The following is a 49,655-nucleotide window of genomic DNA, read 5'->3' as shown; positions in this document are numbered from 1 at the left end:
ATAGCGTCAGTCGATCCGCCCGATCTTGCGCACCACGGCCTCGAGCCGCCTGGCGTCGGCTTCGAAGAATCTGGTGAACTCCGGCGTGTCCATGTAGGCGATCGGCGAGCCGGCGGTCTGCAGCGCGTTCTTCACCCGATCGTCGTTGATCGCGCGCTTCAAGCCGTCGCGCAGCTGCGTCAGCAGCGGCTCGGGCACGCCGGCCGGCGCGAACACGCCCGACCAGATATAGTACTCGATGTCGTAGCCCAGCTCCTTGAGCGACGGCACGTCAGGGAACAGCGGCAGCCGTTTGGCACCCCAGCCTGCCAGCGGCCTGAGCTTGCCGGCGCTGATCTGGCCCGCGGCGATCGAAGGCCCGAGCAGGCCGATCTCGACCTCCTTGCCGAGGATGGCGCGCAGCGCCGGGCCGCCGCCGTTGTAGGGGATGTGGTGCAGCTTGATGCCGGCCTCGTAGGCGAACATCTCGGTGGCCACGTGATAGGTGCCGTAGGTGCCCGACGAAGCATAGGGGATCGAGCCCGGCTTGGCCTTGGAGGCGGCGATGATGTCTGCCAGCGATTGGTACGGGCTGTCGGCGGGCACCACGAGGATCGGCGGATCGGCGGTGACCAGCGCGATCGGCTGCAGCTGCGAAAGCTTGAAGGCCGGCGGCCGATTGAACAGCTCGTCGGCCACCGGCAGGGTCGAGACGCTGGCCAGGGCCATCAGAAGCGTGTAGCCATCGGGCTTGGCCTGGGCGACCGACGCGGTACCGATCGCGCCGCCGGCACCGCCCTTGTTCTGCACCACGACGGGCTGGCCCCAGATCTTCTCCAGCGCCGCCGCCACCGGCCGCGCCGAGACATCGGCCACGCCGCCGGGCGGGAAGCCCACGACCATCGTCACGGCGCGATCGGGAAAGCGCTCTTGCGCCGAGGTGGTCCAAGGCGCTAGCAGCGCCAGCACGAGTGCCAGTCCGGCCGTGCGACCCATGTGGCAACCCTCCGGTTGTCGTTGGCCGGATCATGTCGCCGTCGTCTTGCCACGCCAAGCCGCTTGTTGGCTGGTCGAACTGAGCAGGGAGTGGGAATGGCACGCCGCAAGCGCCGGCACCATCATCGCGAATCATCGGGGGGCGGCCGCGTGCTGATCACTGCCCTGGTTTCACTCGTCGTGCTGGTTGTCGGCGCTATGGTCGCGGCGTGGTGGTGGCTCGACAGCGAGGCCGAGCCCTTCGCCGCCGACCGCGCCGAAACCGCACAGACCGCCGACGTCGCGCTGGTGCTGGGCGCGGCGCCCTTTCTCGCTGACGGCAAGCCCAACCGCTTCTTCGAGTACCGCCTTGATGCCGCCGCCGATCTCTTCCGCGCCGGCAAGGTAAAGTACCTGCTGGCCAGCGGCGACAGCGTTTCCGACCCTCACTACGACGAGACCACGGCGATGAAGCGCGGCCTGGTCAAGCGCGGCGTGCCGGCCGAAGCGATCTATCGCGACACCGCCGGCGTGCGCACGCTGGACTCGGTGCTGCGCGCCCGTGACCTCTACGGCCAGCGGCGCATGGTGATCGTCTCGCAGGACTTCCACGTGCGCCGTGCCGTGTGGCTGGCGCGCGAGCACGGCATCGAGGCGTTTGGCCTCGATGCCCAGGGTGTCTCGCCCTTCGATGCGCTCGACAGCTGGGCGCGCCAGTTCCCATCGGCGCTCAAGGCGGTGCTCGACATCTGGACCGGCTCGGTCGCGCGCTATCGCGGCAAGCCCGTACGCATCGGCGTCGATCCGGCGGATTGAGCGCGTTTACCGCGGGTTGCGCGCTCAGCGGCGCACTTGCCGGGGGCACCGGACGGTGCATTCGAGGAATTGGCCGCGACATGATGTCCACCGGGCCGGGGTGGCGAACGGCGGGCGAGGTGGAGCCGGCCTTGCAGGATCGTGCCGGCGCAGCCAAACCAAGCGCCTGACAGCGGTTTCATGATGCGGTACGCCCTACGACCAAAGTCGAGCTTGCCGGTCGGCACAATGTCGATATGCCATTGATGGGGCGTCGGAAATCGCACGCACCCGCTTGGCAAATGCCTGCCGCGACGGCATGTTGCGGCGCCAAAAGAACTTGCCGACCCAGTACCTGCCGACGACGGAACCAGCCTCATGAAAATCGCTGTGCCGAAGGAGCGCAGGCCGCACGAGACCCGTGTTGCCGCGACCCCCGAAAGCGTCAAGAAACTCAAGGGGCTGGGGTTCGAGGTCGTGATCGAGAGCGGGGCCGGCGTGCAGGCCGCCTATCTCGACCAGGCCTACGCCGATGCCGGCGCCGAGATCGCGCCCGACGTGGCCAGCGCGCTCGGCGACGCCGACGTGATCTTCAAGGTGCAGCGGCCGATGATGGCGGACGAGGGCGTCGACGAGGTCGCGCTCATGAAGCCCGGCGCCGTGCTGCTGGCGCCGCTGGGCGCCATGGTCAACAAGCCGCTGGTCGACGCGCTGATGACGGCGAAGATCTCGGCATTCGCGCTCGAGCTGACGCCGCGCATCACCCGCGCGCAGTCCATGGACATCCTGAGCTCGCAGGCCAACCTCGCGGGCTACAAGGCGGTGATCGACTGCGCCGCCGCTTTCACTCGCGCCTTCCCGCAGATGATGACTCCGGCCGGCACGGTGGTGCCGGCGCGCGTGTTCATCATGGGCGTCGGCGTCGCGGGCCTGCAGGCCATCGCCACCGCGCGCCGCCTGGGCGCGATCGTCACCGCCACCGACGTGCGGCCCGCGACCAAGGAGCAGGTGCAGTCGCTGGGCGCGAAATTCGTCGCCGTCGAGGACGAGGAGTTCAAGGCGGCCGAGACCGCCGGCGGCTACGCCAAGGAGATGTCGGCGGAGTACCGCGCCAAGCAGGCGGCGCTGGTCGCCGAGCACATCAGGACGCAGGACATCGTCATCACCACGGCGCTGATCCCCGGCCGCAAGGCGCCGGTGCTGGTCAGCGAGGACATGGTGAAGTCGATGAAGCCGGGCTCGGTGATCCTCGACATGGCGGTCGAGCAGGGCGGCAACTGCCCGCTGTCGCGCCAGGGCGAGACGGTGCTGCACAACGGCGTCAAGATCATCGGCCCGTGGAACCTGCCGGCCAGCCTCGCCACGGACGCCAGCAACCTGTTCGCCCGCAACCTGCTGGCCTTCGTCACGCCGCTGGTCGACAAGGAGACCAAGGCGATCGCGCTCAACATGGACGACGAGGTCGTCAAGGGTGCGCTGATCACCCATGACGGCGCCATCGTCCATCCCCAGCTCCAGCCGGCCGAGTGAGCCCATCATGAACGACGAACTCGCCGCCAAGGCGGCCGACCTCGCCAAGCAGGCCGCGGAACTCGCCAGGGCCGTCGCCGGCTTTGCCGACGAGGCGGCGGCGGCCGCCGCCACCCTGCCAGGCGCGGTCGCCGGCGGGGCTCAAACGCCCTTCATCACCCTGCTGACGATCTTCGCCTTGGCCTGCTTCGTCGGCTACTACGTGGTCTGGCGGGTGACGCCGGCGTTGCACTCGCCGCTGATGGCCGTCACCAACGCGGTCTCCTCGGTGATCATCGTCGGCGCGCTGCTGGCCGCGGGCCTGAAGGGCTTCGGCTGGCCGCAGCTCTTCGGCTTCATCGCCGTGACGCTCGCCGCCGTGAACATCTTCGGCGGCTTCATCGTCACGCATCGCATGCTGGCGATGTTCAAGAAGAAGCCGGCGGCGGCGAAGAAGTAGGGGCGGACAAGGACCATGACCCAGGACCTCGCCTCCTATGGCTACCTGATCGCGGCTATCTGCTTCATCATGTCGCTGCGCGGGCTGTCCTCGCCCGAATCGTCGCGTGGCGGCAACCGCTGGGGCATCGTCGGAATGGCCATCGCCATCGGTGTCACCATCGCCACCCCCGGCGTCGTCAGCTACACGCTGATCGCCGTCGGCCTGCTGGTTGGCGGCGCGATCGGCACGTTCATCGCCATGCGCATCGAGATGAAGGCGCTGCCGCAGCTGGTGGCCGCGTTCCATTCCCTCGTGGGCCTGGCGGCGGTTTTCGTGGCCGCCGCCGCCTTCATCTCGCCCGAGGCATTCGGCCTGGGCGCGCGGGGCAAGATTCATGTCGGCAGCCTGGTCGAGATGGGCCTGGGCACGGCGATCGGCGCCATCACCTTCACCGGCTCGGTCGTCGCCTTTACCAAGTTGCAGGGCCTGGTGTCGGGCGCGCCGCTGGTCTTCCGCGGCCAGCATTTCCTCAATGCGCTGCTCGGCCTGGGCATGGTGGCGCTGCTGGTTTGGTTCGCCGCCAAGAGCTCGCCGTCGGCCTTCGTGCTGCTGATCGCGATCTCGCTGCTGCTCGGCTTCCTGCTGATCCTGCCGATCGGCGGCGCCGACATGCCGGTCGTCGTGTCGATGCTGAACTCCTACTCGGGCTGGGCGGCCGCCGGCATCGGCTTCACGCTGGCGAATACCGCGCTGATCGTCACCGGTGCGCTGGTCGGCAGCTCGGGCGCGATCCTGAGCTACATCATGTGCAAGGGCATGAACCGCTCGATCTTCAACGTGATCCTGGGCGGCTTCGGCACCGATTCGGGCACGGTGGTCGGTGGTACCAAGAACGAGAAGCCGGTCAAGCCGGGGTCGGCCGACGACGCGGCCTTCCTGATGTCCAATGCCGGCTCGGTGATCATCGTGCCGGGGTACGGCATGGCGGTGGCCCAGGCCCAGCACGCGCTGCGCGAGATGGCCGACATCCTGAAGAAGAAGGGCGTCGACGTCCGCTACGCCGTCCATCCGGTCGCGGGGCGCATGCCCGGCCACATGAACGTGCTGCTGGCCGAAGCCAACGTGCCCTACGACGAGGTCTTCGAGCTCGAGGACATCAACCGCGACTTTCCGAGCACTGACGTGGCCTTCGTCATTGGTGCCAACGACGTGACGAACCCGGCGGCAAAGACCGACCCGAAGAGCGCGATCTACGGCATGCCGATCCTCGATGTCGAGCGGGCGCAGACCGTGCTGTTCGTCAAGCGCGGCATGGCGGCGGGCTATGCCGGCGTCGAGAACGAGCTGTTCTTCCGCGACAACACCATGATGCTGTTCGCCGACGCCAAGGTGATGTGCGAGAACATCGTCAAGGCGCTGGAGAGAATGCACTGATTTGCCTTCTCCCCGCGCAGGCGGGGAGAAGGATTGTGGTCATGACCCGCGCCTATGAGGCGATCCTCTTCGATGTCGGCGGCCCGCTCGACATGGAGTTCGCGTGGGAGATCGCGGTCGATTCGGCGATCGCCGCGGCTTGCGCGCTCGAGGGCATCCGTGTCGACGAGGAGATGCTGGCCGCCGCCAGCCGTCGCGCCGTCGAGGTCTTCGCGTCGGACGCCTATACCCACATGGTCGAATCGCTGTGCGGCGGCGATCCCCGGGCCAGCGCGCGCGTTCGCCGGCGCGTGCGTGAGACCCTGTCCGGCCTTGACACTTTCCAGCTGCGCCCGGGCATCGACGCGCTGCTGCAACGACTCGTGGTGCGGGGCCTGAAGCTGGCGATCGTCGCCAATCAGTCCGCCAGCGCCGTTGATCGGCTTCAGCGGGCCGGCATCGGGCGGCACTTCACGCATCTCGCGCTGAGCGAAGTGGTCGGCGTGCGCAAGCCGGATGCGGCGATCTTCCTTGGCGCCGCCCAGGCACTTGGCGTCCCGCCGCAGCGCTGCATCATGGTCGGCGACCGCATCGACAACGACATTGCGCCGGCCAAGGCGCTGGGCATGGCGGCTATCCGCTTCCGCTCCGGCCGCCACGCGCGCCAGCAGCCGCGCAGCCCGAGCGAGGCGCCCGACGCCGATGTCGTCGACGTGCTCGAGCTGGAGCGGGCGATCGAGGCGTTGTTGAGCGGCTAGCCAAAGCTGTCGTCCCGAGCGCAGCGAGGGACCCAGGGTCGGCCTGAATCCCTCGATGCGCTCGGGATGACAGAATACGTCAATGCCAGTGCGCGTGGTGGTGCTGGCCGCCGCCGAAGCGGTCGATGTGCAGCGGCGTCTTGGCCAGGCCGGGGCAGAACGTGCCGACGATCTTCTCGAGCCGCTCGTAGAGCAGCTTCGACGGCTTGTTCGCCGCCGACAGGCGCGCCCGCGCCGCCTCGGCCTTGCGTGCGAGGTCGGCCATGTCGAGAGAAAGCAGCCGGCGGTTCTCGACCACCATGCGACCGCCGATCATCACCGAGTGCACGGCCGAGCCGTCCTCGGTGTGCACGATCTGGTTGGTCGGATCGTTGAACGGGATCCAGTTCACATGGTGCAGGTCGAGGAACACGATGTCGGCCTTGTAGCCCTCGGCGACGCGCCCGATCCTGTCGCCGAAGCCCAGCGCGCGGGCGCTGCCGACGGTGGCGGCTTCCAGCACCTCCTCGGTTGTGACCCAGCGCTGCCACTCCGGCCCGCGCGATTTCGAGACCATCGAGGCCAGCCGCATGTTCTCGTACATGTTCTGGTTGTCGGAGCAGCTGGCGCCATCGGTGCCGATGCCGACGTTCACCTTCCTGTCGAGCATGCCGCGCATGTCGGCGAGCCCGTTGCCCAGCCGCATGTTGCTGCCGGGGTTGTGCGAGACCGAGCCGCCCTTGTCGCCCAGAAGCCTGTTGTCGTCGTCGTCGAGCCAGACGCCATGCGCCACGGTGAAACCCGGGCCGACGAGGCCCAGGGAATCCATATGTGCCAGCAATGTTCTGCCATAGCGCTGGTAGCCGACCACCGCCTGCACCTTGGACTCCGCGACATGGCTGTGCAGGCCGACGCCGAAATCGTGCGCCAGCCTCAGGCAGGCGCGCAGGAAGTCATCGGAGCAGTGATGCGGGATGGTCGGCGCGACGGCCATGCCGATGTCGTGGCGATCGAGCTTCCAGCCGTTCAGTGTCCTGCGCATCGCCGCGACGCTCGACTTGTAGGGCGCGAGCCGGAAGCGCTCGACGTCCTTTTGCAGACCGGGTGAGAGGCGGTCGATCAGGCCGGGGATCGCCTCGAAGAAGCTGAGATCGGCGACCATCGGCGCCACGACGGCGCGCATGCCGACATCGCGATAGGCCTGGCCGACGGCTGCGAGGCCCTCGGGCGAGGGCATCGGGAACTCGCCGATCAGGTCGTAGGCGGCGGTGCAGCCCTTGAGCACCATCTCGGCCGCGCCGATCGTGGCGGAGAGGTACTTGTCCTCCAGCGTGCGGTTGCCATTGGTCCATGGCCCGGCGGTCAGCAGCAGTTCCAAGGTGATGCGATCGAGCATGCCCTTGGCGAGGTTGCCGTGGCTGTGCGTATGGCCGTTGATCAGGCCGGGGTGCATCAGCCGGTCGCGCGCGTCGATCTGCACGGCCTCGGCCGGCGCCGGCATGCCCGGTTTGCCGATGGCGGCGATGCTGTCGCCCTTGACCAGGATATCGGCCCTGGGCGCGGCGTGGCCGCGGATGTCGAGCAGCCTGCCGCCGCGGATGATCGTGTGTGTCGCCCTGGCCATCGCGCTCTCCCCTGCCTTCCCCAGGAGGGGGAAGGTGCCCGAAGGGCGGAAGGGGGATGTCTCAACGACATCGGTGTTCGTCTTCGACATCCCCCTTCCGTCGCTGCGCGCCACCTTCCCCCTCCGGGGGAAGGGAAGACAACAAAAAAGCCGCCGGGAACCGGCGGCTCGTCTGTCGTCGCGCGGACGCCGGCGGGGCTAGTAGCCCTCGCGCTCCATGCGCTTGCGCATCAGCTTGCGCACCCGGCGGATCGCCTCGGCCCGCTCGCGGGCGCGCTTCTCGGACGGCTTCTCGTAGTTGCGCCGCAGCTTCATCTCGCGGAACACACCTTCGCGCTGCATCTTCTTCTTCAGGACGCGCAGCGCCTGATCGACGTTGTTTTCGCGGACGAGAACCTGCACTTTGATCGAGCTCCAATCGCCGAAGGGGCCCCACGGGGCCCGGAATTTCGAAGGCCGGGCTTCTAACACAGGTCCTGGGGGTTGGGAAGCCTGCCCGGCCCGCCATATACAACGCTGACCACCGCCCGAGGGATGCGCCATGAGCACCGACGAGCCGACCGCTAACCCCTTGAAAGACAAGGTTCTTGACGCCGTGCTCGCGCACGTGCCGTTCGACGGCTGGACGCGCGCGGCGATCGACAGCGCCGTGCGGGCGGGCGCGATCACCCGCGACGAGGCCACTTTGGCCTTTCCCGGGGGGATGATCGACATGATCGCCTGGCACAGCCTCAGGGCCGACCGGCTGCTGGTCGAGGAGATGGAGCGGCGCGACGTCGCCAGCCTGAAGGTGCGCGAGCGGGTGACCCTGGGCGTGCGTATGCGGCTTGAGCAGAACGTCGTGCATCGCGAGGCGATCCGGCGCGCGCTGGCGATGCTGGCCCTGCCGTTCAACGGCCTGCTGGCGAGCAGGCTGCTGTATCGCACGGTCGACGCCATCTGGTACGCCGCCGGCGACACCGCGACGGACTTCAACTTCTACACCAAGCGCGCGCTGCTGGCGGGCGTCTACTCCTCGACCCTGCTGTTCTGGCTCAACGATCGCAGCGAGGGCTTCTCCGCCACCTGGGCGTTCCTCGACCGGCGCGTCGAGGACGTGATGCGCATCGAGAAGCTGAAGAGCCGCATGCGCGAGTTCGGCACGCGGGCTACGTCGTCGGCGCGCCCAGCCGGTTGACGTGGCCCATCTTGCGGCCGGCGCGCGCCTCGCGCTTGCCGTAGAGATGCAGCTTGGCGTTCGGCTCGGCGAGGATCGCCGGCCAGTCGTTTGCCTCCTCGCCGATCAGGTTGGTCATCACCACGGGTGATCGCACGTTGACCGGGCCGAGCGGCAGGCCGCAGATCGTGCGCACGAATTGCTCGAACTGGCTGGTGGCGCAGGCATCCTGCGTCCAGTGGCCCGAATTGTGCGGCCGTGGCGCCATCTCGTTGGCCAGCACGCGGCCGTCATGCGTCACGAAGAGCTCGACGCAGAGCAGACCGACGCCAGCCAGCGCCTCGATCGCACGACAGCCGATTTCCCTGGCCTGGCGAACCACGTCGGACGAGAAGCCGCCGGGAATGGTCGAGGTGTGCAGGATGCCCTGGCGATGCACGTTGCGCGGCGGCGGGAAGCTGAGCGTCGTGCCATCGAGCGCGCGCGCGACGATCACCGAGGCTTCCGCCGCGAAGTCGACGAATCCTTCTACGATGACTTCGCGTCCGCCGAGACTGGCCCAGATCGCCCGCAGGTCGCTCGACGCATCGAGCCGCGCCTGGCCCTTGCCGTCGTAGCCTTCGGTGGTGGTTTTGGCGATCGATGGTGCGCCCACCTCGCGTACCGCCGCGACGAATCCCGCCTCGTCCCGCGCCACGGCGAAAGGCGCAGTCGGCACGCCAATGCGCTCGAAGAAGCGCTTCTCGCGCTCGCGATGCTGCGCCACGCGCAGCGCCTCGACGCCGGGCCTGAGCGGTTTCAGCGGAGCGAGGAACTCGGCGCAGGCCACCGGCACGTTCTCGAACTCGTAGGTGATGACGTCGACCTTCGACGCGAAGTCGCCGAGCGCGGCGTGGTCGTCCCACGCGGCACGCGTCCAGGCGGCCGAGACGAGGGCGGCCGGTGATTCCGCCTCGGGCGCGTAGATGTGGCAGCGATAGCCGAGATTGCCGGCGGCGAGCGCCGTCATGCGGCCAAGCTGTCCGCCGCCCAGGATGCCGATGGTCGAGCCGGGCGGCAGTGCCGTCACTTGCTCTGCTCGTCAACCGGGACCTTGGCGACGGCCGCGGTCTGGCGCGCGCGCCACGCTTCGACCGCGGCCTGCACCCGGGGATCGGACAATCCGACAATGCTGGCGGCCAGCAGGCCGGCGTTGATCGCGCCGGGCTTGCCGATGGCCAGCGTGCCGACCGGGATGCCGCCGGGCATCTGGACGATCGACATCAGGCTGTCCATGCCCTTCAGCGCCTGGCTCTCGACCGGCACGCCCAGCACCGGCAGCGGCGTCATCGAGGCGGTCATGCCTGGCAGGTGCGCGGCCCCGCCCGCGCCGGCGATGATCACCTTGATGCCGCGCATCTTGGCCGACGCGGCGTAGTCCATCATCCGCCTGGGCGTGCGATGCGCCGAGACGATGCGCGTCTCGTGCGCGACGCCCAGCGCCTGAAGCGTCTCGGCGGCGTGGCGCATGGTGGCCCAGTCGGACTGGCTGCCCATGATGATGCCGACAACGGGCTTGGCCGCCGTCGAGGTCTTGCGTCTGGCCATGTCAGGAGATCACGTCAGAGGGTCACGCGATGATGTCGGGGATGAGACGGCTCTCAAGTTGCAGCATCAGGTCCTTGAGCACCAGCTTGCGTTTCTTGAGCCGCTGCAGCTGCAGCTGGTCGAAGGGCGGCTGTTCCGTCAGGCGGGCGATGACATCGTCGAGGTCGCGGTGTTCCTGACGCAGCGTCTCGAGCTTCGCCCGAATGGTGGCCAGGCCGTCGATGTCGTCGTTGTCCTGCATGTCCGGCGGACACTAGCAAAACCCGGCCCGCGCGTGTACGGCTTCCGGCGCGATGAGCGATTTCCTTCCCCATCCGTTCTGGAATTTTTCCCTCGAGGTCTATGGCGGCGACGGCGCGGCGCGCGCCTGTCTCGACCTGCAGGAGCGGCGCGGCGCCGACGTCAACCTGCTGCTGTACTGCGCCTGGCTGGGTGCCTCCGGCCGCGGCACGGTGACGGTGGAAAAGCTGCGCGCGGTGATCGCCGAGATCGCGCAGTGGCAATCGGAAGTGGTGCGGCCCGCCCGCGCGCTGCGCCAGAAGATCAAGGCGCTGGGCGGCGCCACCACGGGCTCGGGCGCCGATTTTCCGGCCCAGGTCGATGCGACGCGGCGCAAGGCCGCCGAGGCCGAGCTGGCGGCCGAGCATGTCGAGCAGCTGGTGCTGGCCGCGCACGCGCCGTTCTCAGGCGATCGCGACAGGCCGGTGCGCGAGCGGCTGCGCGCCGCCGTCGGCAATCTCGGCGTCTACGCCGTCTGCCTGGGCGTGACGCCCGACGATCGTGATCGCGAGGCCGTCGCGTCGATCCTCGCGGCGGCTTTTCCCGTCATGCCGCGCTTTGAGGTCGAGCGCTCGGTCGGGTTGCGTGCAAGCTCTACGGCATAGGCGCGCGTGTTCACATTTTGTGACTCGCGCATGTGCACGGTTGACCGTGCGCGGTGCGCGTACCATGTTCGAGATGTCCCGGACGGGATTGCGCCGTGGGCGTTGGAGAGCGCCCTGAGGTGTGAGCGCACCGCCTGCACGCGCGGCACCCGTCGGACGTTGGTTGAAACCACGGAAGGAGGATGCGCATGATCGCAGAGACTCCACCGGGCTACCGGTTCTGGTACCGCTGAGAAGCGGGACCACGACGCGACCGACGGACACCCTGACAAGGTCCACCCGCCGTCGCGTTGCTCACCCACAATCGAATAGTCTCTTTGCCGGGCAACCGGCCAGCGGCGCCGCTGGTGTCGAGGTGCGCGGAATTTGGATCCTTGAAGGATCATCGCGGGCGGAAGCCCCGGAGCCCCGATCTCACCGAGTGAGACGGGGCTCTTGCATTGGGGGGCCTTTGCGTTGTCAGCCGCCCCAGCGCTTCACGATCCCCGCGTCGAGATCGAACAGGTCGAGTATGCGGCCCACCGAGTGGTTGACGATGTCGTCGACCGTCGCCGGCCGGCTGTAGAAAGCCGGCATCGCCGGCGCGACGATCGCGCCCAGCTCGGACACCGTCACCATGTTGCGCAGGTGCACCGCGTGCAGCGGCGTCTCGCGCACCATCAGCACCAGCTTGCGGCGCTCCTTCAGCACCACGTCGGCGGCGCGCGTCAGCAGCGAACTCGAGATGCCCGCGGCGATCTCGCCCAGCGAACGCATCGAGCAGGGTGCGATCACCATGCCAAGGGTGCGGAACGAGCCCGAGGAGATCGCCGCGGCGAGGTCGGTGGGGTTGTGCGTCACGTCTGCCAGCGCCTTGACGTCCTTGACCTTGAGTTCGGTCTCGTAGGCCAGCGTGACCTCGGCGGTCCTGGTCATCACCAGATGGGTCTCGACCGGCAGCGCGCGCAGCGCCTGCAGCAGGCGCACGCCGTAGATCACGCCCGAGGCGCCGGAAATGCCGACGATCAGCCGGGGTTGTGGATGGTCGGGGCTTGACATGCGGGCCGGACCTTACCCCGACGCTGTGACAAAGTCGCCCCTCGGGCTGGCGCCGGTCCGCGAATCGGCGTTACACTTCGCCGTCTGCTACAGCTCGGAGGTTACCGATGAGCACGCCGGATCGTATCGAAGCCCTGAAGCAGCGGCACCAGGTGCTGGAACAGGCCATCGACGACGAGAACGCCAGACCCTATCCGAACGAGGAAGTGCTCCACGAACTGAAGAAGAAAAAGCTCAGGCTGAAGGACGAGATCCTCTCGCTGTCCACACGCCACTGACCGCCGCGCCGCGCTGAGCGGCGCTGCCCAGGGGTAGTGGTTCACCGGCCGGGCGCGATCCCGCGGGGCGCGCCAGCGGTTGATGGGGTCGGTTTTGCCGGCCCTTTTGCTGACCGCCTTTGGTGCGCTCAGCGCACCCGATGCAGGTTGACGGTCCAGCGGCTCAGGCCGCCGAAGAGCCCCGAGCTCGCCTCGCCGCGGCACACCGCGACATTGTCGGCGCCGACCGTGCAATCGAGCCGGTCCTGGTACCAGGTGGTGCCGTCGGAGCAGGTCGTGTCGGCATCGCGCAGGCGCAGGACCGTGCCCTCGTAGCGGCCTTGCGCCGCCGTGCGGCAGGTCATGCCGGCGCGCCGGAAGACGAAGCTGCCGCGGCCATTGGCGTCGAAGCAGTATTCCGACACGCCCGGCCCAGGCTGCTGCGGATGATGGCGGAACGGATCGGTGCGCCAGCAGCCCTGCAGGAACGATAGATCCGTGGTTGGCGCCTTGGGCAGGCGCAGGCGGCCGTCATCTGGCGGCCTGGGCGGATCCGGCTTCTTCTCGACCACCTGTGGCGGCTTGGGCGGCGGCTTGGGCGGATCGGGCTTCTTCTCGACGACCGGCGGCGGCGGTGCGGGCGGTGGTTTGGGCGGTTCCGGCGGCCTGCACGCCGCGTGCCGGGTGGCGAAGGTCTCGCGCAGCGAGGCCAGCGTGGCCTTCAGCCGCTCGGCGGCCTGCTGCGCCTCGCCGAGATCGCGGCTGAGCCCGATCGCCGGATCGGGTGGCGCCGGCGGGGCGGGCGGCGGCGGCACCGGCGGCAATTGCCTCACCGCGACGTCGGGCTCGACCGGGACGACCTGGCGCAGCCAGTAGGCCGCACCCAGCACCAGCAGGATACCCAGCAACCCGACCAGCAGCGCCGGCCAGATCGCACCGCGCCGGACGATGGCAGGTGCGACGACGGCCGCCGCGACGGGGGCCGCCGCGGGCGCGGCGGTGCTCGACACTGCGGCCGGCACCGTCGGGGCCGACACGATCGCCCCGGCGCCTTCGGCCTCGTAGCCCCAGCACACCACCACCGGCTGGTCGCCGACGAGGAACACGTAGTCGTCGGACGGCCGGCGCACGGCCAGCGCCAGCGCGCGCGCCAGCAGGCGGGCATCCTCGGAAGACGTCTCGGCGAGCCGCGCGCCAAGCCCCTCGATGTCCCTGGCGAGCGCCTCGACCTCGCTGAGCGCGGCGGCGCGCTCCCCGGGCGGCAGCGCCGAGAGCGGTGTCACCAAGCCCTCGGACTCGCTGTACCAGTCGATGCGGCGGCCGGCTCCCTCGGGTTGCGGCTCGGCGAGCAGGCGGGCATGGCGCTCGCTCAGCCGCCGACGCAGCACGCCGCGGATCTGCTCGTGCGCGGCGTGCAGCGGCTCGCCGCGTACGCCCAGCGGACGCACACCGGTCAGTGTCGATCTAACGAGCGTGGCGCCAGGCAAGTCGGGCGGGTCCCCGGGTGAGGGCGGCTACCGTACGCGATGCAGGTTGACCGTCCAGCGTTCGGTGCGGTTGCTGCCACTGCAGAAGGCGACGCCGTTGGCACCGGGCTGGCAATAGAGATGATCCTGCGCCCAGCGGCCGCGTGGCGAGCAGGTGGTGTCGGCATCGACCACGGCGAGCTGGCCGCCGTTGAAGCGCGCGGTGGCCGGCGCGCGGCAGGTCACGCCATTGTCGAAGCGGAATTCCATCGAGCCGTTGCCGCGCGAGTCGAAGCAGTAGGTGGCGAAGCCCGGCCGGATCGCCGGACCATGCTTGAAGGTGTCGGTGCGCCAGCAGCCCTGCAGGAACGAGTAGTCGTTGGTCGGCGCCTTGGGCATGCGCAGGCGATCGTCGCCCGGCGGCGCCGGCGGCACGGCGGGTGGCTTGGGTGGATCGGGTTTCTTCTCGACGACCTGCGGCGGCTTGGGCGGCGGCTTGGGTGGGTCGGGCTTCTTCTCGACGGCCTGCGGCGGTTTCGGCGGCGGCTTGGGTGGCTCCGGCGGCTTGCAGTCGGCGCGCTTGGCCTTGAGCTCGTCGCGCAACGAGGCAAGCGTGGCACGCAGCTTGGCCTCGTCGTCCTGCGCCGCGCCGAGATCCTTGTTGAGGCCGACGGCCGGGTCGGGCGGCGGCGGTGGCGCGGGCGGCGCCGGCGGCGGCGGCAATTGCGTCACCGCGACGTCGGGGCCAACCGGCGAGCATTGGCGCAGGAAGTACGAAGCGATCAGCGCCAGCAGAATGGCGAACAGGCCGATCAGCAGCCAGCGCAGCCACGGGAAGGGCGCGGCGGCCGCCAGGGTCGCCGGCCCGCTGGCCAGCACGGCGGCCGGCGCCGCCGTCGTTGCGGCAGGCGCGACGGCGGCGGGTGCGGCCGCCGGCACCATCGGCGGCGGCAGCAGCGTGCCGGCGGCGTCGGGCTCGTAGCCCCAGGCGACGATCACCGGCTGGTCGTCGATCAGGAAGATGTAGTCGTCCGACGGCCGGCGCGCCGTGAGCTCGAGCGCGCGGCCGGTGAGCTGCGCATCGTCGGATGGCGCGGCCTTGAGCGAGGCGGCGAGATGGGCGATGTCGTCGGAGAGTTTAGCGACCTCGGCGAGCAGCGACGCCTTGCGCTCGGGCGCCAGCTCGGCGAACGGCACGACCGCGCCCGGCAGGTCGCTATACCAGTCGATGCGCCGGCCACTCTCGTCGGGCTGCGGCTCGGCCAGCAGCCGCGCATGGCGCTCGCCCAGACGCCGGCGTACGACGCCGCGGATCTGCTCGTGCGCCTGGTGCAGCGGCTCGCCGCGCACGCCAAGCGGGCGGACACCGGTCAGGGTCGTGCGGACGAGATTGGTGCCGGCCACGGCAAAGACTCTGCGACTCGCGTTCGTTCGGGGCGCCGATTATGCGGGGCCAATTATGGCGCGCCTCGGGCGCAACGGTTTCGCCTTCCTACCGGCGGTGCAGGCGCACGGTGAAGGATGTGGCGGGATTGCGGCGACCGCCCGGTCCCGGCAGGTTGGTTTCGCCGCTGCACTGCGCGACGCCGCTTGCGTCCGGGCGGCACAGCAGGCGGTCCTGCGACCAGAAGCTGCCGTCGCTGCAGTTGGTGTCGGCGTCGGCGATCTGCAGCGTGTCGCCCTGGAAGCGGGCCCGTGCCGGCGCGCGGCAGGTGGTGCCGTTCTGCCAGACGAAGACCAGCTGGCCATTGCCGTGCTCGTCGAAGCAATAGGTGTGATGGCCCGGCGCATGGCGCGGCGTGTAGCGGAACGAATCGCCGCGCCAGCAGCCTTTGAGGAAGCTGTAGTCGTTGGTCGCCTTGGGCGGCAGCTTGAGGATCGGATCCTGCGGCGGCTTGGGCGGCGGTTTGGGTGGATCAGGCTTCTTCTCCACGACCTGCGGCGGCTTGGGCGGTGGCGGCGGGGGTTCCGGCGGCTTGGGGGGCGGGCAGGCCGCGCGCTTGGCGGCGAACTCGTCGCGCAACGATGCCAGCATGGCACGCAGCCTGTCGGCCTCGGCCTGCGCCTCGCCCAATGCCGCATGCAGGCCGATGCGCGGATCGGGCGGCGCCGGCGGGACGGCCGGCGCGGGCGGCGGCGGCAGGTGCGTCACGGCGATGATCGGTGATTCCGGCAGAAACTGACGCAGCACGTAGGCCGCGGTCAGCGCCAGCACGATGGCCAGCGCGCTCGCCAGCAGCCAGCCGAGCCACGGAAAAGGCGCGGCAGCGACGGCCACCGGCGCTGACGCAGGCGGCGGTGGCGCCGCCGCGATCGCCGGCACCGGCTCTGCGACGGCGGCGGGCGCCGCCGCCGGAAACGCCGGCGGCAGCAACGTGCTGGCGGAATCGGGCTCGTAGCCCCAGCACACGATCACAGGCTGATCGCCGACCAGGAACACGTATTCGTCGGACGGGCGGCGACAGGCGAGCTCGATCGCCTGGCCGGTGATGCGCGCGTCGGCCGATGGTGCCTGCTGCAACTGCGCGCCAAGGCCGGCGATGTCGGCGACCAGCGTGTCGACATCGGCCAGCGCAGTAACGCGCTCGGTCTCCGGCAACGACGCCATCGGGCGAACAGTGCCCGCCATGTCGCTGTACCAGTCGATGCGGCGGCCGGCGTCGTCGGGCTGCGGCTCGGCCAGCAGGCGCGCGTGCCGTTCGCCCAGCCGACGGCGGACCACGCCGCGGATCTGCTCGTGCGTGGCGTGCAGCGGCTCGCCGCGCACGCCCAGGGGGCGGACGCCGCTCAGCGTGGTGCGGACGAGAGTCGTGCCGGCCACGGCACCCCTGTCTGGTTAGAGCGCCTTCGCCCAGTCGCGCAGCACGAATTTCTGCACCTTGCCCGTCGAGGTCTTGGGCAGGTCGCGGAAGACGATGGTGCGCGGAATCTTGTAGCCGGCCATGTTGGCGCGGCAGAAGGCGGTGATCTCCTCGGCCGTGGCGCTCATGCCGGGCTTGAGCACGACGAAGGCGCAGGGCGTCTCGCCCCATTTCTCGTCCGGCCGCGCCACGACGGCGGCTTCCAGCACGGCGGGATGCTGGTACAGGACGCCTTCGACCTCGATGGTCGAGATGTTCTCGCCGCCGGAGATGATGATGTCCTTCGAGCGGTCGCGCAGCTCGATGTAGCCGTCGGCATGCGCCACGCCGAGATCGCCGGAATGGAACCAGCCGCCGGCGAAGGCCTCCTGCGTCGCCTTGGGATTCTTCAGGTAGCCCTTCATCACCAGATTGCCGCGGAAGAACACCTCGCCCATGGTCGCGCCATCGTTGGCCACCGGCATCATCGTCAAGGGATCGAGCACCGCCACGCCGTCCTCGGCGGCGTAGCGCACGCCCTGGCGCGCCTTCAGCCTGGCCCGCTCGGCGCTCGAGAGCTGGTCCCATTCGTCGTGCCAGGCGCAGACCGTGGCCGGGCCATAGACCTCGGTCAGGCCGTAGACATGGGTGATGTGGAAGCCCTGCTTCTCCACCGCCTCGAGCACGGCAGCCGGCGGCGGCGCCGCCGCGGTCATGAACTCGACGGTGTAGGGCAATTCGCGGCGTTCCTCCGGCGCGGCGTTGATGATGAAGTTCAGGATCACCGGCGCGCCGCACATGTGCGAGACGTCCTCGTCGGCCAGCGCGTCGAAGATGGTCTTGGCGCTGATGCGCCGCAGGCAGACGCTGGTGCCGGCGACCAGCGCGAGAGTCCAGGGAAAGCACCAGCCGTTGCAATGGAACATCGGCAGCGTCCACAGGTACGTGGGATGCATGCCCATCGCCCACTGCGTGGCGTTGCCATAGGCCGACAGCGTGGCGCCGCGGTGATGGAAGACCACGCCCTTGGGGTTGCCGGTGGTGCCCGAAGTGTAGTTCAGCGAGATCGCATTCCACTCGTCAGCGGGGTATTCCCAGGCATGGTCGGGGTCGCCGCCGGCGATGAAGTCCTCGTAGGTGAGATCGCCGACCGGCTCGCCGCCGGCATACTCCGAATCGGCAATGTCGATCACCAGCGGCTTCACGGTGGCTTTGGCCAGGGCATCCCTGATCACGCCGTGAAACTCGCGGTCGGCCATCAGCACCTTGGTCTCGCTGTGGTCCAGAATGAAGGCGATCATCGCCGCGTCGAGCCGCGTGTTGAGCGCGTTGAGCACCGCGCCGCACATCGGCACGCCGAAATGCGCCTCGTAGATCTCCGGGATGTTGGGCGCCATGACCGACACGGTGTCGCCGATGCCGATGCCGCACTTGTCCAGTGCCGAGGCCAGCCGGCGGGCGCGTTCGTAGGTCTGCCGCCAGGTGTAGCGGCGCTTGCCGTGCACCACGGATGGGCGGTCGGGATACACGCTGGCGGAACGCTCGAGGAATTGCAGCGGCGTGAGCGGCGCGTAGTTGGCGGCGTTGCGATCGAGATCGCGCTCGAAGATGTTGGCGCCCACCGGCGCCACGTGGTGCTTGCCGGCGGGCCGTGCCGCGGGCATGCGCACGGACGATGCGCGCGCCTTCACCGGCCGCCGCGGCGCGGGCCGCGCGGGCGGCACCACGGGCTTGGCGGCGATCGGCTTGGCCTTTGCCTTCGCCTTGGTGGCGACCTTGGCCTTCGCGGCAGGCTTCCTGGCGACGGGCTTCTTCGTCGCCTTGGCCGCTGGCCTCTTCGCGCCGCCCTTGCCCGGTTTCTTGCCCTTCGCCATTGCGATCCCTCGTACGCGTATTCTGCCGGACCCGATTCGAGCGCGAAGATTAGGACGGTTCGTGGGCGGACGGGAATGACGATTGCGCGCACGAGGACGATGACGACACGCCGTTTCGTAGGCGTGGCCGCCACGACACAGTGCGCCGGCGATCGACGGCGCCGCGTGCATTTCGCGTTGCCCGCCCGCCCGATGGCGCGTAGAAGCCGCGCCCTCACGGCCGGCGGGCCGAGTGGGTTGGGTTATTGCCTGCCACGCAGGAGGCCGGGTTCGACTCCCGGAGGCTTCGGCCCTAGCTCACGGAGAGCGCCGATCGCCGGGCGGCGCGAGCCGGTCGGCGACTACCCCAGCCCTGCACCACGCCCGCCGCGCCCCGTGGGATCTGCACGGGCCGAAGCGATTGGGTTATCGGTAACTGTTGGACCCGGGTTCGACTCCCGGCGGCGGCGACGCCGTAGCTCAGCGGCAGAGCGACAGTCGCGTGGCGACACGCGAGCCCCAGTCCGAAACATGCCCGTGCGGTGCTCCGGCGAGGATCGGCGCGGGCCGATGGTATTGGGTTATTGCCAGGCCGAAGGACCGGGTTCGATTCCCGGCGGCGGAATCCGCCGTAGCTCATGGACGGGCATCGGCCGCGCGGCGACGCGCTCTCCCAGTCCACCCCATGCCCGCGTCGATCCCTCCGGCGACTGTTTCCCCGGGAACAGCGGCGCGCGCCCTTTCGTGCTCTACTGCCGGCGCATTCATGAGTTCATCCGGCATCAACGGAGGCGGACCATGGCACGCGCGATGTGGATCGAGCCCGAGATCGTCGATCTGACCGACGTCAGCAACAAGCTCGAGCGCAAGGGCACGCGGCAGGCGTCGGCGGTCAACGCCGCCATCCTGCACCAGACCGCCGACGATCGCGGCAGCGAGCCGATGCAGTTCAAGAACACCAGGGCGCATTTCGTCGTGACCAAGACCGGCAAGATCGTCCGGCTGCATCCGGTCGAAGCCATGCTCTGGGCGTCGAACGCCTTCAACGATGTCGGCGTCGCCATCGAGTTCGCCGGACATTTCCCGACCGAGAAGGGCATCTGGTGGACGGGCAATTCGGCGCGCAACGTGCCGACGAACCTGCAGGTCGAGGCCGGTCGCGAACTCGTGCTGTTTCTGTACATGAAGCACGGCATCAAGCACGTCTATGCCCACCGCCAAGGCTACCTGCCGGACAACGGCATCTACAAGGCGGGCATCGTCAACCAGCGCTCGAACTGCCCCGGGCCTGATATCTGGTACTGCGTCGGCGAATGGGCGAAGTCCAACCTCGGCCTCGGCGACGGCGGCGCGGGCTACAAGATCGGCAACGGCACGGCGATTCCCGACAGCTGGCGAAGCGCCCGGGTCCCATCCTTCTGATCCGGTGTCGCGCGTTGCATCGATGACACAGGTCATGACGATCGCGCCGCCATGGCGTTTTCCGCGTTGCGCTCGACACGCGCCGCGATTACAACCCGCGCCCTCATCGCGTCGTCCCCGACGGGACGGCCGGTGGGATCGGCGCGGACTGTTCCTGTCCACGCCATGCCTCGCGATCCTTCCGGGTGGGTCGCGCGGCGCCACTTCATCCCCCGGAGGACGACCGATCGTGGGTAATCGCACACGAGTTACCAGACCAGCCGGAGCACCGGCGGAGCGCTGACGTCGTCCGCGCTGTCCGCCGGCGATCGACGCCTGGAGGACAGCATCATGAAGAACATCCTGACCATGTTGAGGTGGCCCCTCGGGGGCCAGCAGCGTCCGTTGCCCGGCGAGGCGATGGCGGCGAACGACGCCGGTGGCTACGTCTACGCGCTCGACGACTGGGCGCGGCTCGACCGTTTCCTGGTCCTGGGCAGCGAGGGCGGCACCTACTACGCCTCGGAGGTCGCGCTGACGCGTGGCAACGCGCAGGCGGTGACGCGGGTCATCGCGGCGGACGGCGCGCGCGCCGTGGCGCGGATCGTCGAGATCAGCGCCGGCGGCCGCGCCCCGAAGCACGACCCGGCGCTGTTCGCGCTGGCGCTTGCGGCCTCGGCCGAGGCGCCGCAGACCCGTGCGCTCGCGCTCGCGGCGCTGCCCAAGGTCGCGCGCACCGGATCGCAGCTGCAGCGTTTCGCCGAATACGTGCAGGGCCTGCGCGGCTGGGGTCGCGGCCTGCGGCGTGCGATCGCGCGCTGGTACCTCGATCAGAAGCTGTCGGACCTCGAGCTGCAGGCCATGAAGTACAAGGCCCGCGGCGAGAAGGGGCATCGCTGGTCGCACCGTGATCTCTTGCGCCTGGCGCATCCCCTGGCGCCGGCCGAGGACGTGGCGCGGCGCGCGCTGTTCGACCGCATCGCGCGGCCCGACGGCGGCTTCGAGCTGCCGGCGGCGCTGGCGCGCACCGCGGCGGCGGAGCGTCTGGCGAAGACCAAGCGGGTGGGCGAGGCGGTCAAGCTGATCGCCGACCACGACCTGCCGCGCGAGGTGGTGCCGACGGCGCTGCTGAACGAGATCGACGTGTGGCTGGCGCTGCTGCAGCGGATGCCGATGACGGCGATGCTGCGCTCGCTGGCGCGGATGACCGCGGCCGGGCTGTTGAGGCCCGGCAGCGGCTCGGAGCGCACGGTGGTCGAGCGTCTGGCGGATGTCGAGCGGCTGCGTCGGGCGCGCGTGCACCCGCTGCAGGTGCTGACGGCGCTGGCGGTCTATCGCTCGGGCCACGGCGTGCGCGGCTCGCTGCGCTGGCTGCCCTCGGCTAAGGTCGTCGACGCCCTTGACGGCGCGTTCTACCGCGCCTTCGCCGGCGTCGAGCCGGCCGGCAAGCGGGTGCTGATCGGCCTCGACGTGTCGGGATCGATGGGCGCCGGCCAGGTGGCGGGCTCGCCGCTCACGCCGCGCGAGGCGGCAGCGGCGATGGCACTGGTCACCCTGGCGAGCGAGCCGCAGACCGCGGTGGTGGCGTTCACCGATCGTCTGGTGCCGCTGGCGCTCTCGGCGCGGCAGCGTCTGGACGACGCGGTGGCGATGACGGCGAACCTGCCGTTCGGCGCCACCGACGTCGCGCAGCCGATGCTCTACGCGCTGGAGCACGGCCTGAAGGTCGACGCGTTCGTGGTCTACACGGACAACGAGACCTGGGCCGGCGCGGTGCATCCCGTCGAGGCGCTCAGGCGCTACCGGCGGGCCACGGGCCTCGCGGCGAAGCTGGTGGTGGTCGGCCTGACCTCGACCGGCTTCACCATCGCCGATCCGGACGACGCCGGCATGCTCGACGTCGTCGGCTTCGACGCTGCCGCACCGCAGCTGATCTCGCGCTTCGTCGCGGGAGCGATCTGAGACGGAGGAGGGAGCTCGAAAGAGCTCCCTCTTTTGTTGCGAGCGCCGGCGTTCCGCTGGCTCATCCCTCGAATCACCGGAACGGGCTGCCGTGGCGTTCGTCGGCGGCGAAGGCCTCGTCGCTCAGCGCGCGCAGGAAGGCGATCAGGTCGTCGCGTTCTGCCGCGCTGATGGTGAATCCGTTCAGACGTGAGTCCTTCAGCGGGCTGAACCTGTCAGACGAAGCGAGCGTCGGTGCGCCCGACGCGTAGCGGTCGATCACCGCCTCGAGCGAGGTCATCGAGCCGTCGTGCATGTAGGGCGCGCGCTGGGCGACGTCGCGCAGGCTGGGGGCACGGAAGCGGCCCATGTCCTGCGGCTTGTCGCTGCTCTCGATCAGGCCGCGGTCGATGGCGCGATAGGCGCCCTTGCCGTCGAGGTCGTAGAGGCCGGCATTGGCGTAGACCACCGGGGCGGCGCCGGGCAGCAGCCTGCCGGCCAGCGGCCCGAAGGTCGCGCCGGCGTGGCAGGCGCCGCAGCCGAGCCGGGCGTCGAAGAACAGCTTCTCACCGCGCTGCGCCGAGGGGCTCAGCGCCTCGCGTTCGCCGGCGAAGCGGAAGCGCTCGTAGGGCGTGGTGAAGGACACCAGCGAGCGCTGGTAGGCGGCGAGCGCCTTGATGATCTGGTCGAAATCGACCTTGCCGCCCTTGTCGGGAAAAGCCTCGGTGAACAGCCGGCGATAGGTCGGGTCGTGCTCGAAGCGGTCGACGACCGAGGCTTCGTGGCCGTTGGCCTCCATCTCGGGCGGATCGGCGCGGAACAGCGGCTGGTGCGCCTGGTCCTCCAGCGTCGTCATCCGATGATCCGCCCAGGTCAGGGTCTCGCGGTAGCCGACATTGGTCAGCGGCGGCGCGCGGCGGCGGACCTTGCCGCCGGTGACGCCGATCGAGGGATGGCGCGGGTCGCTGAAGGCGTGCTCGGGCATGTGGCAGGACGAGCACGAGATGTAGCTCGGGCCCGAGAGCTTCTGGTCGAAGAACAGCCGGCGGCCGAGCTCGACCTTGGCGACGCTCATCGCGTTGGCGGCGGGCACCGGCGGCGGCGGCAGCCAGGCGGGCAGCGCCCAGACGTAAGCCTGGGCCAAGGCAGGCGACGCGACCGAGATCATCAGGGCCGCGAGCGCAACGAGACGAAATGCGATCGGCATGGCGGTCACCCGGAATGGCCGGAGCATAGCACGTTGCCCGTGGATCGGGCCGCCGTATGTCTGACACAATGGCCCTTTGGGCATAAGGGTTAGAAAGAGGGAGGGCCGCCATGGAAGCCGGCGACACATACCGCGCGCTGCACCGCCGCTCGCTGGAGGATCGCGAGGGCTTCTGGCTCGAGCAGGCCCGGGCGATCGACTGGGCGCGCCAGCCGGCGCGCGCGCTCGACGACAGCCGCGCGCCATTCTACCGCTGGTTCCCCGATGGCGAGCTCAACACCTGCCACAACGCGCTCGACCGTCACGTCGAGGCCGGCCGCGGCGCGCAGGCGGCGCTGGTCTACGATTCGCCGGTCACCGGGCAGAAGGAAACCTTCACCTACGCCGAGCTGCGCGAGGGCGTCGCCGAGCTGGCCGGCGCCATCGCCGCGCTCGATGTCGGCAAGGGCGACCGCGTCATCATCTACATGCCGATGGTGCCCGAGGCGGCAATGGCCATGCTGGCCTGCGCGCGGCTGGGCGCGGTGCACTCCGTCGTCTTCGGCGGCTTCGCGGCCAACGAGCTGGCCACGCGCATCGACGACTGCCAGCCGAAGCTGATCATCGCCGCCTCCTGCGGCATCGAGCCCGGCCGCGTCGTCGCCTACAAGCCGCTGCTCGACCAGGCGATCGAGCTGGCGCAGCACAAGGTGCCCAGGGTGCTGATGCTGCAGCGCCCGCAGCACCCGGCGATGATGATCGACGGCCGCGACATCGACTGGGCGAGCTTCGTGCCGGGCAAGCCCAGGGCGGCCTGCGTCACGGTCAAGAGCACCGATCCGCTCTACATCCTCTACACCTCGGGCACGACCGGCCAGCCCAAGGGCGTGGTGCGCGACAACGGCGGCTACTGCGTGGCGCTCAAGTGGTCGATGCTCAATCTCTACGGCGTGAAGCCCGGCGAGGTGTGGTGGTGCGCCTCCGACGTGGGCTGGGTGGTGGGCCACAGCTACATCGTCTACGGCCCGCTGATCCATGGCGCGACCAGCGTGCTCTACGAGGGCAAGCCGGTCGGCACGCCAGACGCCGGCGCATTCTGGCGGGTGATTTCCGAGCACGGCGCGGTGGCGCTGTTCACCGCGCCGACGGCGTTCCGCGCCATCAAGAAGGAGGATCCCGAGGGCAGGTTCGTGCGTCAGTACGATCTGTCGAAGTTCCGCACCCTCTTCCTCGCCGGCGAGCGCGGCGATCCGCCGACCATCGAATGGGCGCAGGATCTGCTCGGCGTGCCGGTGATCGATCACTGGTGGCAGACCGAGACCGGCTGGCCGATCTGCGGCAATTTCCAGGGGCTGGACCCCATGCCGGTGAAGCTGGGCTCGACCGCGGTGCCCTCGCCGGGCTGGCAGATCGAGGTGCTCGACGAGCAGGGCAGGCCGGTGAAGCCGGGCGAGATCGGCGCGCTGGCGGCCAGGCTGCCGATGCCGCCGGGCGCGCTGCCCACCCTGTGGAACGCCGACGAGCGCTTCCGGCAGGCCTATCTCGCGGAGTATCCCGGCTACTACAAGACCGGCGACGCCGGCTTCATCGACGAAGACGGCTACGTCTCGGTGATGACGCGGGTCGACGACGTGATCAACGTCGCCGGCCATCGCCTGTCGACGGGCCAGATGGAGGAGGTGCTGGGCGCGCATCCCGACGTCGCGGAATGCGCGGTGATCGGCGTCGCCGACGAGCTCAAGGGCCAGTTGCCGCTGGGATTCCTGGTGCTGAAGGCCGGCGTCAACCGCCCGCATCCCGAGATCGTCTCGGAAGTCGTCAAGCTGGTGCGCGACCGCATCGGCCCGGTCGCGGCCTTCAAGAGCGCGGTGGTAGTGGCGCGCCTGCCCAAGACGCGTTCCGGCAAGATCCTGCGCGGCACGATGCAGAAGATCGCCGACTCGCAGGACTACCGGATGCCCGCGACCATCGACGATCCGGCGATCCTCGGCGAGATCGGCGAGGCGCTGAAGCCGGTGGGGTATGCGCGGTAAACGCCGCTGTCATTCCGAGCGTAGCGAGGAATCCAGTCGCATCATGGATCCCTCGCAGCGCTCGGGATGACAGCGTGATCCAATCGACGCATGGGCAAAGCCATCGTGACGATGCCGCCCCGGCATCGATCGCCGATGTATCGTCCGCGCGCATGAATCAGGGGAGCGAAAGATGGCGCGGCTCGAGGATCTGACACCGGCGATGGCCGAGCGGCTGCGTGCGCTGGAGTGCCCGGTGTACGCCAGCGCGCCCTTCGTCGCCGGCGGCAAGCTGTCGGGCCGGCGCGTCGCCATCGTCAGCTCGGCCGGCATCCATCGCCGCGGCGAGCCGCCGATGATGCCCGGCGCCAACGAGTTGCGCGAATTGCCGGCGTCGCTGCCCGCCGGCGACATCGTCATGACCCATGTCTCGGTGAACTACGACCGCACCGGCTTCCAGCGCGACATCAACACGATCTATCCGATCGACCGGCTGCGCGAGCTGGCCGAAGAGGGCGTCATCGGCTCCATCGCCGACACGCACTTCGTTGTGATGGGCGCCAACGATCCGAAGCAATGGGACGCGCTGGCCGATCAGCTCGCCCAGCGCCTGCGCCAGGATCGCGTCGATGCGGTGCTGCTCAGCCCGGTTTGACCCTTCTGCACGCGCGCCGTGAGCGCGCTCAGCCATCTCATCGAGCAGCGCGGCATCGCCACGGTCGCGCTCGGCATCATCCGCCTGCACATGGAGAAGGTGCGCGTGCCGCGCGGCCTGTGGGTGCCCTTCGAGCTCGGCCGGCCGCTGGGCGAGCCACAGGACGCCGCCTTCCAGCGCCGTGTGGTGCTGGCGGCGCTGTCGCTGCTCGAGCGCGACGACGGGCCGGTGATCCTCGAGGACTACGCCGAGGAAGCGCCCGGGCGTCTGCCGCAGCAGGGCTGGCGCCCGGCCGTCGAGCTGCCGGCGGTCCCACGGCCGGCCGCCGACGCCTCGGCCGCCGAATGGGCCGCCGCCCTGCGGGCCGAATGGGCGCCGCTGACGATGCGCGCGCGCACCACCATCGGCGGCAGCCGCCTCGAGCGCGAGCGGTGGCCCGAGCTGCTGGCCGCCTTCGCGTCGCGCACGCCGCCGAGGGAATCGCCGGTCGCCGGCCTGCGGCCTGTGCAGGCCGCGCGCTATGCCGCCGACGACCTGAAGGCGCTCTACACCGAAGCGGCGGTCGCGCCCGATGACCGGCCGAGCAGCGCGCAGGTGCTGGACTGGTTCTGGAATTCCACGGTGGCAGCGGCCCTGCTGCGGCGCATCCGCGCCGCCTGTCTCGCCAGCGACGACCGGGTGCTCGCCCTGGTGGGTCCCCAGTTCGTGCCGGCCGCCCGCGTCTAGGAGCGCGGCCTCGTCGCCAGCATCATGTAGTTGACGTCGAGGTCGCGCGGGTCGATGCGCCAGCGCCCGGTGATCGGGCTGTAGACGATGCCCGCCAGCTCCTCCACGGAAAGCCCGGCGGCGCGCAGGCCGCGCGCCACTTCCGAGGGCTTGAGGAACTTGCGCCAGTCATGCGTGCCGCGCGGCAGCCAGCGCATGACGTACTCGGCGCCGATGATGGCCAGGGCAAAAGCCTTGGTCGTGCGGTTCAGGGTCGAGAGGATCAGCACGCCGCCGGGCTTCACCAGCGCTGCGCAGCAGGCGATGAAAAGATCGACGTCGGCGACATGCTCGACGATCTCCAGCGCCAGCACGACGTCGTATTGCCTGCCCTCGTCGCGCAGCATCTCGGCGGTGCCGGCGCGGTAGTCGACGGCGAGGCCCATGCGCTCGGCATGCAGGCGCGCCACGCCGACATTGCGCTCGGAGGCGTCGATGCCGGTGACCTCGGCGCCCAGGCGCGCCATGGGCTCGCAGACCAGGCCGCCGCCGCAGCCGATGTCGAGGATCCGCAGGCCGTGCAGCGGGCCGGTCCCCTTCTCGCCGAAATCCAGCGGATCGCGGCCGAAATGGCCGGCGACGCGGTCGCGGATGAAGCCGATGCGGGCCGGGTTGAGGCGATGCAGCGGGGCGAACTTGCCGCCCTCATCCCACCATTCCTCGGCGATGCGCGAGAAGCGTTCGACCTCGCCGGCATCGACGGTGCTGGCCATGGCTTGCCCCCTGTCGCTTGCCCCGTGTCGGTCCCGCCGTTAGATATACGCCGCCCGCGGTCGGAAATCGCCTGTCAGCGACAAATGACCGCTGGCGCGCCATCCGGTCTGCCGCTACGCGCTGTCGCCGGTTCGCAGTCGGCTGATGCATCGCAGGGCAGGGGGGTATGGCTCGTCTCGTCGTGAAGTTCGGCGGCACGTCGGTCGGTGACACCGATCGCATCGAGAACGTCGCGCGCATGGTCCAGCTCGAGGTCGAGCGCGGGCATCAGCTCGCCGTGGTCGTCTCGGCGATGTCCGGCGTCACCAACCAGCTGGTCGGCCACGTCGACAAGATCATGCCGCTGCACGACTGGCGCGAGTACGACGTCGTGGTGTCGACCGGCGAGCAGGTCACCATCGGCCTGCTGGCGCTGGCGCTGCACAAGCGCGGCGTCAAGGCGCGCTCCTTCGCCTCCTGGCAATTGCCGATCCGCACCAACGGGGCGCATGGCCGCGCCCGCATCCAGTCGATCGGCACCGAGGCGATCGAGCAGGCGATGGCCGAGGGCGTCGTCGCCGTCGTGCCGGGCTTCCAGGGGATCAGCGGCGAGGGCCGCATCACCACGCTGGGCCGCGGCGGCTCCGACACCTCGGCGGTGGCGCTGGCGGCGGCGCTGAAGGCGGAGCGCTGCGACATCTACACCGACGTCGACGGCGTCTACACCACCGACCCGCGCATCACCGACAAGGCGCGCAAGCTGCCGATGGTGACCTACGAGGAGATGCTCGAGATGGCCTCGCTGGGCTCGAAGGTGCTGCAGACACGCTCCGTCGAGCTGGCGATGAACCACCGCGTCAGGGTTCAGGTGCTGGCGTCGTTCCGCAAGCTTAACGGCGAGGTTTCCTTCGACGTGCCGCCGGGCAGCGACCTGCCGGGCACGCTCGTCGTCGATGAGGAAGAGATCATGGCCAAGGGTCTGGAACAGTCCGTCGTCAGCGGCATCGCCTACGACACCAACGAGGCCAAGGTCACGGTGGCCAACGTCGCCGACCGCCCGGGCGTCGCTGCGGCGCTGTTCGGACCGCTGGCCGCGGCCAACATCAATGTCGACATGATCGTCCAGAACGTGTCGTCGGACGGCAAGTCGACCGACATCACCTTCACCATCCCCAAGACCGACCTGGCGCGTGCCAGCGCCGAGCTCGAGAAGCACAAGGCCGCCCTGGGATTCACCGAGCTGCACACCGACGCCAACGTCTGCAAGCTCTCGGTGATCGGCGTCGGAATGCGCAGTCACGCCGGCGTGGCACTGACCATGTTCGAGACCCTGGCCAGACGCGGCATCAACATCGAGGTGATCTCGACCTCGGAGATCAAGATCAGCGTGCTGATCGCCGCCGAGTACACCGAGCTCGCCGTACGCGCCCTGCACACGGCCTACGACCTGGACGCCGCGTAGCCATCGCCGGACTTCGTGTCATCCCGAGCGAAGCGAGGGATCCAGGCGCCCGCCCTGGATTCCTCGCTGTGCTCGGAATGACAGGGTGAATACGCGAGGGATCATTCCGCGACCGGGACTTTCGATACAAGGACAACCACCCGCGACGCTGGACCTCGCACGCGAAAGCGGCGATAACCGGCCCATGTTCGTCGCGCGCGTCCACACCTCCATGCCGATCGCCGCCAGGGCGGCGATTGCGGCGTGGCGCGCGCTCGCCCAGGCCCACCCGGACGCGCACCAAACCGCCCCGATCAAGCGAGCCGATCCCGGAGCGGTCTGACCATGGAGCGTACGACGCCAGTGGCCGGGCCGCGGTTGATCCTCAGGCGGCTCCGGGACGTGATGGCGCGCGCAGGCAGCGCGCAGGAGAGGCTCGACCAGGTCGTGCGCATAGTCGCCGGCGAGATGGTGGCCGAGGTCTGCTCGGTCTACGTGCTGCGCGCCGGCGACATCCTCGAGCTGTTCGCCACCCAGGGCCTCAATCCCGACGCCGTGCACCGCACGCGCCTGCGGCTGGGCGAGGGCATCGTCGGCGACATCGCCGCCAATGAGCGTCCGCTGGCCTTGGCCGACGCGCAGACGCATCCCAACTTCGCCTACCGGCCGGAGACCGGCGAGGAAATCTACCACTCGATGGCCGGCGTGCCGATCCTGCGCGGCGAGAAGGTGCTGGGTGTGCTGGCGGTGCAGAACCGCACGCTGCGCCAGTACGACGAGGAGGAGATCGAGACACTCGAGAACGTCGCCATGGTGCTGGCCGAGCTGGTGGCGTCGGGCGAGCTGGTCAACCCCGAGGAGATCAAGCCGATCGACGGCACCGGCCTCCTGCCGGTGCGCCTCGACGGCGTGTCGCTCAATGGCGGCGTCGCCATCGGCCGTGCCGTGCTGCACGAGCCGCGCATCTTCATCACCAAGGTGATCGCCGAGGACACCGCGCTGGAGCAGAAGCGCTTCGTCGAGGCGCTGGGCACCGTGCGCGCCGATCTCGACCGCATGCTCGAATCCGACGGGCTGGGCCACGGCGAGCATCGCGAGGTGCTCGAGACCTTCCGCATGTTCGCCGACGATCGCGGCTGGGTGGAGCGCATCCGCGAGGCGATCGGCACGGGCCTGACCGCCGAGGCCGGCGTGCAGCGCGCCTTCGACGACATGCGCGTGCGCTTCGGCGAGATCAGCGATCCCTACATCCAGGAACGGCTGGCCGACCTCTCCGACCTGACGCGCCGCCTGCTGCTTCGCCTGATGGGCCGCGCCACGGTGCTGGACGCCGCCAGCCTGCCCGACGACGCGGTGATCGTGGCGCGCGACCTCGGACCGGCCGAGCTGCTGGAGTACGACCGCAACCGGCTGCGCGGCGTGGTGCTGGAGGAGGGCTCGGCACTCAGCCACGTCGCCATCGTCGCGCGCGCGCTGGACCTGCCGGTGGTCGGCCGCGTCGAGGACATCACCGGCCGCATCGAGGCCGGCGAATCGCTGGTCGTCGACGGCGACAACGCCCAGGTCCTCATCCGGCCGGCCGAGGAGATCCAGCAGCAGGTCGCCGACACCCTGCAGGCCGCCGAGCAGCGGCGGCTGCAGTACGCCAAGCTGCGCGACCTGCCGGCGGCGACGCGCGACGGCGTGAAGGTCTCGCTGCGCGTCAACGCCGGCCTGCTGATCGACCTGCAGCACCTGGCGACCACCGGCGCCGATGGCGTGGGGCTGTACCGCACCGAGATCACCTTCATGGTGCGCTCGCAGTTCCCCGACGTCGAGGAGCAGGCGCAGCTCTACCGCCGCGTGCTCGACCAGGCCGACGGCAAGCCGGTGGCCTTCCGCACGCTCGATGTCGGCGGCGACAAGGTGCTGCCCTATGTCGAGGCGTTCGGCGACGAGAACCCGGCAATGGGCTGGCGCGCGATCCGCATCGGGCTCGACCGCCCGGCCATGCTGCGTCGGCAGCTGCGGGCCATCATCATGGCCGCCGACGGTCGGCCGCTGTGGATCATGTTCCCGATGGTCGCCGACCTCACGGAGCTGCGGCAGGCGCGTCATCTTCTTGACCTGGAACTGACCCGGGCGCAGGCCCGGGGACTGGCGATCCCGTCCCGCCTGTCGGTCGGGGTGATGCTCGAAGTGCCTGCCTTGCTTTGGCAATTGCCCGAGTTGCTGCGCGAGATCGACTTCCTGTCGGTGGGCAGCAATGATCTTGTGCAGTTTTTGTTCGCGGCCGACCGCGGCAATCCCCGCCTCGCGGGACGATATGATCCTTTGTCGCCACCCGTTCTGCGTGCGCTGAAGATGGTGGTCGACCAGTGCAACAAGGCGCATGTCGAGCTGAGCCTCTGTGGCGAGATGGCCGGCCGGCCGATCGAGGCCATGGCGCTGCTCGGCGTCGGCCTGCGCACGCTGTCGATGGCGCCGGGCGGCTTCGGTCCGGTCAAGACCATGGTGCGCGCGCTCGACCTCACGCGGTTCACCGGCTACCTCGGCGATCTGATGAACGGATCGCAGCGCAGCGTGCGCGACAAGATCCGTCTGTTCGCGCGCGATCACGGCATCCCGCTCTGAGATCCTCCCTCTCCCCGCTTGCGGGGAGAGAGTCGGGGTGAGGGGTTGTTTCAGGTTGGGCACGGCCGTGGTGCGCCACTTGTGGCAGCCCCTCACCCCAACCCTCTTCCCGCGCGCGGGGAGAGGGAGTGATGGTCCGCTTTGACGTTTGGATCGCACGGGATTCTGCGAGTCGCGCACAGACTCAGGTTTCGTCGCGCGCCGAGTCCTGCTAAGACGAAAACAAGGGCGAGTGAATTCCGTTTACCGTGTTTGCGACAGAGCTGAGATGCGCGACCACACGAACTGGCAGGTGGAAGCGACGGCCGCGTGCGCGGGCGTTGGTCAGATGTTGCGGGAAGCGCGCGAGTCGCTGGGCTTGTCGCTGCGCGACGTGTCGAGCGACACGCGCGTGCGCTACGCCTATCTCGACGCGATCGAGAACGGTCGCTTCCACGATCTGCCCGGCCGCACCTACATCCCTGCCTTCCTGCGCGCCTATGCCAAGCGAGTGAACCTCGACGCCGAGCGTGTGCTCGAAGCCTATCGCGCCATCGACGCTGCGCCGCCGCCCGCGGTCGCCTACAACTTCCCCGCCGCGCCCAGGGAGCGTCGTACGCCGAAGGCGGCGTTGCTGTTCGCCTCCTGCGCGCTGCTGTTCGGCGCCTACGTCACGTGGCATGCGCTGACCCGCGAGCCCGGTGGGCCGGCGCAGGTGGTGGCGCCTGTCCCGGATCGTCTGAAGCCCGCGCCGGTGATCGCGGCAGCGCCCGAGCCGGCCCCGCCCGCCGCGCCGGCGCCGGCGCCTGCCGCTGCCCAGGTCCCCACGGGGACGCCGGCACCAGCCGCCACGCCGGCGCCGGTGCAGGCGATCAGCCCGACCGCCCCGCTGCCCGGCGCTATACCGCCGGCGCCGATCACGGCGCCCCTGCCGCCGCCCGCCGCGTTGCCGGTACCCGCGATGGCCCCGGCGCCTGTCCCGCTGCCGCCGCCCGCCATGTCCGCGTCACCCGTCCCGTTTTCGCCGCCTATCGTGCTTCCATCGCCCGGGCAGGCCCAGGCGGCCACGCCACCCGCCCGCCAGGACGCCGGCGGGCAGGCACCCAACGCCCAGGAAGCCAGCCGCCCGCCGGATCTGAAGCCGGCCGAGGTCAAGCCGCCGGAACCGCCCAAGGCGGCGGTGATCACCGCGCCGCCGGGTACCAAGCCGGTGACCCTGCTGCCCAAGACCGATGGCTGGCTGGAGCTGCGCGGGCCCAACGGCGAGGTGCTGGCCTCGACCTTCGTGCGCGCCGGCGAGCCCTATACCGTGCCCGAGGGCATCGGCTACCGCCTGACGCCCGACGCGCAGCGCTGACATCATTCCTGCACAGATCGGTGGCATGAGGTCGCTGGCGCGAGCCGGATTGTCGCGCCATCCCCATATGCGGGAAGACACATGTGGCGTCTTCCTCCCTCTCCCCGCTTGCGGGGAGAGGGGTTGTTTCAGGTTGGGCATAGCCGTGGTGCGACACTTGATGCAGCCCCTCACTCCAACCCTCTCCCCGCTTGCGGGGAGAGGGAGAAGAAAGTCTCCCTGGATCCCTCGCTCCGCTCGGGATGACAGGGTGCCTCCATATTTGCCGCGCGCTGCTCTACAATGCGCCCCACCAGCAGACCGGGCCACCGGACGATGAGCGTCAGACCGTATCGCGATATCCAGCGCCGCAAGTCCCGGCGCATCCTGGTCGGCAATGTGCCGGTGGGCGGTGATTCGCCGATCACCGTGCAGACCATGACCAACACCCTGACCGCCGACGCGCGCGCGACGATCGAGCAGATCCGCCGCTGCGAGGAGGCCGGCGTCGACATTATCCGCGTCTCCTGTCCGGACGAGGATTCGACGAAGGCGCTCAAGCAGATCGTGCGCGCCGCGAAGGTGCCGATCGTCGCCGACATCCACTTCCACTACAGACGCGCCATCGAGGCGGCCGACGCCGGCGCCGCGTGCCTGCGCATCAATCCCGGCAATATCGGCAGCGCCGAGCGCGTGCGCGAGGTGGTGAAGGCGGCGCGCGACCATGGCTGCTCGATGCGCATCGGAGTCAATGCCGGCTCGCTCGAGCGCGACCTCCTGGAGAAGTACGGCGAGCCCTGCCCGGAGGCGATGGTCGAAAGCGCGCTCGATCACGCGCGCATCCTCGAGGATCACGATTTCCGCGAGTTCAAGATCAGCGTGAAGGCCTCGGACGTGTTCCTTGCGGTGGCCGCCTACCAGGGACTCGCCGAAGCCTGCGACTATCCACTGCATATCGGCGTCACCGAGGCCGGCGGCCTGCGCACCGGCACGGTGAAGTCCTCGATCGGCCTGGGCATGCTGCTGTGGGGCGGCATCGGCGACACGCTGCGCGTCTCGCTGTCGGCCGAGCCCGAGGAGGAGGTGCGCGTCGGCTTCGAGATGCTGAAGGGGCTGAACCTGCGGCACCGCGGCGTCAACCTGATCTCCTGCCCGAGCTGCGCGCGTCAGCAGTTCGACGTCATCCGCACCGTCGAGGCGCTGGAGAAGCGCGTGGCGCACATCACCACGCCGATGACCGTCTCGGTGATCGGCTGCGTGGTGAACGGACCGGGCGAGGCGCGCGAGACCGATATCGGCTTCACCGGTGGCGGCAACGGCACGCATCAGGTCTATGTCGCGGGCGTGCCGCACCACAGGCTCAAGGACGCCGGCATCGTCGAGCACCTGGCCCAGATGATCGAGAAGAAGGCCGCCGAGATCGAGGCCGCCAAGGAAGCCGCGGCGCCCAAGGCGGCGGCGGAGTAGGCACCCCGGATCGCGGCGCGCGGGAGTGGTGGCGCATGCTCTATCAGCTTCGCATCTACGAGATCTTCGAGCGCAACAAGGCAGCGTTCCATGACCGCTTCCGCGATCACGCCGCGCGCATCATGGGGCGCTACGGCTTTCGCATCGTGGCGATGTGGGAGGCGCAGACCCAGGCCGGCCCGCAATTCGTCTATGTCCTGGCCTGGCCCGACCTTGCCGCCAAGGAGGCGGCCTGGGCCGCCTTCATGGCCGACGAGGAGTGGAAGGAGATCAAGCGCGTCACCTCGGCCGAGCACGGCAGCCTGGTCGGTGGCATCGAGGACCGGCCGATGACCCTGACCGACTATTCGCCGCCCCTGGGCCGGTAAGTCTGCGGACAGGGCGATCGCACAGTCCCATACCTTCCCCCGGAGGGGGAAGGTGGCGCGCAGCGCCGGATGGGGGATGCCTCAACGAAACCGCTGTCCGTCTTCGACATCCCCCTTCCGCCCTTCGGGCACCTTCCCCCTCCAGGGGAAGGTAGGACCAGGGCGGGGTGGGCAGACCGGCCCAATCCGTGTAATCAACCGCCCGTCCCGACCGCTCCCTTTTCCGGAATCCCGACGTGTCCAAGCTCCAACCCGTACGCGGCACCCACGACATCCTGCCCGACGAGTTCCCGCGCTTCGCGCATGTCTGGGACACGGCGCGCGACGTGGCGCGGCTCTACGGCTATGCCGAGATGGCGACGCCGATCTTCGAGTTCACCGAGCTGTTCGCGCGCGGCATGGGCGAGACCTCCGACGTCGTGTCGAAGGAAATGTACACGTTCACGGACCGCGGCGGCGAAGGCCTGACGCTCCGGCCCGAGTACACCGCCGGCATCTGCCGCGCCTTCATCTCCAACGGCCTCCTGCAGCAGGTGCCGCTGAAGCTCTTTGCGCACGGCCCGATGTTCCGCTACGAGCGGCCGCAGAAGGGCCGCCAGCGCCAGTTCCACCAGATCGACCTCGAGGTGCTGGGCGCGCCCGAGCCGGAATGCGACGTCGAGGTGATCTCGGTCGCCGCCGACATCCTCGACCGGCTCGGCATCCTGGAACGCTGCACGCTCAACCTGAACTCGCTGGGCGACCCGGAAAGCCGCGCCGCCTACCGCAAGGTGCTGGTCGACTACTACAGCGCCCACAAGGCGAAGCTCAGCGAGGATTCGCTGCGCCGCCTGGAGCGCAATCCGATGCGCATCCTCGACAGCAAGGACGAGGGCGACAAGGCGGCCAACGCCAACGCACCGGCGCTGGCCGACTACCTCAACGCCACCGCGCGCGACTTCTTCGCGTCGGTAAAGGCCGGGCTGGAGGCCTCGGGCATCGCCTTCGTCGTCGATCCCAACCTGGTGCGCGGGCTCGACTACTACACCCACACCGCCTTCGAGTTCGTCACCACGCATCTGGGCGCCCAGGGCACGGTGATCGGCGGCGGCCGCTACGACGGGCTGATCGAGCAGCTCGGCGGGCCGCCGACCGCCGGCATCGGCTGGGCCGGCGGCATCGAGCGGCTGGTGATGCTGGCCAACGACCCGCCCAAGCCGGAGCGGCCGGTGGCGATCGTGCCGATGGGCGAGGCGGCGGAGCGCCGCGCGCTGGCGCTGGCGCGCGAGCTGCGCGACAGCGACGTGCCGGTCGAGCTGGCGTACCGGGGCAACATGAAGCGCCGTCTGCAGCGCGCCAACAAGCTCAACGCCAGCCACGCGCTGATCCTGGGCGATGCCGAGCTGGGCAAGGGCGTGGTGGCGCTGAAGAACCTCGCCGACGGCACGCAGCGCGAGGTGGCTTTCGACGACATCGTCGAAGAGCTGACCGTCGACGCCATGGGCCAGCTCGGCGACCTGCTGGGCTTCGACGGCCTCGACGACGAAGACGGGGACAAGCGGTGATGGCGCCCGCCCTAATACCTTCCCCCGGAGGGGGAAGGTGGCGCGCGCAGCGCGACGGATGGGGGATGTCTCAACGCGTCCGGTGTTCGTCTTCGACGTCCTTCGTCCGCCCTTCGGGCACCTTTCCCCTCCGGGGGAAGGGAAGGCGAAGCCCATGACACTCGACGACAAGCTCGACCAGGTGGTGCACCGCCACGCGGAGTTGCAGGCCATGCTCTCGCGGGTCGGCCTCGATTCGGCGCGCTTCACCCAGGCATCGAAGGAATATGCCGAGCTCGGCCCGCTGGTCGAGGCGGTCGGTGAATTGCGCGCGGCGCAGAAGGAGGCGCATGACCTCGCCGGCATGATCGCCGATGCCGGCACCGACGCCGAGATGAAGGCGCTGGCCGAGGAGGAGTTCCGCGCCGCGAAGGAGCGCGTGCCGCTGCTCGAGCGGCGGGTGCAGCTGATGCTGCTGCCGCGCGACGAGGCCGACGCGCGCAACGCCATCCTCGAGGTGCGCGCCGGCACGGGCGGCGAGGAAGCCGCCCTGTTCGCCGCCGATCTCTTCCGCATGTACCAGCGCTACGCCGCGCTGCGCGGCTGGAAGTTCGAGATCATGGAGCTCAGCGACAGCGGCATGGGCGGCTACCGCGAGGCCACCGCCACCGTCACCGGCAAGGACGTCTTCGCGCGGCTGAAGTTCGAATCGGGCGTGCATCGCGTGCAGCGCGTGCCGGCCACCGAATCGCAGGGCCGTATCCACACCTCGGCCGCGACCGTCGCCGTGCTGCCCGAGGCCGAGGAGGTCGACCTCAAGATCGAGGACAAGGACCTGCGCATCGACGTGTTCCGCTCCTCCGGACCGGGCGGCCAGTCGGTCAACACCACCGACAGCGCCGTGCGCATTACGCACTTGCCGACCGGCGTCGTGGTCAGCCAGCAGGACGAGAAGAGCCAGCACAAGAACAAGGCCAAGGCGATGAAGATCCTGCGCGCGCGGCTCTACGAGGCGCAGCGCCAGAAGCTCGCCGACGAGCGCGCCGCGGCGCGCAAGGGCCAGGTCGGCAGCGGCGACCGCAGCGAACGCATCCGCACCTACAACTTTCCCCAGGGCCGCTGCACGGACCACCGTATCAACCTGACGCTCTACGAGCTCGACAAGGTCATGGACGGCACGGCGCTCGACAAGGTGGTCGAGGCGCTGATCGCGGATGACGAGGCGGCAAGGCTGGCGGAGTTCGCGGCGTAGGGCGTTTATAGATTCTTTCCCGTCAGTCGCCGCCAGATTTGTTACTTTGCTGAAAAGATCGTCTTCGGATAGGCGATATGCGCGCCCTCATTCTTGCGCTGTTCTTTCCTTTTGCATTGCTCGCGACAGGCATCCTGAGCGCTCAGGAACGGCGCGTCGATCAGGTTGTGACAGTCTTCCGCGAGCCACGACAGACGCTACCCGCGGTCGGGTTGCAGCTCATGCGGGAACTCGCCGATACGGTACCGGTTCCCGATGATGACCTCGATCGACGGCGGCTGCAGTCTGATCTGGGTGGTGCACTCATCAGGCTTGGTGAACTGGATGCATCTTGGCGCCTTAGCCAGCGGCTCGCGAGCCAGCCGGGTGAGCTGGACGGCGACATCTTTCTTGAGTTTGCCAGGAGCGGACACTTCGCCGCTTTTCGGCGGTACTGGCCGATATCAATGGTCAATGCAGAGAAGAGATGTTGGATCCTCTACATGGTTGTCCTCGGGTCGTCAGACCCGATCGAACAAGGATTGGTCGACGACCTGCGCGCGGGTCTTGACTGCGACATGCCGCATCGTCGCGACGCGGCGCCAAGTCCAGTCCCGCATGCCGAGCCAGCGAAACATTCGCGGCGTTCAGCGATCCAGCAGCTACGGGACCATGTGGATCTGAAATGGTGTGGAGGCTATCAGCTCTCTTGCCACGAGCACTCACCTGGCTTGTTGATCAACATGGTGGGGCCAGCGGATGGTGAGGGCCCGCCGGAACTTGTCATCGACCTCATCAAGCGAGTGTCCGAGCGCCGACTTCGCATGGAGCTGGTCGGCCTTATCGTCCAGATGGCCGTCAAACGGCACGATGTACGAGCCGCGTCGGTGTATGTCGAGCAGCTCATTCGCGACCTTGAGTCCGAAGTACCTGCCGAGCGCGATCACACGGTTGACTGGTCAGGTGCGGGCGCATGCCTTTGGGAAAAGGTATGGTTTGAAGACGGTTGGGGTCGCACCGCCCGTGCCAGTGATTGCTTCGGTGGCGCATTTGGCGCCGCCCTTCACCTTATTCTTGGCGGAGAGGCCAGTCTCGCGCGAAAGCTGATTGCATCACTTGAGACACACAATCACGTCGTGGTGCCGCCGGACTTCGGCCGGGGCCAGGAAACCGACAGCGGCCGTTGGGCGTGGATCGCCATCTTGCACCTCGTGGCAGGCAACGCCAAGGAAGCGGAAGCCGCGTTGGAGCGGGCTCTGACCGCGATGGTGGCGGCTCGCGACTATCCCGCTGGAACGTTCAGGTGGTTCATGCGCTACGGGCGTGGCGACTGGGTGCACCGCGTGCTGCGCCATTTGTCCTTACTCGCTTCCGGCCCCGACGATCTGCAGCGTCGTTGGTTGGCCGAGGATTGGGCGGTTGGTGCGATCGTGACTGGCCGAGCTAATGAGCTGCGCGCCGCTCTCGCTCTTGTGCAAGACGGGATTGGCGGACAGTCCATCATCAGCGATCGATTCAAGGTCGCAATGATCATGGATGCACCCTATGACCCCGCCATTGCGCAAGTCGTGATCGATGTCTTCGACCGGAGCGGGACGGAAGGTCTGAAAAAAGCCCAGGAGATCGCTGTCGCTCTGAGGATGTATGGAGCGCGAACCGAGGCGCTGGCCATCGTCCGCTCATTGCTCGCCCGCCAAGCCGCCACCACGGAAGCTTGGCCTGGGTCGGACTCCCAGTTCCGCTGGGCTATAGAGCTCCTTTGGAATGCCGATCCGCAGTTTCGGCCACTTGGGCTCTTGTCGTTGGCGCCGACGCGCGAGCGGTACGCGGCGCATCTGATGCTACTCGCCTCCATATCGGCATTTCGGCGCGATTTCCATGAGCTGGCAAGGATCGGTCCATTGATTGATAGCGTGCGCTCCGACCTCGATCCGGAAGAATTCGAGACCCAGCGAGCTTGGCGGGATATCGCGTACGCCTATGCCGCCAAGGGTGACCTCGCGGTAGCGTTGGACACAAAGAAGACCACGAACATTCGAATGCTGTCCGATGGCCTCTACACGGCGTTCATCGAGGCATGGGCCAAGTCCGTGGGCCTCAGTCTGCAATAGACAGTCGAGGTACGGGCGCGCTCGCGATAGTCACAGTGGACATAGCAGGAGATTGGCGGCCCGAACTGCGACGAGACGAAGGCCGCTTTCGGGCCCGCTGGTCCTGCCAGACATTCTATCGCGCTCCCGCAGCCCGCAACACCGTGACCATCTCAGCGTAGCCACGCTCAAGGGCCAGGCCAAGCGCGGTCCTGCCACCTCGGTCCGCGATGTCGAGGCGAGTGCCGGCCTCGACCAGCGCTCGCGCGCAGGCGACATGGCGCGGCCCGCCGTCGCCCAGCACCACCGCCTCGATCAGCGCCGTCCAGCCGAGATTGTTGACGTGGTCGAGCGGCGCGCCGGCCTCGATCAGGGCGCGCACCACTTCGTCGTGGCCGAGATGGGCGGCGGCGATCAGCGCCGTGCCGTCATAGGGGCTGGTGATGGCGCGCGGGTCGGCGCCCAGCCGGATCGCCAGCCGCACCATCGCCGCGTCGTCGCGCACGGCGGCGATAGTGACGATATCGTAGCGCTGGCGCTCCCTGGCCTTCGGATCGGCCCCGCCCGCGACCAGGGCCGAGACCGCCGCCTGGTGGCCGGCGAAGGCCGCGACAAGCAGCGGCGTGCGCCCGGCGCCGTCGCGCGCATTGGGATCGGCCTTCGCGGCGAGCAGCCGTGCGATCTCCGCCGTGTCGCCGCGCGCCGCCGCCGCGTGCAAGCCGGTATAGGCGGCGATCTCCGCGGCGGAGGGTGGAACTTGCGCGGCCGCGGTGGCCGTGACGCCCAGCGTCGAGGCAAGGACGAGCAGTGCTCGAAGGACGTCACGCATGGTCGTCACTCGGGTGGCGGCAATGCCGCAACGATGCGCTCGAGCTTGGGGACGTTGCGCATGCCGACAGTGTCGATCCACGGGATATCCGGGTGCGCGCCTCTTACTGCCGGCGACACGCGTCGCGCCGCTTCTCCCACGAGCTCGAGAATGCGCTCCGCAGCAAGTCGGAACGTGAAGTCTCTGTCGAGATCGGCGCGTTCTCGGTCTTGCGCCAATCGAAGGGCATCCCGCCCGAAGCCGAGCATATCCTCGAAGTACGCCGGATCGCGCTCTTCAGGCGGCATCGAGTCTCGTCTTGTCGCGCAGGATAGAGCGCCGTCTGCGCTCGCCCCTGATCAGGCGCTCTTCCACCAGGTCGACCTTCCGCCCGAACAGTTCCTCGGCCTCGTGATGCAGGCGTCCGAGGTCGAACAGGCTCCAGCCGGGATCGGGCTCGAACTCGACGAGCAGGTCGATGTCGCTGTCGGCCCGCGCCTCGCCGCGTGCGGCCGAGCCGAAGAGCGACAGCTCGCGGATCTTCCAGCGCTTGCACAGCGCGGCCAGTCTCTCCTGGCTGGGCATGGCGATGGCTGTCATGGGCAATAGCATACCATGGTGACCGGCCCTTGCGCGGCCCCGCGCGCTGCGCGAGCCTGCCGCATCACCCCGCGACGGAGCCGCCGCCATGTCGACCAGCCCAGCCCCCGACCTGCAGATGGGCATCCTGCAGCGCCGCCGCATCGAGGCCGAGATCATCAAGCCGATATACGAGGAGATGAAGGCGGCGTTCGGCGAAGCAGCGGCCAAGGGCGTGATCGAGCGCGCGATTCGCAAGGCCGCAATCGAGGCCGGCCGGCAGTTCGCGGCCCAGGCGAAGGGCGGCACCTCGCTCGCCAGCTTCGCCGCCATCCAGCCGCTGTGGACGAAGGAAGACGCGCTGCGCATCGAGCCGTTGCGCCAGGACGCCGAGCATCTCGACTTCAACGTCGTGCGCTGCCGCTACGCCGAGATGTATCGCGAGATGGGGCTGGGCGAGATCGGCCATCTGCTGTCGTGCAACCGCGATGGCACCTTCATCGAGGGCTATGACGCGCGCATCGAGTTCCAGCGCAGCCAGACCATCATGGGCGGCGCCAGCCATTGCGATTTCCACTACCGCCTGCGGCCGCAAAACGAGGGTTGAGCGGCGACTCCCGGCCCGGCACATTGGCCCCGTGCTGGGGGGAGAATTGAGCGGGATGCCCACGGTCGGCGACATGTTGGCCTCGGTGGCGGCGCGGCTGGCGGCGGCCGGGATCGAGAACGGCCGGCTCGAGGCGCGCCTGCTGGTCGGCGACGCCACCGGCCTGCCGGTCGAGGCCATGATTGCCGACCCCGGGGCGGCGATCGATGACGCCGGCGTCATCGCCCGCGTCGAGCGGCTGACCAAAAGGCGGCTGACTCACGAGCCGATGTCGCAAATTCTAGGGTATCGCGAGTTCTGGAGCCTGTCGTTCAAGGTCACGCCCGACGTGCTGACGCCGCGGCCCGACAGCGAGACCCTGGTCGAGGCGGTGCTGTCGGTTGTGCCGGACCGTTCGGCCCGGCTCAGCCTGCTCGACCTCGGCGTCGGTTCGGGCTGCCTGCTGCTGTCGCTGCTGCACGCGCTGCCCAATGCGCGCGGCGTGGGGGTGGACCGCAGCGAGCGGGCGCTGGCGGTGGCGCGCGAGAATGCCCAGGCGCTGGGCCTGGCCGGCCGCGCCGCGATGCGCGCCGGCGACTGGGGCGCCGGGCTGCCCGATCAGTACGACATCGTCGTCTCCAACCCGCCCTATGTCCCGAGCGACGACATCGAGGGGCTGGCGCCGGAGGTCTCCGAGCACGAGCCATGGCTGGCGCTGGACGGCGGCCGCGACGGGCTGGACGCCTACCGGACCCTGGCCGGCGAGCTGCCCTTCCTGGTGCGCGAGGGCGGCTGGACAGCCCTGGAGGTCGGCCAGGGCCAGGCCCCGGACGTGGCCCGGCTGATGCGGGCCGCAGGGTTCCGGATCGAGCGGGTGGCGGCCGATCTGGGCGGGATCGAGCGGGTCATCCTCGCCCGGCGGCCCTGAATTGGTCCCACGAACGGCCCAACAAATCGTTTGGCAAGGACCGGCCGACCGGATAGGTTGAGGGCATCCGAAGAGGAGAACCGCTGTCGACGCCCGGAAAGGCGCGAGCGTTCCCCTCGGAACCAAGTCCGCGACGGTACCCGCATGAGCGGGGCATTCAACACCGGGGTCCATACCCGTCGCGGCCGAACATCGGCAGGCTGAATGAGACCGAACAATCAGCGGCGGCAGCGTGGCCGCAACAATGGCGGCGGCGGAAAACAGAAGTTTCCCAGCCGTAACCAGTCCTATGACAGCAATGGACCCGATGTGCGGGTCAGGGGCACGGCCCACCAGATCTACGAGAAGTACATGGCGCTGGCCCGCGAGGCGACGACCTCGGGCGACCGGATCCTGGCCGAGTCCTACTACCAGTACGCCGAGCACTATTTCCGGGTGATCGCCGCCCAGGGTGGTTTCGTGCGTCCCAGCTTCGACCGCATGTGGGACGAGGAAGGCGGCGGCGAGGAGGGTGCGCCGCAGGGCGAGGGCGCCCCGATGGAAGGCCAGGGTGGCGAAGGCGCCGGCGAAGGCGGCCAGCGCCCCGAGGGTGGCGAGCAGCAGCAGCGCCGATACGACGATCGCGGCGGCTACAACGAGCGCCAGCAGGGCTATGGCGGGGAGCGCGGCCCCGGCGGTGGCTACGACAATCGCCGCCATGAGCAGCGCCGGCATGATGACCGCCGCTACGACGATCGTCGGCACGATGATCGTCGCCAGGACGATCGCCGGTCAGCGGCGGCGCAGGGCGATGGCCCGCGCGACGGCGGCTACGGCGACAACCCGGGCGAGGGCGCGACGCCGATCCCGTACCCGCCGCGGGTGCGCAACCTGTCGGATGACCCGGCCTTCGCCGAGCAGCCGCAGGTCGACGGTGCGCCGTTCAATGGCAACAGCGTTGTCGGCCCCGACGGCGCGCCGGCAACCGCGCCGGTGCCGGCCGAGGGTGGGGCGGAGGCCGGCGAAGGCCAGGGCGGCCGCGGCGACCGCCAGTTCAGGCCGCGCCATCCGCATTTCCGCCGCTTCCGCGGCGCCCAGCGGCGTGAGCGCGATGGTGGCGAAGGCGGACCCGCGCCAGAGCCTGCGGGAGAGCCTTCGGGCGGCAAGGAGTAGCCCCAGGAACAGCCCAGGCCGCCGTGCGCGGCGCACAGACGACACGGCGCCGGCAGCCACCGGCGCCGTCCTCTTTTGCGCGACGCGCTACTTCTTGGCGGCGAAGCGTTCCTCGAGCTCGTCCATGCGTCGACGCAGGGCGTTGATGTCGTCAAGCTTGAGATCGCCCTTGGCATCGACCGCGCCGATCTCGCTGTGCAGCCGCTCATCGGCGGCGGCCAGCTCGGCGACCGCCTTGTCGACGTGCTTGCGCACCTCGGCCATCGCCACGTGATCGGCATCCTCGGCGTGCTGACGGATCTCGGTGGCGGCCGCGTCGATCGCCTTGCCGATGGCGTTGGAATCGCTCTTGCCGCCTGATCCCTTCCTCAGCGACGCGATCGCCGCCTCGAGCGCGGCCACGCGCCTGGCCAGGCCACTGTCGGCGACCGGCTTGGCCGCCACCGACTTTCTCGCCGGTGCCGGCTTCTTCGCCTTGGTCTTGGCCTTGGCCTTGCTCTTGGGTTTCGCTTTAGCGGCCGCCTTCTTCTTCGCGCCCTTCGCCTTCGCCATGCGGTCTCTCCCTATGCGCGAGCCTCGTCGCTGATCGTAGACCGACGCGCGCCGGACGCAAGTCGGCTCGCGGCAGAATCCCCATCATTCGTCATCCAGCGGCGAGCGGATTTGGTTGCGCAGGATCAATGCAGGGCGCGGCGGAAGCGCTAAATCCTGAAGCCGCGAGGGGTCTTGCCGTCGGCGGAGGCCGCCCCATATCTGGGACCGGATGCCTCATCAGAGGGTCCGCCCGTTCGCCCGCCGCCAGTCGGGGGCACAAAGGAAGGGGTCAGAGTCATGGATCAAGAGAAGTATACCGATCGAGTCCGCGGTTTCCTGCAGAGCGCCCAGATGCTGGCGCTGCGCTCCGGTCACCAGCGGTTCAATCCCGAACACGTCCTGAAGGTTCTGCTCGACGATGAGGAAGGGCTCGCCGCCAATCTGATCGCCGGCGCCGGCGGCGATTCGCGCCTCGCATTGCGCGAGACCGAGCAGGCGCTGGCCAAGCTGCCCAAGGTCGAGGGATCGGGCGCCGGCCAGGTCTATCTCGCACCGGAGACCGCGCGCACATTCGAGCAGGCCGAGCAGCTGGCCAAGAAGGCCGGCGACTCCTTCGTCACGGTCGAGCGTTTGCTGCAGGCGCTTGCCATGCCCGGCGCCGGCAATGCCGCCGACATCCTCAAGCGCGCCGGCGTGACGCCCAAGGCGCTCAACGAGTCGGTGAACACGCTGCGCAAGGGTCGTACCGCCGACAATGCCTCGGCCGAGAGTTCCTACGACGCGCTGAAGAAGTACGCCCGCGACCTGACGCAGGTGGCGCGCGAGGGCAAGCTCGACCCGGTGATCGGCCGCGACGAGGAGATCCGTCGCACCATCCAGGTGCTGAGCCGCCGCACCAAGAACAATCCCGTGCTGATCGGCGAGCCCGGCGTCGGCAAGACCGCAATCGCCGAGGGCCTGGCGCTGCGCATCGTCAACGACGACGTGCCCGAGGCGCTCAAGGGCAAGAAGCTGATGGCGCTCGATCTCGGCGCCATGGTCGCCGGCGCGAAGTATCGCGGCGAGTTCGAGGAGCGGCTGAAGGCCGTGCTGTCGGAGATCGCCGCGGCTGCGGGCGACATCGTCGTCTTCATCGACGAGCTGCACACGCTGGTCGGCGCCGGCAAGGCGGAAGGCGCGATGGACGCGTCGAACATGCTGAAGCCGGCGCTGGCGCGCGGCGAGCTGCACTGCGTCGGCGCCACCACGCTCGACGAGTACCGCAAGCACATCGAGAAGGACGCCGCACTCGCCCGGCGATTCCAGCCGGTGTTCGTGAGCGAGCCCTCGGTCGAGGACACGATCTCGATCCTGCGCGGCATCAAGGAGAAGTACGAGCTGCATCACGGCGTGCGGATCGCCGACGCCGCGATCGTCGCCGCCGCGACCTTGTCGAACCGCTACATTTCCGACCGCTTCCTGCCCGACAAGGCGATCGACCTGATGGACGAGGCGGCCAGCCGCATCCGCATGCAGGTCGACTCCAAGCCGGAGGACATCGACGAGCTGGATCGCCGCATCCTGCAGCTGCAGATCGAGCGCGAGGCACTGAGGAAGGAAAGCGACACCGCGTCCAAGGACCGGCTGGGCAAGCTCGAGAAGGATCTCGCCGAGCTGGAGCAGAAGAGCGCCAGCCTGACCGCGGCGTGGAAGGCGGCCAAGGACAAGCTCGCTGGCACACAGAAGATCAAGGAGGAGCTCGATCGCGCGCGTGCCGAGCTGGAGATCGCGCAGCGGCGCGGCGAGCTGGCCAAGGCGGGTGAGCTGGCCTATGGCCGGATTCCGGAGCTCGAGAAGCAGCTCAAGGACGCCGAGCATGCCGAGGCCGCCGGCGGCCGGGCGCTGAAGGAGGAGGTGCAGCCCGAGGACATCGCCGCCGTGGTGTCGCGCTGGACCGGCGTGCCGGTCGACAAGATGCTGGAGGGCGAGCGCGCCAAGCTGCTGCGCATGGAAGAGGAGCTGCACAAGCGTGTCATCGGGCAGGACGAGGCGATCGTCGCGGTGTCCAACGCCGTGCGCCGTGCCCGGGCGGGTCTGCAGGATCCCAACCGGCCGATCGGCTCGTTTCTGTTCCTCGGCCCCACGGGCGTCGGCAAGACCGAGCTGACCAAGGCGCTGGCTGCGTTCCTGTTCGACGACGACCAGGCGATGGTGCGCATCGACATGTCCGAGTACATGGAGAAGCACGCCGTCAGTCGCCTGATCGGCGCGCCGCCGGGCTATGTCGGCTACGACGAGGGCGGCGCGCTCACCGAGGCGGTGCGGCGCCGGCCCTACCAGGTGATCCTGTTCGACGAGGTCGAGAAGGCGCATCCGGACGTCTTCAACGTGCTGCTGCAGGTGCTCGATGACGGCCGCCTGACCGACGGTCAGGGCCGCACCGTGGACTTCCGCAACACGCTGATCGTGCTGACCAGCAACCTCGGCAGCGAGCATCTCGCGGCATTGAAGGACGATCAGTCGGTCGACGATGCGCGCGATGCCGTCATGGAGCAGGTGCGCCGCGCCTTCCGGCCGGAGTTCCTCAACCGCCTCGACGAGGTGTTGCTGTTCACGCGGCTCAGCCGCGGCCACATGGGCGACATCGTCGAGATCCAGCTGGCGCGCCTGCGCAAGCTCCTGGAAGCGCGCAAGGTCGAGCTCAGGCTCGACGACCGGGCGCGCACCTGGCTGGCCAATCGCGGCTACGATCCTGTCTACGGTGCGCGGCCGCTCAAGCGGGTGATCCAGCGCTCGATCCAGAACCCGCTGGCACAGCTGATCCTCGACGGCACGGTGCCCGATGGCGCCGCGGTCGACGTCTCGGTCAAGGACGGCGAGCTCAGCATCGCCGGCCACACCGTGAAGGCCGACCTCGCCGACGCGGCCGACGACTAGACGCCGATGTCGTCCTGAGCGAAGCGAAGGACCCCGCGGTTGAGCGATCACATGAAGGCGGCGCCGGTGCACTCCCGGCGCCGATTTCGCTTGTGATCACGACCGTGGGGTCCTTCGCTGGCGCTCGGGACGACGCTGGGCCATGCTGCGCGCCATGGCATGGGATCCCGCTCAATACCTGAAGTTCGCCGGCGAGCGTCTGCAGCCGGCGATCGACCTGCTGGCGCGCGTGCCGGCGGTGGCGCCGAAGATCGTCATCGACGTCGGATGCGGCGCCGGCAACATGATGCCGTTGCTCGCCGCGCGCTGGCCCGACGCTCAGCTCGCGGGTGTCGACGGCTCGCCCGAAATGCTGGCGCGTGCGCGCATGGATCATCCGGCGGCACGCTTCGTCGAGGCCGATCTCAACCACTGGCAGGCCGACGCGCCGGCCGACGTGCTGTTCAGCAATGCCACGCTGCACTGGCTCGACGATCACGCGACCTTGTTTCCGTCGCTGCTCAGGCAACTCGCGCCGGGCGGCTGGCTCGCCATCCAGATGCCGCGCAATTTCGATGCACCCTCGCATTCGACCGTGATCGATACCATCGAGGACGGACCATGGCGCACGACGCTGCTGCCGGTGCTGCGCCGCAGGCCGGTGGCGCCAGCCGATGAATACTGGCGACTGCTGTCGCCGCTGGCGGCGTCCGTTGCGATCTGGGAGATCGAGTACCTGCAGGTGCTGAAGGGCGAGAACCCGGTGGCGGAATTCACCAAGGGCTCGTGGCTGCCGCAATTCCTGACGCGGCTCGAGGAGCCGATGCGCGGCGCGTTCGAGGCCGCCTATCGCGCGCGCGTCGCCGCCGCCTATCCGAGGGAAGCCGACGGCAGCACGCTGTTCCGCTTCCGCCGCCTCTTCATCCTGGCGCAGGCCGGCGCTTAGAGCGACGCGTGCAAGATCAGTTTGACCCTGTCATCCCGAGCTTTCTGGGAGCGCCGGCGTCCCGCCGGCTCAGGAAGAGGCCGGCGGGATGTCGGCGCTCCCAAAGAGATCCCTCGCTGCGCTCGGGATGACAGCGGCAACTCAACCCAGCCGGAGATCGCTCTAGTTGACCGCGCGGCCCACAGGATCGCCGAAGCGCTGCATCATCACCTCGCTGAACGGCGTGCTCGCCGGCGCGATCCAACTGCCTGAGCGCAGCGTGTAGGCGGCCGGCCTGGCGGCGCTCGCCGGCGACTCGCCACGGTCGCGCAGCGCGCGGGCGCCTTCCAGCAGCGCCGAGCGAAAACGCACCACCGCCATGTCGGTGGGCGTGAGGATCTCCTGGCTGCGATCGACGATCGCGCCCTGGCTCTCCTGCACCATGGCATCCTGCTCGGCCACGCCCTTCACGCCGGTGAAGCTGCGGTGCTTCATGTCCTCGAGGTCGCGCAGGTAGCCGTTGGCCTTGTTGCGCAGCGGCACGTAGTCCCTGTCGACCTCGGCGATCACGCCGTGACCGGTGGCGAATTTCTCGCGCTCGGCATTGGTCAGGGGCCGCGCCGGATTCCAGGCATAGGTGTAGATCCAGCAATCCTCGTCGGTGACCGGCACGAAGGTGTAGCCGAAATAGGTCTCGCCCGGCAGGGTCGAGGGCGTCGTGGCGTGCGCCGGCAGCATGAACTGCGAGGTGCGCCAGTAGAGCTCGCCGCCGTCCGCGGCGCGCGAGGCGCCGATGACGAAGCCGCAATCGTGCGCGGCGATCTGGAACTTCGGCCGGGGATCGTCGCGGATCCAGCGCAGGCGCCGCTCGTCGGCCGGCGCGTCGGGGTTCGCATTCGACGCCACCGAGGGCGCGGGCATGTGCAGGAAGGAGAAGTGCGCCGTGTCGAGCGCGCCTTCCATGGTCTGCGCCCAGTTGCACTGCTGCAGCTTCTTGGTGACGTAGCGGTGCGTCGCGGGCACCAGGCCGAACTCCAGCGCCGGGACGTCGCCCGGTGGATCGCCGGGTCCGAGCCATGCCCAGACGATGTCGCCGAACTCGCGCGTCGGATGTGCCTTGAGCCTGACATGGCGATAGAGCGCCGAGCCGGGCTCGACATTGGGCAGGTCGATTGCCTTGCCGTCCACGTCGAACTTCCAGCCGTGATAGGCGCAGCGCAGGCCGCAATCCTCGTTGCGGCCCCAGACCAGGTCGGCGCCACGATGCGGGCAGCGTGGCGAGACCAGGCCGACACGGCCGTTGGTGTCGCGGAAGCACAGCCAGGTTTCGCCCATCACGGTGACGCGGATCGGCACCGCGTCGCGTTCCGCCACCTGCTCCGACAGCGCCACGGGCTGCCAGAAGCGGCGAAAGAATGCGCCCATCGGCGTCGCCGGCCCGGTGCGCGTCAGGAGTTCGTTGTCGGCGGCGCTGAGCATGACGGATTCCTCCGCCGGGGACTCTGCGCGAGCCGCCGGCGCGCAGCAAGCCGGCGCGTCAGCGTTTGCGCGCGCTCGTACCGCCGCGCGATTTGGCGGCGGCGCGCGTCACCACGATTTTGCGCTGCTTGACCGCCGAATGCTTCTTGACCACGGAACGCTGCTTCGCCACCGGACGTGCCTGCACCATCGGGGACTCTCTGACCGCGGAGCGGTGCTTCAGCCGGGAGCGATGCTTCACCCCCGAGCGGTGCTTGACGCCCGAGCGCATCTTTACTGTCGGGTGTTGCTTCACCGCGGCGTGCGACTTCACCGCCGGGCGCTGCTTGACGGCCGAGCGGTATTTGCCCCCTGAGCGCGGCTTGGCGGCCTTGGGCGGCTTGGCCGCCGCATGCCGCTTGACGCTCCGGTGCGTCTTCACCACCGATCGCGCCTTCGCCGGCTTCGCCCTGGGTGCCGAAGCCGAGAGGCTGGGCATCTCGACGCTGTCGACGAGATAGGCCAGCTGGATGG

The 49,655-nt window shown here is 69.2% G+C and carries 46 protein-coding genes (1 of these 46 cut by a window edge); 27 read left to right on the top strand and 19 right to left on the bottom strand.

The window, feature by feature from the left end; translation table 11 throughout:
• Positions 1-6: 6 nt before the first annotated feature.
• A complete protein-coding gene (locus tag KF889_28975; GenBank protein ID MBX3503493.1) occupies positions 7-975 on the bottom strand; it encodes a tripartite tricarboxylate transporter substrate binding protein in 969 nt (322 codons plus the stop codon).
• A gap of 96 nt (positions 976-1,071) precedes the next feature.
• Here KF889_28975 and KF889_28970 point away from each other — a divergent pair, with 96 nt between their 5' ends.
• The 5 genes from KF889_28970 to KF889_28950 all read left to right on the top strand — a co-directional run bounded on the left by KF889_28970 (position 1,072) and on the right by KF889_28950 (position 5,871).
• Entirely contained in the window at positions 1,072-1,770 is a 699-nt protein-coding gene (locus KF889_28970) for a YdcF family protein (protein ID MBX3503492.1), read from the top strand.
• Between the two features lie 357 nt (positions 1,771-2,127).
• The gene (locus KF889_28965) at positions 2,128-3,279 is read left to right on the top strand and encodes a Re/Si-specific NAD(P)(+) transhydrogenase subunit alpha (protein ID MBX3503491.1); all 1,152 of its coding nucleotides are present in this window, start codon (positions 2,128-2,130) and stop codon (positions 3,277-3,279) included.
• A 7-nt stretch (positions 3,280-3,286) separates the two neighbouring features.
• Entirely contained in the window at positions 3,287-3,718 is a 432-nt protein-coding gene (locus KF889_28960; protein MBX3503490.1) for an NAD(P) transhydrogenase subunit alpha, read from the top strand.
• A gap of 15 nt (positions 3,719-3,733) precedes the next feature.
• Positions 3,734-5,134 (top strand): NAD(P)(+) transhydrogenase (Re/Si-specific) subunit beta, encoded by a 1,401-nt coding sequence (locus tag KF889_28955; GenBank protein MBX3503489.1) that lies wholly within the window; start codon positions 3,734-3,736, stop codon positions 5,132-5,134.
• A 41-nt stretch (positions 5,135-5,175) separates the two neighbouring features.
• Positions 5,176-5,871 carry an HAD family hydrolase gene (locus tag KF889_28950; GenBank protein ID MBX3503488.1) on the top strand — a complete coding sequence of 232 codons (696 nt, stop codon included), beginning with the start codon at positions 5,176-5,178 and terminating at the stop codon, positions 5,869-5,871.
• Positions 5,872-5,950: 79 nt separating this feature from the next.
• Here the strand turns inward: KF889_28950 and KF889_28945 are convergent, their stop codons facing one another.
• Both KF889_28945 and rpsU read right to left on the bottom strand, forming a co-directional pair.
• The gene (locus KF889_28945; protein MBX3503487.1) at positions 5,951-7,474 is read right to left on the bottom strand and encodes an amidohydrolase family protein; all 1,524 of its coding nucleotides are present in this window, start codon (positions 7,472-7,474) and stop codon (positions 5,951-5,953) included.
• A 198-nt stretch (positions 7,475-7,672) separates the two neighbouring features.
• On the bottom strand, positions 7,673-7,876 hold the full coding sequence (gene rpsU, locus KF889_28940; GenBank protein ID MBX3503486.1) for a 30S ribosomal protein S21: 204 nt from the start codon (positions 7,874-7,876) through the stop codon (positions 7,673-7,675).
• Between the two features lie 139 nt (positions 7,877-8,015).
• On the opposite strand from rpsU, the gene KF889_28935 reads away from it, so the two are divergent.
• On the top strand, positions 8,016-8,651 hold the full coding sequence (locus tag KF889_28935) for a COQ9 family protein (GenBank protein ID MBX3503485.1): 636 nt from the start codon (positions 8,016-8,018) through the stop codon (positions 8,649-8,651).
• Here KF889_28935 and KF889_28930 read toward each other — a convergent pair.
• Genes KF889_28930 through KF889_28920 form a run of 3 tightly spaced genes read right to left on the bottom strand, consistent with a single transcriptional unit; the run spans position 8,623 to position 10,458 of the window.
• The gene (locus KF889_28930; GenBank protein MBX3503484.1) at positions 8,623-9,699 is read right to left on the bottom strand and encodes a 5-(carboxyamino)imidazole ribonucleotide synthase; all 1,077 of its coding nucleotides are present in this window, start codon (positions 9,697-9,699) and stop codon (positions 8,623-8,625) included. The genes KF889_28935 and KF889_28930 overlap by 29 nt on opposite strands.
• Complete coding sequence (gene purE, locus KF889_28925; protein ID MBX3503483.1) at positions 9,696-10,217, bottom strand: 5-(carboxyamino)imidazole ribonucleotide mutase; 522 nt, start codon at positions 10,215-10,217, stop codon at positions 9,696-9,698. Before purE ends, KF889_28930 begins: the two co-directional genes overlap by 4 nt.
• 22 nt (positions 10,218-10,239) lie before the next feature.
• A complete protein-coding gene (locus KF889_28920; protein MBX3503482.1) occupies positions 10,240-10,458 on the bottom strand; it encodes a DUF465 domain-containing protein in 219 nt (72 codons plus the stop codon).
• A 52-nt stretch (positions 10,459-10,510) separates the two neighbouring features.
• On the opposite strand from KF889_28920, the gene KF889_28915 reads away from it, so the two are divergent.
• Positions 10,511-11,101 (top strand): TIGR02444 family protein, encoded by a 591-nt coding sequence (locus KF889_28915; GenBank protein ID MBX3503481.1) that lies wholly within the window; start codon positions 10,511-10,513, stop codon positions 11,099-11,101.
• Between the two features lie 459 nt (positions 11,102-11,560).
• Here KF889_28915 and KF889_28910 read toward each other — a convergent pair whose 3' ends face one another.
• Entirely contained in the window at positions 11,561-12,139 is a 579-nt protein-coding gene (locus tag KF889_28910) for a UbiX family flavin prenyltransferase (protein MBX3503480.1), read from the bottom strand.
• A gap of 107 nt (positions 12,140-12,246) precedes the next feature.
• Here KF889_28910 and KF889_28905 point away from each other — a divergent pair, with 107 nt between their 5' ends.
• Positions 12,247-12,417, top strand: a complete 171-nt coding sequence (locus KF889_28905) for a DUF465 domain-containing protein (GenBank protein MBX3503479.1) — start codon at positions 12,247-12,249, stop codon at positions 12,415-12,417.
• 128 nt (positions 12,418-12,545) lie between these two features.
• Here the strand turns inward: KF889_28905 and KF889_28900 are convergent, their stop codons facing one another.
• The 4 genes from KF889_28900 to KF889_28885 form a co-directional block, all read right to left on the bottom strand.
• The gene (locus KF889_28900) at positions 12,546-13,883 is read right to left on the bottom strand and encodes a hypothetical protein (protein ID MBX3503478.1); all 1,338 of its coding nucleotides are present in this window, start codon (positions 13,881-13,883) and stop codon (positions 12,546-12,548) included.
• A 27-nt stretch (positions 13,884-13,910) separates the two neighbouring features.
• The gene (locus tag KF889_28895) at positions 13,911-15,266 is read right to left on the bottom strand and encodes a hypothetical protein (GenBank protein ID MBX3503477.1); all 1,356 of its coding nucleotides are present in this window, start codon (positions 15,264-15,266) and stop codon (positions 13,911-13,913) included.
• 88 nt (positions 15,267-15,354) lie between these two features.
• Entirely contained in the window at positions 15,355-16,683 is a 1,329-nt protein-coding gene (locus KF889_28890; GenBank protein ID MBX3503476.1) for a hypothetical protein, read from the bottom strand.
• Positions 16,684-16,698: 15 nt separating this feature from the next.
• Positions 16,699-18,366, bottom strand: a complete 1,668-nt coding sequence (locus tag KF889_28885) for an acyl-CoA synthetase (protein ID MBX3503475.1) — start codon at positions 18,364-18,366, stop codon at positions 16,699-16,701.
• 987 nt (positions 18,367-19,353) lie between these two features.
• On the opposite strand from KF889_28885, the gene KF889_28880 reads away from it, so the two are divergent.
• Positions 19,354-19,977, top strand: a complete 624-nt coding sequence (locus tag KF889_28880) for an N-acetylmuramoyl-L-alanine amidase (GenBank protein ID MBX3503474.1) — start codon at positions 19,354-19,356, stop codon at positions 19,975-19,977.
• A 342-nt stretch (positions 19,978-20,319) separates the two neighbouring features.
• Positions 20,320-21,918 carry a TROVE domain-containing protein gene (locus KF889_28875; GenBank protein ID MBX3503473.1) on the top strand — a complete coding sequence of 533 codons (1,599 nt, stop codon included), beginning with the start codon at positions 20,320-20,322 and terminating at the stop codon, positions 21,916-21,918.
• A 73-nt stretch (positions 21,919-21,991) separates the two neighbouring features.
• On the opposite strand, the gene KF889_28870 is transcribed toward KF889_28875, so the two are convergent.
• On the bottom strand, positions 21,992-23,104 hold the full coding sequence (locus KF889_28870) for a di-heme enzyme (protein ID MBX3503472.1): 1,113 nt from the start codon (positions 23,102-23,104) through the stop codon (positions 21,992-21,994).
• A 110-nt stretch (positions 23,105-23,214) separates the two neighbouring features.
• Here KF889_28870 and KF889_28865 point away from each other — a divergent pair, with 110 nt between their 5' ends.
• The 3 genes from KF889_28865 to KF889_28855 all read left to right on the top strand — a co-directional run bounded on the left by KF889_28865 (position 23,215) and on the right by KF889_28855 (position 26,476).
• Positions 23,215-25,116 carry a propionyl-CoA synthetase gene (locus tag KF889_28865; GenBank protein ID MBX3503471.1) on the top strand — a complete coding sequence of 634 codons (1,902 nt, stop codon included), beginning with the start codon at positions 23,215-23,217 and terminating at the stop codon, positions 25,114-25,116.
• Between the two features lie 172 nt (positions 25,117-25,288).
• Positions 25,289-25,750 carry a selenoprotein B glycine/betaine/sarcosine/D-proline reductase gene (locus KF889_28860; protein MBX3503470.1) on the top strand — a complete coding sequence of 154 codons (462 nt, stop codon included), beginning with the start codon at positions 25,289-25,291 and terminating at the stop codon, positions 25,748-25,750.
• Between the two features lie 18 nt (positions 25,751-25,768).
• A complete protein-coding gene (locus KF889_28855) occupies positions 25,769-26,476 on the top strand; it encodes a hypothetical protein (protein ID MBX3503469.1) in 708 nt (235 codons plus the stop codon).
• Here KF889_28855 and ubiG read toward each other — a convergent pair.
• Complete coding sequence (gene ubiG, locus KF889_28850) at positions 26,473-27,228, bottom strand: bifunctional 2-polyprenyl-6-hydroxyphenol methylase/3-demethylubiquinol 3-O-methyltransferase UbiG (protein ID MBX3503468.1); 756 nt, start codon at positions 27,226-27,228, stop codon at positions 26,473-26,475. The genes KF889_28855 and ubiG overlap by 4 nt on opposite strands.
• 167 nt (positions 27,229-27,395) lie before the next feature.
• On the opposite strand from ubiG, the gene KF889_28845 reads away from it, so the two are divergent.
• The 9 genes from KF889_28845 to KF889_28805 all read left to right on the top strand — a co-directional run bounded on the left by KF889_28845 (position 27,396) and on the right by KF889_28805 (position 39,277).
• Positions 27,396-28,670, top strand: a complete 1,275-nt coding sequence (locus KF889_28845; GenBank protein MBX3503467.1) for an aspartate kinase — start codon at positions 27,396-27,398, stop codon at positions 28,668-28,670.
• 184 nt (positions 28,671-28,854) lie between these two features.
• Positions 28,855-28,992: a hypothetical protein gene (locus tag KF889_28840; protein ID MBX3503466.1), complete on the top strand. Its 138-nt coding sequence runs from the start codon at positions 28,855-28,857 to the stop codon at positions 28,990-28,992.
• A gap of 2 nt (positions 28,993-28,994) precedes the next feature.
• Positions 28,995-31,262 carry a phosphoenolpyruvate--protein phosphotransferase gene (gene ptsP, locus KF889_28835; GenBank protein MBX3503465.1) on the top strand — a complete coding sequence of 756 codons (2,268 nt, stop codon included), beginning with the start codon at positions 28,995-28,997 and terminating at the stop codon, positions 31,260-31,262.
• A 328-nt stretch (positions 31,263-31,590) separates the two neighbouring features.
• Positions 31,591-32,598 carry a helix-turn-helix domain-containing protein gene (locus tag KF889_28830; GenBank protein MBX3503464.1) on the top strand — a complete coding sequence of 336 codons (1,008 nt, stop codon included), beginning with the start codon at positions 31,591-31,593 and terminating at the stop codon, positions 32,596-32,598.
• A gap of 315 nt (positions 32,599-32,913) precedes the next feature.
• Positions 32,914-34,044, top strand: a complete 1,131-nt coding sequence (gene ispG, locus KF889_28825) for a flavodoxin-dependent (E)-4-hydroxy-3-methylbut-2-enyl-diphosphate synthase (protein ID MBX3503463.1) — start codon at positions 32,914-32,916, stop codon at positions 34,042-34,044.
• Between the two features lie 35 nt (positions 34,045-34,079).
• Positions 34,080-34,412, top strand: a complete 333-nt coding sequence (locus KF889_28820; protein MBX3503462.1) for an NIPSNAP family protein — start codon at positions 34,080-34,082, stop codon at positions 34,410-34,412.
• A 236-nt stretch (positions 34,413-34,648) separates the two neighbouring features.
• A complete protein-coding gene (hisS, locus tag KF889_28815) occupies positions 34,649-35,956 on the top strand; it encodes a histidine--tRNA ligase (protein MBX3503461.1) in 1,308 nt (435 codons plus the stop codon).
• A 154-nt stretch (positions 35,957-36,110) separates the two neighbouring features.
• Complete coding sequence (gene prfA, locus KF889_28810; GenBank protein MBX3503460.1) at positions 36,111-37,187, top strand: peptide chain release factor 1; 1,077 nt, start codon at positions 36,111-36,113, stop codon at positions 37,185-37,187.
• Between the two features lie 77 nt (positions 37,188-37,264).
• Positions 37,265-39,277 (top strand): hypothetical protein, encoded by a 2,013-nt coding sequence (locus tag KF889_28805; protein ID MBX3503459.1) that lies wholly within the window; start codon positions 37,265-37,267, stop codon positions 39,275-39,277.
• A gap of 115 nt (positions 39,278-39,392) precedes the next feature.
• On the opposite strand, the gene KF889_28800 is transcribed toward KF889_28805, so the two are convergent.
• Genes KF889_28800 through KF889_28790 form a run of 3 tightly spaced genes read right to left on the bottom strand, consistent with a single transcriptional unit; the run spans position 39,393 to position 40,664 of the window.
• Complete coding sequence (locus KF889_28800) at positions 39,393-40,085, bottom strand: ankyrin repeat domain-containing protein (GenBank protein ID MBX3503458.1); 693 nt, start codon at positions 40,083-40,085, stop codon at positions 39,393-39,395.
• A gap of 5 nt (positions 40,086-40,090) precedes the next feature.
• Positions 40,091-40,333, bottom strand: coding sequence for a DUF86 domain-containing protein (locus KF889_28795; GenBank protein ID MBX3503457.1), 243 nt, complete (start codon positions 40,331-40,333; stop codon positions 40,091-40,093).
• A 28-nt stretch (positions 40,334-40,361) separates the two neighbouring features.
• A complete protein-coding gene (locus tag KF889_28790; GenBank protein MBX3503456.1) occupies positions 40,362-40,664 on the bottom strand; it encodes a nucleotidyltransferase family protein in 303 nt (100 codons plus the stop codon).
• 88 nt (positions 40,665-40,752) lie between these two features.
• Between KF889_28790 and KF889_28785 the strand changes: the two genes are divergently transcribed.
• The 3 genes from KF889_28785 (at position 40,753) to KF889_28775 (ending at position 43,309) form a co-directional block, all read left to right on the top strand.
• Positions 40,753-41,250, top strand: a complete 498-nt coding sequence (locus KF889_28785; protein MBX3503455.1) for an L-2-amino-thiazoline-4-carboxylic acid hydrolase — start codon at positions 40,753-40,755, stop codon at positions 41,248-41,250.
• A gap of 55 nt (positions 41,251-41,305) precedes the next feature.
• Entirely contained in the window at positions 41,306-42,157 is an 852-nt protein-coding gene (gene prmC / locus KF889_28780) for a peptide chain release factor N(5)-glutamine methyltransferase (protein ID MBX3503454.1), read from the top strand.
• A 204-nt stretch (positions 42,158-42,361) separates the two neighbouring features.
• The gene (locus KF889_28775) at positions 42,362-43,309 is read left to right on the top strand and encodes a DUF4167 domain-containing protein (GenBank protein ID MBX3503453.1); all 948 of its coding nucleotides are present in this window, start codon (positions 42,362-42,364) and stop codon (positions 43,307-43,309) included.
• Between the two features lie 87 nt (positions 43,310-43,396).
• Here KF889_28775 and KF889_28770 read toward each other — a convergent pair whose 3' ends face one another.
• The gene (locus tag KF889_28770) at positions 43,397-43,861 is read right to left on the bottom strand and encodes a hypothetical protein (GenBank protein MBX3503452.1); all 465 of its coding nucleotides are present in this window, start codon (positions 43,859-43,861) and stop codon (positions 43,397-43,399) included.
• A 279-nt stretch (positions 43,862-44,140) separates the two neighbouring features.
• On the opposite strand from KF889_28770, the gene clpB reads away from it, so the two are divergent.
• Together clpB and KF889_28760 are read left to right on the top strand one after the other, a co-directional pair.
• Positions 44,141-46,759: an ATP-dependent chaperone ClpB gene (gene clpB, locus KF889_28765; protein MBX3503451.1), complete on the top strand. Its 2,619-nt coding sequence runs from the start codon at positions 44,141-44,143 to the stop codon at positions 46,757-46,759.
• Positions 46,760-46,913: 154 nt separating this feature from the next.
• Positions 46,914-47,684 carry a methyltransferase domain-containing protein gene (locus tag KF889_28760; GenBank protein ID MBX3503450.1) on the top strand — a complete coding sequence of 257 codons (771 nt, stop codon included), beginning with the start codon at positions 46,914-46,916 and terminating at the stop codon, positions 47,682-47,684.
• Positions 47,685-47,846: 162 nt separating this feature from the next.
• Here the strand turns inward: KF889_28760 and KF889_28755 are convergent, their stop codons facing one another.
• Together KF889_28755 and KF889_28750 are read right to left on the bottom strand one after the other, a co-directional pair.
• Positions 47,847-49,142 carry a Rieske 2Fe-2S domain-containing protein gene (locus tag KF889_28755; GenBank protein ID MBX3503449.1) on the bottom strand — a complete coding sequence of 432 codons (1,296 nt, stop codon included), beginning with the start codon at positions 49,140-49,142 and terminating at the stop codon, positions 47,847-47,849.
• Positions 49,143-49,200: 58 nt separating this feature from the next.
• Positions 49,201-49,655, bottom strand: the 3' portion of a protein-coding gene (locus tag KF889_28750) for a M23 family metallopeptidase (protein ID MBX3503448.1). 1,273 nt of this gene lie beyond the right edge of the window; 455 of the gene's 1,728 nt are visible here — the last part of the coding sequence; its start codon lies off the right edge, out of view; the stop codon is at positions 49,201-49,203.

Source organism: Alphaproteobacteria bacterium (assembly GCA_019635875.1).
Taxonomy (GTDB): domain Bacteria; phylum Pseudomonadota; class Alphaproteobacteria; order Reyranellales; family Reyranellaceae; genus JAFAZJ01.
This window is presented reverse-complemented; position numbering and strand designations above follow the sequence as displayed.

Coding starts and splice junctions, on each gene's coding strand:
- KF889_28975 (MBX3503493.1), bottom strand. CDS start 975: ATGGGTCGCACGGCCGGACTGGCACTCGTGCTGGCGCTGCTAGCGCCT.
- KF889_28970 (MBX3503492.1), top strand. CDS start 1,072: ATGGCACGCCGCAAGCGCCGGCACCATCATCGCGAATCATCGGGGGGC.
- KF889_28965 (MBX3503491.1), top strand. CDS start 2,128: ATGAAAATCGCTGTGCCGAAGGAGCGCAGGCCGCACGAGACCCGTGTT.
- KF889_28960 (MBX3503490.1), top strand. CDS start 3,287: ATGAACGACGAACTCGCCGCCAAGGCGGCCGACCTCGCCAAGCAGGCC.
- KF889_28955 (MBX3503489.1), top strand. CDS start 3,734: ATGACCCAGGACCTCGCCTCCTATGGCTACCTGATCGCGGCTATCTGC.
- KF889_28950 (MBX3503488.1), top strand. CDS start 5,176: ATGACCCGCGCCTATGAGGCGATCCTCTTCGATGTCGGCGGCCCGCTC.
- KF889_28945 (MBX3503487.1), bottom strand. CDS start 7,474: ATGGCCAGGGCGACACACACGATCATCCGCGGCGGCAGGCTGCTCGAC.
- KF889_28935 (MBX3503485.1), top strand. CDS start 8,016: ATGAGCACCGACGAGCCGACCGCTAACCCCTTGAAAGACAAGGTTCTT.
- purE (MBX3503483.1), bottom strand. CDS start 10,217: ATGGCCAGACGCAAGACCTCGACGGCGGCCAAGCCCGTTGTCGGCATC.
- KF889_28920 (MBX3503482.1), bottom strand. CDS start 10,458: ATGCAGGACAACGACGACATCGACGGCCTGGCCACCATTCGGGCGAAG.
- KF889_28915 (MBX3503481.1), top strand. CDS start 10,511: ATGAGCGATTTCCTTCCCCATCCGTTCTGGAATTTTTCCCTCGAGGTC.
- KF889_28910 (MBX3503480.1), bottom strand. CDS start 12,139: ATGTCAAGCCCCGACCATCCACAACCCCGGCTGATCGTCGGCATTTCC.
- KF889_28905 (MBX3503479.1), top strand. CDS start 12,247: ATGAGCACGCCGGATCGTATCGAAGCCCTGAAGCAGCGGCACCAGGTG.
- KF889_28885 (MBX3503475.1), bottom strand. CDS start 18,366: ATGCCCGCGGCACGGCCCGCCGGCAAGCACCACGTGGCGCCGGTGGGC.
- KF889_28880 (MBX3503474.1), top strand. CDS start 19,354: ATGGCACGCGCGATGTGGATCGAGCCCGAGATCGTCGATCTGACCGAC.
- KF889_28870 (MBX3503472.1), bottom strand. CDS start 23,104: ATGCCGATCGCATTTCGTCTCGTTGCGCTCGCGGCCCTGATGATCTCG.
- KF889_28865 (MBX3503471.1), top strand. CDS start 23,215: ATGGAAGCCGGCGACACATACCGCGCGCTGCACCGCCGCTCGCTGGAG.
- KF889_28860 (MBX3503470.1), top strand. CDS start 25,289: ATGGCGCGGCTCGAGGATCTGACACCGGCGATGGCCGAGCGGCTGCGT.
- ubiG (MBX3503468.1), bottom strand. CDS start 27,228: ATGGCCAGCACCGTCGATGCCGGCGAGGTCGAACGCTTCTCGCGCATC.
- KF889_28845 (MBX3503467.1), top strand. CDS start 27,396: ATGGCTCGTCTCGTCGTGAAGTTCGGCGGCACGTCGGTCGGTGACACC.
- KF889_28840 (MBX3503466.1), top strand. CDS start 28,855: ATGTTCGTCGCGCGCGTCCACACCTCCATGCCGATCGCCGCCAGGGCG.
- ptsP (MBX3503465.1), top strand. CDS start 28,995: ATGGAGCGTACGACGCCAGTGGCCGGGCCGCGGTTGATCCTCAGGCGG.
- KF889_28830 (MBX3503464.1), top strand. CDS start 31,591: ATGTTGCGGGAAGCGCGCGAGTCGCTGGGCTTGTCGCTGCGCGACGTG.
- ispG (MBX3503463.1), top strand. CDS start 32,914: ATGAGCGTCAGACCGTATCGCGATATCCAGCGCCGCAAGTCCCGGCGC.
- KF889_28820 (MBX3503462.1), top strand. CDS start 34,080: ATGCTCTATCAGCTTCGCATCTACGAGATCTTCGAGCGCAACAAGGCA.
- prfA (MBX3503460.1), top strand. CDS start 36,111: ATGACACTCGACGACAAGCTCGACCAGGTGGTGCACCGCCACGCGGAG.
- KF889_28805 (MBX3503459.1), top strand. CDS start 37,265: ATGCGCGCCCTCATTCTTGCGCTGTTCTTTCCTTTTGCATTGCTCGCG.
- KF889_28800 (MBX3503458.1), bottom strand. CDS start 40,085: ATGCGTGACGTCCTTCGAGCACTGCTCGTCCTTGCCTCGACGCTGGGC.
- KF889_28795 (MBX3503457.1), bottom strand. CDS start 40,333: ATGCTCGGCTTCGGGCGGGATGCCCTTCGATTGGCGCAAGACCGAGAA.
- KF889_28790 (MBX3503456.1), bottom strand. CDS start 40,664: ATGACAGCCATCGCCATGCCCAGCCAGGAGAGACTGGCCGCGCTGTGC.
- KF889_28785 (MBX3503455.1), top strand. CDS start 40,753: ATGTCGACCAGCCCAGCCCCCGACCTGCAGATGGGCATCCTGCAGCGC.
- prmC (MBX3503454.1), top strand. CDS start 41,306: ATGCCCACGGTCGGCGACATGTTGGCCTCGGTGGCGGCGCGGCTGGCG.
- KF889_28775 (MBX3503453.1), top strand. CDS start 42,362: ATGAGACCGAACAATCAGCGGCGGCAGCGTGGCCGCAACAATGGCGGC.
- KF889_28770 (MBX3503452.1), bottom strand. CDS start 43,861: ATGGCGAAGGCGAAGGGCGCGAAGAAGAAGGCGGCCGCTAAAGCGAAA.
- clpB (MBX3503451.1), top strand. CDS start 44,141: ATGGATCAAGAGAAGTATACCGATCGAGTCCGCGGTTTCCTGCAGAGC.
- KF889_28760 (MBX3503450.1), top strand. CDS start 46,914: ATGGCATGGGATCCCGCTCAATACCTGAAGTTCGCCGGCGAGCGTCTG.
- KF889_28755 (MBX3503449.1), bottom strand. CDS start 49,142: ATGCTCAGCGCCGCCGACAACGAACTCCTGACGCGCACCGGGCCGGCG.